44 protein-coding genes and 1 pseudogene (1 of these 45 running past the window's edge) are annotated in these 57671 nt (G+C 59.8%); 14 read left to right on the top strand and 31 right to left on the bottom strand.

Annotated features, from left to right (window positions below; genetic code table 11):
* A protein-coding gene (locus ACIPLA_RS15400; protein WP_218397241.1) for a DMT family transporter crosses the window boundary here: on the bottom strand, positions 1-434 show its start. The gene continues 454 nt to the left of window position 1, outside the view; the window shows 434 of its 888 coding nt (coding positions 1-434); its start codon is at positions 432-434; its stop codon lies off the left edge, out of view.
* A gap of 97 nt (positions 435-531) precedes the next feature.
* Here ACIPLA_RS15400 and ACIPLA_RS15395 point away from each other — a divergent pair, with 97 nt between their 5' ends.
* The 3 genes from ACIPLA_RS15395 to ACIPLA_RS15385 all read left to right on the top strand — a co-directional run bounded on the left by ACIPLA_RS15395 (position 532) and on the right by ACIPLA_RS15385 (position 2944).
* Complete coding sequence (locus ACIPLA_RS15395; protein WP_218397243.1) at positions 532-1320, top strand: helix-turn-helix transcriptional regulator; 789 nt, start codon at positions 532-534, stop codon at positions 1318-1320.
* Positions 1321-1392: 72 nt separating this feature from the next.
* On the top strand, positions 1393-1698 hold the full coding sequence (locus ACIPLA_RS15390) for a PsiF family protein (RefSeq protein ID WP_123499780.1): 306 nt from the start codon (positions 1393-1395) through the stop codon (positions 1696-1698).
* A 232-nt stretch (positions 1699-1930) separates the two neighbouring features.
* Positions 1931-2944: an AI-2E family transporter gene (locus tag ACIPLA_RS15385; RefSeq protein ID WP_218397245.1), complete on the top strand. Its 1014-nt coding sequence runs from the start codon at positions 1931-1933 to the stop codon at positions 2942-2944.
* A 136-nt stretch (positions 2945-3080) separates the two neighbouring features.
* Here the strand turns inward: ACIPLA_RS15385 and ACIPLA_RS15380 are convergent, their stop codons facing one another.
* Positions 3081-4355: an Hsp70 family protein gene (locus tag ACIPLA_RS15380; RefSeq protein ID WP_192345911.1), complete on the bottom strand. Its 1275-nt coding sequence runs from the start codon at positions 4353-4355 to the stop codon at positions 3081-3083.
* Between the two features lie 297 nt (positions 4356-4652).
* Here ACIPLA_RS15380 and ACIPLA_RS15375 point away from each other — a divergent pair, with 297 nt between their 5' ends.
* Both ACIPLA_RS15375 and ACIPLA_RS15370 read left to right on the top strand, forming a co-directional pair.
* Positions 4653-5600, top strand: coding sequence for a DnaJ C-terminal domain-containing protein (locus ACIPLA_RS15375; protein WP_123499867.1), 948 nt, complete (start codon positions 4653-4655; stop codon positions 5598-5600).
* A gap of 24 nt (positions 5601-5624) precedes the next feature.
* The gene (locus ACIPLA_RS15370) at positions 5625-5930 is read left to right on the top strand and encodes a chaperone modulator CbpM (protein WP_192345908.1); all 306 of its coding nucleotides are present in this window, start codon (positions 5625-5627) and stop codon (positions 5928-5930) included.
* Between the two features lie 135 nt (positions 5931-6065).
* On the opposite strand, the gene ACIPLA_RS15365 is transcribed toward ACIPLA_RS15370, so the two are convergent.
* Positions 6066-7193 carry a sensor histidine kinase gene (locus ACIPLA_RS15365; protein ID WP_401173899.1) on the bottom strand — a complete coding sequence of 376 codons (1128 nt, stop codon included), beginning with the start codon at positions 7191-7193 and terminating at the stop codon, positions 6066-6068.
* A gap of 243 nt (positions 7194-7436) precedes the next feature.
* Here ACIPLA_RS15365 and ACIPLA_RS15360 point away from each other — a divergent pair, with 243 nt between their 5' ends.
* Entirely contained in the window at positions 7437-12695 is a 5259-nt protein-coding gene (locus ACIPLA_RS15360; protein WP_401173896.1) for a dermonecrotic toxin domain-containing protein, read from the top strand.
* Between the two features lie 62 nt (positions 12696-12757).
* Here the strand turns inward: ACIPLA_RS15360 and ureC are convergent.
* From ureC to cbiE, 24 genes and pseudogenes are all read right to left on the bottom strand, one after another.
* Positions 12758-14457 (bottom strand): annotated as a pseudogene (gene ureC / locus ACIPLA_RS15355) (urease subunit alpha).
* A 143-nt stretch (positions 14458-14600) separates the two neighbouring features.
* Positions 14601-14906 (bottom strand): urease subunit beta, encoded by a 306-nt coding sequence (locus tag ACIPLA_RS15350; RefSeq protein ID WP_030128285.1) that lies wholly within the window; start codon positions 14904-14906, stop codon positions 14601-14603.
* Positions 14906-15439, bottom strand: a complete 534-nt coding sequence (locus ACIPLA_RS15345; protein ID WP_401173892.1) for a GNAT family N-acetyltransferase — start codon at positions 15437-15439, stop codon at positions 14906-14908. The genes ACIPLA_RS15350 and ACIPLA_RS15345 overlap by 1 nt, the downstream gene beginning before the upstream one ends.
* A gap of 5 nt (positions 15440-15444) precedes the next feature.
* Positions 15445-15978 carry a GNAT family N-acetyltransferase gene (locus ACIPLA_RS15340; protein WP_401173889.1) on the bottom strand — a complete coding sequence of 178 codons (534 nt, stop codon included), beginning with the start codon at positions 15976-15978 and terminating at the stop codon, positions 15445-15447.
* A 9-nt stretch (positions 15979-15987) separates the two neighbouring features.
* Positions 15988-16290, bottom strand: coding sequence for an urease subunit gamma (ureA, locus tag ACIPLA_RS15335; RefSeq protein ID WP_007907366.1), 303 nt, complete (start codon positions 16288-16290; stop codon positions 15988-15990).
* Between the two features lie 143 nt (positions 16291-16433).
* A complete protein-coding gene (locus ACIPLA_RS15330) occupies positions 16434-17273 on the bottom strand; it encodes an urease accessory protein UreD (protein WP_401173886.1) in 840 nt (279 codons plus the stop codon).
* A gap of 30 nt (positions 17274-17303) precedes the next feature.
* Entirely contained in the window at positions 17304-18002 is a 699-nt protein-coding gene (gene urtE, locus ACIPLA_RS15325; protein ID WP_123721453.1) for an urea ABC transporter ATP-binding subunit UrtE, read from the bottom strand.
* A 155-nt stretch (positions 18003-18157) separates the two neighbouring features.
* Positions 18158-19027: an urea ABC transporter ATP-binding protein UrtD gene (gene urtD, locus ACIPLA_RS15320; RefSeq protein ID WP_218397257.1), complete on the bottom strand. Its 870-nt coding sequence runs from the start codon at positions 19025-19027 to the stop codon at positions 18158-18160.
* Positions 19024-20103, bottom strand: coding sequence for an urea ABC transporter permease subunit UrtC (gene urtC / locus ACIPLA_RS15315; protein ID WP_063341711.1), 1080 nt, complete (start codon positions 20101-20103; stop codon positions 19024-19026). The genes urtD and urtC overlap by 4 nt, the downstream gene beginning before the upstream one ends.
* A complete protein-coding gene (urtB, locus tag ACIPLA_RS15310; protein ID WP_218397259.1) occupies positions 20103-21605 on the bottom strand; it encodes an urea ABC transporter permease subunit UrtB in 1503 nt (500 codons plus the stop codon). Before urtB ends, urtC begins: the two co-directional genes overlap by 1 nt.
* 162 nt (positions 21606-21767) lie before the next feature.
* Positions 21768-23033: an urea ABC transporter substrate-binding protein gene (gene urtA, locus ACIPLA_RS15305; RefSeq protein ID WP_339523104.1), complete on the bottom strand. Its 1266-nt coding sequence runs from the start codon at positions 23031-23033 to the stop codon at positions 21768-21770.
* 441 nt (positions 23034-23474) lie between these two features.
* The gene (locus ACIPLA_RS15300; protein ID WP_401173880.1) at positions 23475-23846 is read right to left on the bottom strand and encodes a DUF6124 family protein; all 372 of its coding nucleotides are present in this window, start codon (positions 23844-23846) and stop codon (positions 23475-23477) included.
* A 513-nt stretch (positions 23847-24359) separates the two neighbouring features.
* Complete coding sequence (locus tag ACIPLA_RS15295) at positions 24360-25370, bottom strand: FecCD family ABC transporter permease (protein WP_401173877.1); 1011 nt, start codon at positions 25368-25370, stop codon at positions 24360-24362.
* Complete coding sequence (locus ACIPLA_RS15290) at positions 25367-26314, bottom strand: ABC transporter substrate-binding protein (RefSeq protein WP_401173874.1); 948 nt, start codon at positions 26312-26314, stop codon at positions 25367-25369. The genes ACIPLA_RS15295 and ACIPLA_RS15290 overlap by 4 nt, the downstream gene beginning before the upstream one ends.
* Entirely contained in the window at positions 26311-27099 is a 789-nt protein-coding gene (locus tag ACIPLA_RS15285) for an ABC transporter ATP-binding protein (RefSeq protein WP_401173871.1), read from the bottom strand. Before ACIPLA_RS15285 ends, ACIPLA_RS15290 begins: the two co-directional genes overlap by 4 nt.
* Before the next feature lie 236 nt (positions 27100-27335).
* A complete protein-coding gene (locus tag ACIPLA_RS15280) occupies positions 27336-28715 on the bottom strand; it encodes a PepSY-associated TM helix domain-containing protein (RefSeq protein ID WP_401173869.1) in 1380 nt (459 codons plus the stop codon).
* Positions 28716-28865: 150 nt separating this feature from the next.
* Positions 28866-30983 (bottom strand): TonB-dependent copper receptor, encoded by a 2118-nt coding sequence (locus tag ACIPLA_RS15275; protein WP_401173866.1) that lies wholly within the window; start codon positions 30981-30983, stop codon positions 28866-28868.
* An 84-nt stretch (positions 30984-31067) separates the two neighbouring features.
* Complete coding sequence (locus ACIPLA_RS15270) at positions 31068-31517, bottom strand: DUF2946 domain-containing protein (RefSeq protein ID WP_123499737.1); 450 nt, start codon at positions 31515-31517, stop codon at positions 31068-31070.
* Positions 31518-31539: 22 nt separating this feature from the next.
* Positions 31540-32019, bottom strand: coding sequence for a copper chaperone PCu(A)C (locus ACIPLA_RS15265; RefSeq protein WP_218397276.1), 480 nt, complete (start codon positions 32017-32019; stop codon positions 31540-31542).
* 48 nt (positions 32020-32067) lie between these two features.
* The gene (locus ACIPLA_RS15260) at positions 32068-32466 is read right to left on the bottom strand and encodes a DUF2946 domain-containing protein (RefSeq protein ID WP_218397278.1); all 399 of its coding nucleotides are present in this window, start codon (positions 32464-32466) and stop codon (positions 32068-32070) included.
* Between the two features lie 49 nt (positions 32467-32515).
* Positions 32516-32827 carry a hypothetical protein gene (locus ACIPLA_RS15255; RefSeq protein WP_401173861.1) on the bottom strand — a complete coding sequence of 104 codons (312 nt, stop codon included), beginning with the start codon at positions 32825-32827 and terminating at the stop codon, positions 32516-32518.
* Positions 32828-33081: 254 nt separating this feature from the next.
* Complete coding sequence (locus ACIPLA_RS15250) at positions 33082-33804, bottom strand: cobalt-precorrin-6A reductase (protein WP_401173858.1); 723 nt, start codon at positions 33802-33804, stop codon at positions 33082-33084.
* Complete coding sequence (locus ACIPLA_RS15245) at positions 33801-34898, bottom strand: cobalt-precorrin-5B (C(1))-methyltransferase (protein WP_401173855.1); 1098 nt, start codon at positions 34896-34898, stop codon at positions 33801-33803. The genes ACIPLA_RS15250 and ACIPLA_RS15245 overlap by 4 nt, the downstream gene beginning before the upstream one ends.
* On the bottom strand, positions 34891-36102 hold the full coding sequence (gene cbiE / locus ACIPLA_RS15240; protein ID WP_218397286.1) for a precorrin-6y C5,15-methyltransferase (decarboxylating) subunit CbiE: 1212 nt from the start codon (positions 36100-36102) through the stop codon (positions 34891-34893). The genes ACIPLA_RS15245 and cbiE overlap by 8 nt, the downstream gene beginning before the upstream one ends.
* A 243-nt stretch (positions 36103-36345) precedes the next feature.
* Between cbiE and ACIPLA_RS15235 the strand changes: the two genes are divergently transcribed.
* The 6 genes from ACIPLA_RS15235 (at position 36346) to ACIPLA_RS15210 (ending at position 49150) form a co-directional block, all read left to right on the top strand.
* A complete protein-coding gene (locus ACIPLA_RS15235; RefSeq protein ID WP_401173852.1) occupies positions 36346-37002 on the top strand; it encodes a hypothetical protein in 657 nt (218 codons plus the stop codon).
* A 142-nt stretch (positions 37003-37144) separates the two neighbouring features.
* Positions 37145-38446 (top strand): precorrin-3B synthase, encoded by a 1302-nt coding sequence (gene cobG, locus ACIPLA_RS15230; RefSeq protein WP_401173849.1) that lies wholly within the window; start codon positions 37145-37147, stop codon positions 38444-38446.
* A complete protein-coding gene (locus ACIPLA_RS15225; RefSeq protein ID WP_218397292.1) occupies positions 38439-39065 on the top strand; it encodes a precorrin-8X methylmutase in 627 nt (208 codons plus the stop codon). The genes cobG and ACIPLA_RS15225 overlap by 8 nt, the downstream gene beginning before the upstream one ends.
* Complete coding sequence (locus ACIPLA_RS15220; protein WP_401173966.1) at positions 39065-39796, top strand: precorrin-2 C(20)-methyltransferase; 732 nt, start codon at positions 39065-39067, stop codon at positions 39794-39796. The genes ACIPLA_RS15225 and ACIPLA_RS15220 overlap by 1 nt, the downstream gene beginning before the upstream one ends.
* Complete coding sequence (cobJ, locus tag ACIPLA_RS15215; protein WP_401173845.1) at positions 39796-41499, top strand: precorrin-3B C(17)-methyltransferase; 1704 nt, start codon at positions 39796-39798, stop codon at positions 41497-41499. Before ACIPLA_RS15220 ends, cobJ begins: the two co-directional genes overlap by 1 nt.
* A gap of 589 nt (positions 41500-42088) precedes the next feature.
* Positions 42089-49150, top strand: coding sequence for a TcdA/TcdB pore-forming domain-containing protein (locus tag ACIPLA_RS15210; RefSeq protein ID WP_401173842.1), 7062 nt, complete (start codon positions 42089-42091; stop codon positions 49148-49150).
* 82 nt (positions 49151-49232) lie between these two features.
* Here the strand turns inward: ACIPLA_RS15210 and ACIPLA_RS15205 are convergent, their stop codons facing one another.
* Positions 49233-49829 (bottom strand): MarC family protein, encoded by a 597-nt coding sequence (locus ACIPLA_RS15205; RefSeq protein ID WP_123500872.1) that lies wholly within the window; start codon positions 49827-49829, stop codon positions 49233-49235.
* A gap of 235 nt (positions 49830-50064) precedes the next feature.
* Between ACIPLA_RS15205 and ACIPLA_RS15200 the strand changes: the two genes are divergently transcribed.
* Both ACIPLA_RS15200 and ACIPLA_RS15195 read left to right on the top strand, forming a co-directional pair.
* Positions 50065-50850 (top strand): hypothetical protein, encoded by a 786-nt coding sequence (locus ACIPLA_RS15200; RefSeq protein WP_401173839.1) that lies wholly within the window; start codon positions 50065-50067, stop codon positions 50848-50850.
* 58 nt (positions 50851-50908) lie between these two features.
* Positions 50909-51598 carry a hypothetical protein gene (locus tag ACIPLA_RS15195; RefSeq protein WP_218397301.1) on the top strand — a complete coding sequence of 230 codons (690 nt, stop codon included), beginning with the start codon at positions 50909-50911 and terminating at the stop codon, positions 51596-51598.
* A 49-nt stretch (positions 51599-51647) separates the two neighbouring features.
* On the opposite strand, the gene ACIPLA_RS15190 is transcribed toward ACIPLA_RS15195, so the two are convergent.
* The 3 genes from ACIPLA_RS15190 to purH all read right to left on the bottom strand — a co-directional run bounded on the left by ACIPLA_RS15190 (position 51648) and on the right by purH (position 57612).
* Complete coding sequence (locus ACIPLA_RS15190; RefSeq protein WP_218397303.1) at positions 51648-54422, bottom strand: hybrid sensor histidine kinase/response regulator; 2775 nt, start codon at positions 54420-54422, stop codon at positions 51648-51650.
* Between the two features lie 99 nt (positions 54423-54521).
* A complete protein-coding gene (gene purD, locus ACIPLA_RS15185; RefSeq protein WP_218397305.1) occupies positions 54522-55817 on the bottom strand; it encodes a phosphoribosylamine--glycine ligase in 1296 nt (431 codons plus the stop codon).
* A gap of 187 nt (positions 55818-56004) precedes the next feature.
* The gene (purH, locus tag ACIPLA_RS15180) at positions 56005-57612 is read right to left on the bottom strand and encodes a bifunctional phosphoribosylaminoimidazolecarboxamide formyltransferase/IMP cyclohydrolase (RefSeq protein WP_401173834.1); all 1608 of its coding nucleotides are present in this window, start codon (positions 57610-57612) and stop codon (positions 56005-56007) included.
* Positions 57613-57671 lie beyond the last annotated feature (59 nt).

The following is a 57671-nucleotide window of genomic DNA, read 5'->3' as shown; positions in this document are numbered from 1 at the left end:
TCCAGCAACGCGCCAAGGCTGCCGGACGACACCACCACCAAAACACCCGCAAACGACAACACCGAGCCGGCCAGTGCACCGGCGGTCAGGCGTTGGCCGAGGCTGACAATCGCCATGGCCAGCGACATCAACGGCATCAGCGACAAAATGATCCCCATGTTGGTGGCCGAAGTCAGCGTCGCAGCGAAGTAAGCCAGGCTTTGATAAACCGCCATACCGAGTACGCCGAGGATGAAAATCCTGCCCAGATTCGGGCGGATCAACGGCCAGTGGGCGATCACCGGTTTAAGCATGAAAGGCGTGAACAGCATTGCGGCCAGTAGCCAGCGGTAGAAACCGATTTCGGCGGGAAAGATCGCGCCGACCGCGAGTTTGTTGATCACGGTGTTGCCGGCCCAAATGAAAATGGCCAGCAGGGGATAAGCGTATTGCATCGGGGAAAACCAGAACGTTAATGAAGGGTGATTATCCGCTTGTCTGTATCAATGCTTATACTGCGATCCAGACAATCTGCCTCTGATTCCGGACAGCATGAACAGCAAACACATCGACCTGCTGGATTTCAGCGAGCTGCCGGCCCCGGTCTATTTCCGTTATGCCGACTTCAACACCCATGAATACGCCTCGGCCCACCATCACCCTTGGGGCACCCTCGAGTATTCGGCCAATGGGGTCTTGCACATGGAAATCGGCAGCCGCCGCTTCATGTCGCCGCCGCAATACGCGGTGTGGGTGCCGCCCGGGACCGAGCACAGTTTCTATAGCAATCAGCCGATCAACTATCGCGCGGTCTGCCTTGCGCCGGCGCTGTGCCGTGATCTGCCGCAGCAGGCTTGCACCCTGGCGATCAGCGACATCCTCAAGGCGATCCTGAAAGACTTCGCCGCCCGCGATGTGAAAATTCCCGAGCACGATGCTGACAAGCGTCTGGCTCAAGTGCTGGTGGACCAACTGCGACAGGCGCCGATGCATGAGTGTTATTTGCCTTACGCCAGCAGTCCCGGGTTGCTTGGAATTCTTGAGGCCTTGCAGGCCGAGCCTGGGGATAACCGACCATTGGGGCACTGGGCCGCGCAAATTCACGTCAGCGAACGCACGTTGGCCCGGCAGTTTGTCCGCGAGTTGGGCATGAGTTTCGGGGAGTGGCGGCAACGCTTGCGGTTTCTGGCGGCGATCGAAGCGCTCGATAGCCAGCGCAGCATTCAGGAAATCGCCTTCGACATGGGGTACAGCACCGGCTCGGCATTCATTGCGATGTTTCAGCGTCAGGCCGGGTGCACACCTGAGCAATATCGACGCAGCCATCTCGATAGCAGGTGAACGTGTAACAGGCTTTGTCTACACTCCGAAACGAGGCCGCATCCATCGGTGCGGCAACAAGGAGAACACTCCATGAAGATGTTGCGTGCCCCGTTGTTGATGGTCGGTTTGCTGCTCTGCTCCCAGGGTTTCGCCGCCACTGCCCAACAGAACAAGATGACCACCTGCAATGCCGAGGCTACCGCCAAAAGCCTCAAGGGCGACGAGCGCAAAGCCTTCATGAGCACCTGCCTCAAAGCCGCGCCGGCCGCCGATGCCGCCAAGCCCATGACCCCTCAACAAGAAAAGATGAAAACCTGCAATGCCACGGCGACCGCCCAGGCCCTCACGGGTGATGCACGCAAAACCTTCATGAGCGATTGCCTGAAGAAAAAATAAGCAGCGCGGTCAGCTCGGGAGGCTTTGTGGCGGTTGTGCTGGCCCCTTCGCGAGCAAGCCCGCTCCCACATTTATTCTCAGGCGTGCACAGAAGGTGTGTTCACAGGAGATCCAGTGTGGGAGCGGGCTTGCTCGCGAAGGGGCCGGTAAGGTCGACCGACACAATCCCTAGTGCTCGCCCCGGAACGCTGGCAGACTGCCAATCCTTTTACGTCGTTCGTTTTGAGGCTGTATGTCAGCGTTTTCTCAGCGTCAGGTCTTGTTGCTTATCAGCTGGGTCATCATTTTTGGTGGTTTGCTGCTGGTGCTCCCTCTGCGATTACTGCCCAGCCTGCTGGCCGGGTTGTTGGTGTTTGAACTGGTCAACATGCTCACGCCGCAATTGCAGCGGCTGATCGAAGGCCGCCGTGCGCGCTGGCTGGCGGTGGCGTTGCTGGGGACATTGGTGGTGAGCGTGCTGGCGCTGATCTTTGCCGGTGCGATCAGTTTTCTGCTGCACGAGGCAGAAAACCCTGGTGCTTCTCTCGACAAATTCATGGTCGTGGTCGACCGCGCGCGGGGGCAGTTGCCGCCGTTCATCGACGCTTATCTACCGGCCAGTGCCGCCGAGTTTCGCGTGGCCATCGGCGAGTGGATGAGCAAGCACCTCAGCGACTTGCAACTGGTGGGCAAGGACGCGGCGCACATGTTCGTGACGCTGCTGATCGGTATGGTGCTGGGGGCGATCATTGCCTTGCAGCGAGCGCCGGATGTGACCAAGCGCAAACCGTTGGCCGCGGCGCTGTTCGACCGTTTGCACCTGTTGGTCCAGGCGTTTCGCAACATCGTTTTCGCCCAGATCAAGATTTCCCTGCTCAATACCTTCTTCACCGGGATTTTTCTCGCGGTGGTCCTTCCGATGTTCGGGATCAAGCTGCCGCTGACCAAAACCCTGATCGTGCTGACCTTCCTGCTCGGCCTGCTGCCGGTGATCGGCAACCTGATGTCGAACACCTTGATCACCATCGTCGGCTTGTCGCTATCGATCTGGGTGGCGGTGGCGGCGCTGGGTTACCTGATTGTTATCCACAAGCTCGAATACTTCCTCAACGCGCGCATCGTCGGCGGGCAGATCAGTGCCAAGTCGTGGGAGTTGCTGCTGGCAATGTTGGTGTTCGAAGCCGCGTTCGGCCTGCCGGGGGTGGTGGCGGGGCCGATTTATTACGCGTATCTGAAGAGTGAGTTGAAGCAGGTGGGGATGGTTTGATCAGGTCGAATGCATTGCCTGATCTGACGCCTTCGCGAGCAAGCCCGCTCCCACATTCGACCGAGTTCCTCCAGATGGAATGCGGTCGAATGTGGGAGCGGGCTTGCTCGCGAAGCAGGCGCAGCGGTCTTTCAGGTCAATCCATCGGGCCGTAACGCTTGGCCGCCTCGATCGCCAACCCGCTGCCGATGCTGCCGAAAATGTTCCCTTCCACATGCCGCGCATTCGGCAACATCGCCGAGACGCTGTTGCGCAGTGCCGGAATCCCGCTCGAACCGCCGGTGAAGAACACGGTGTCCACCTGATCGACCCGCACATTGGCGTCTGCCAGCAATTGGGTCACGCTGTTGCGCACTCGCTCCAGCAGATTGTCGATGGCCGATTCGAACAGTGCCCGGCTCAGTTCCACGCTCAAACCCGGCTCGATCCGGTCCAGTGGCACATGGCGGCTGTCGGCGTGGGTCAATTGAATCTTGGTTTCTTCCACTTCCATGGCCAGCCAGTGGCCAGCGCGCTGGTCGATCAGCTTGAACAGGCGATCGATGCCGCCGGTGTCTTCGATGTCGTAACGCATGCTGCCCAGGGCCAGGGTCGACTTCTGCGAATACACCGAGTTGATGGTGTGCCAGGTCGCCAGGTTCATGTGGTGGCTGGTGGGCATGTAGGCGCCGCTTTTCATGCGGCTGCCGTAGCCGAACAGCGGCATCAGGCCTTGCAGGCTCAGCTGTTTGTCGAAATCGGTCCCGCCGATGTGCACGCCACCGGTGGCGAGAATGTCGTCGTGACGGTTGTCGTGGTTGCGGCGCTCAGGCGACAGGCGCACCAGCGAGAAGTCCGAGGTACCACCGCCGATGTCTACAATCAGGACAAGCTCTTCTTTTTCGATGGTCGACTCATAGTCGAACGCCGCCGCAATCGGCTCGTACTGGAACGAGACGTCCTTGAAGCCGATGGCGCGGGCTACATCCACCAGGGTGTTTTCTGCTTCCTGGTCGGCCATTTCATCGTCATCGACGAAAAACACTGGCCGGCCCAGCACCACTTCCTCGAATTCCCGACCGGCAGCGGCTTCGGCACGCTTCTTCAACTGGCCGATGAACAAGCCGAGCAGGTCCTTGAACGGCATCGCCGTGCCGAGGACGCTGGTGTCGTGCTTGATCAGTTTGGAGCCCAGCAGACTCTTGAGCGAGCGCATCAGCCGGCCTTCATAGCCTTCCAGATACTCGTGCAGCGCCAGCCGGCCGTACACCGGGCGGCGTTCTTCCATATTGAAGAAGACCACCGAGGGCAGGGTGATCTTGTCGTCCTCCAGCGCGATCAGCGTTTCCATGCCGGGGCGCAGCCAGCCGACGGTGGAGTTGGATGTGCCGAAGTCGATACCACAGGCACGGGCTGGAGATGCGTTTTTCATGTCTTTCAGGTTCCGGTTAAAAAACGGCCGCGCAGTGTATGTCAGTGCGGCGAAGATTCGTAGGCCGACTATCCGTTAAATCGCAGCGCTCAGCGCTTGAAAGATGCCCAATCACCCCCAAACTTCCCTGCATAGACTTGGCAACCCCTGGGGCGACTGCAAGAACCGCGCCCTGCTGCCGATAAACTTCTGATGCGCTGCCCGGTCACAACCTTGAGATCGGTCAATCCAAACGCTGCAAACAAGAGCATGCTGTGCCTGGCCGCGCGATTTCGATAATGGATGGTGATTCCCTCGATGGACTTCAAAGACTATTACAAGATTCTCGGTGTGGAGCCGACTGCTGACGATAAGGCGATCAAGGCCGCCTATCGAAAGCTGGCGCGCAAATACCACCCCGACGTCAGCAAGGAAAAGGACGCCGAGGCCAAATTCAAGGACGCTTCGGAAGCCTATGAAGCGCTGAAAAGCGCCGATAAGCGCGCCGAATACGACGACTTGCGCAAATACGGCCACCACGGTCAGCCCTTTCAGGGCCCACCGGGTTGGCAGAGCCGTGGTGGTTTCGGGGGGGGTGGTCAGGACACGGGCGATTTCTCGGACTTTTTCAGTTCGATCTTCGGCAACCGTGGTCCGGGTTTCGGTGGTGGTGGACGGTCGGGCCATAGCGCCGGACGTCGAGGGCAAGACGTGGAAATGGAATTACCGGTTTTTCTGGAAGAAACCCTCTCGACCGAATCGAAGAAAGTCAGCTTCCAGGTGCCGCATTACAACGCTGCCGGCCAGCATGTCAGCAACACCAGCAAAAGCCTGAACGTGAAGATCCCCGCTGGCGTGACCGACGGTGAGCGCATCCGCCTCAAGGGCCAGGGCGCTCCGGGCATCGGTGGCGGTGCCAATGGCGACTTGTACCTGACCATCCGTTTTGCGCCGCACCCCAAATTCGACGTCGAAGGCGAGAACCTGATCATCACCTTGCCGCTGGCTCCGTGGGAGCTGGCGCTGGGGACCGAAGTCGCGGTGCCGACCCTGACCGGCAAGATCAACCTCAAGGTTCCGGCCGGTAGCCAGAATGGCCAGCGCATGCGCGCCAAGGGCCACGGCCTGCTGCACAAGGCCGGTCACCGTGGCTACCTGTTCGTGCAGCTCAAGGCAGTGATGCCGAAAAAACTCGACCATGACGTCAAAGAATTGTGGGAGGAGCTGGCGAAAAAAGCCGCTTTCGATCCGCGAGAGAACTTTTGATTTCGAGATAAGGAGTAGCCAATCATGAGCGACCCCGTGATCGTTCTATTGGACCTGGCAGAATTCTGCGAGGCGACCGAACTGTCGGACGTGCATGTGATCGAGATCGTCGAACACGGCATCCTCGAACCTCAGGGAGCACAGCCCAAGGATTGGCGTTTCACCGATTATGAGCTGGTGCTGGCCAAGCGCGCTGCCAAGCTGCGGCGCGATCTGGAGCTGGAATGGGAAGGCGTCGCCCTGGCGCTGGATCTGCTGGAAGAAGTCCAGCAACTGCGGGCCGAGAACCGCATGCTCAAGCAGCGGTTGGGGCGGTTGCTGGTCGAGTAATCGTTCTGGTGTTTTTGTGTTGTCTGTCAGGTCGCCTTCGCGAGCAAGCCCGCTCCCACAGGGGATTTGCGGCGTACACAAATCAAATGTGGGAGCGGGCTTGCTCGCGAAGAATGATAACGCGGTCTACCGCCGTCAGACCTTCCTGGGCAACACCACGGTAAACATCGTGCCATCGGCCTCATTGGAGCTGACGTCGATCGTCCCTTGATGGGCCTTGACCACTTCCTTGACGATGAACAGTCCCAGACCAAGGCTGGTGGTCGGCCCGTTGAGCGCTTCGTTGGCACTGCGTACCAGCGGATCGAAAATCGTGGGGAGCGCCCCGGGTGGAATCGGCGCACCGTCGTTGTGCACGGTGAGCCGAACGCTGTCCGCTTCGCCCTTGAGGGTCAGCTTGACCGCGTTGTTGCTCGAGCCGTGTTGCAAGGCATTGCCGATCAGGTTCTGCAGCATCTGATTGAGCTTTCGGCCATCCCACACACCTTGGGTATCGCCTTCGACGCTCAATGTCGGATCGCATTGCGGATGAGCAGCGCAGGCCTGGGCAATCGCTTCACGCGCCGTATCGGCCAGATCCATGGGCGCCGGTTCGATCGGCAGGCTCTTGCCCAGGCGACTGCGGACCAGCTCCAGCAAATCGCCAATCATCACCGCCATGTGGCGGGTGCCACGCTTGATGTGGAGCGCGCAGGTCAATGCGTCGCCCTCAAGGTTGGTTTTACGCATCAGGATTTCGGTGGACATGCTCACCGCTTGCAGCGGTGCGCGCAGGTCATGGCCAAGAATTGCCAGAAAAATGTCCCGGGAATGATTGACCTGCTCGGCATAGGCCGCCGTAGATTCGGCCAGGGCTTCGTCGATGGCTTCGTTGAAACGGATCATGTCCTGGAAATAGGCGATGTCGGGGGAGTCCAGGCTGTTGACCCACAAGCGGATCACGCAGGCGCGCAGATGACGGAACTCGCTGGTCATCTGTACCAGATCAAACCCCACGGTATGCCGCAGCTCGCCATGGCTGGCGCCGGCTTCGTCCAGGCTCGGGGTCTTTTCCGGGCCTTCGCCACGGGCTTTGGCCAGCTGTTCGCTGGCGCTCTGGGGCTTGGTCATGTCCCGCGCAGCCGCCAGCAGAATCGACCTTGAATGGTCGCGCAGTGCGGTGCGGTCCATGGATTCGGCGGCAGGGGTGATGGTTTTGGCGAATTGCTCCCATTCATCGACGATGCGGTCAACGTGTAACACGATGAATTCGGAAAGGCGCATGGCGGTTACCTGAGTGCGAGACAGCGAGTCGCATAGTAGCGCTTTTGACTGCGAAAAGAAGACCGCTCACCGGTTGGCATAGGCCCGCGGCTGCGTGGTGGTATCTGTGTATTTTCGGCCACATGATTTTCGAAGGGTCCAGTGCCTTTTCAAGGGGGGGCCTTACCCGATATTTGGTCTTTTGTTTTGGCCGAGGGTGAATAAAGCTGTTGATTCCCGACCTGACAGCAAGGTGATTGAACAGTGGCTGATTTGCATGGAAGCAATTCGCTGGAATCTGAAGCATCTCAAATCGAAAACAACGGCAAGCATTACAGTCGCGTACTCGATGTTATCCCGGACTCGATCAGGCGTGCATCGGCGCCAAGGTTGAAAGCCCTGACGGAACTGGATCCACAGACTCCCGATTGGTATGGCGAGGCGCGAGCCATTGACCGCCAACAGCTTAAAGCATTGATTGAACGGCGCTGGCGCCTGCAGGCCGTGCTGGACAAGACGCTGGCTGATTTGCAACAGGAGATAAAGGCATTCGCCGAGCCTCTGCTCGGTTCGTTATTAAAAGAAAACTTTAATGTGGTCGAAAACGTTGATGATTGGGTCGTGCAACTTGAAGTGCCGAGCAAGATTATCTTCGGCATCGATACCGGCGCCAGTCGCGTCCGCTCATCTACCTTGTTGGAGGCGGCATTACATAATTTCGAAACGTCAGAAACCGAGGAAGATGCATGGCGCAGCAGCTCGGGTATCTATCGCAAGGATGCCCGTGGCGTTTTTGCGCGGGTCCCGCAGATCACGTTGCCAAGGTTTGCGTCGTTATGCCGAAGTCTGAATATTGGTGAGCAATACCAGCAACACATCAAATCCATCCTGTTGCCCGCAACACCCATGGCGCAGCGAACCCTGCAGCAAGATTCAGTCGCCAGCGAGAAGGCAGCCTTTCAGGTGGCGGCGCTGGTTGCCCGGTTGAAGGGCGATATCAGCGATCATGCCTACGCCAAACTGTGCGATGTCTGTGAAAGCCGTGCGGGTGTCACCTTGTACGACCGCCCGTTGCACGCTCATCGTTTATCGCTGATGGGTTTCAGGTTGACCGGCATCGTGTTGTTCAGCGCGGTCAGCGAACCGTCGCAGATCAAACGCGCCATCGATGCCCTGACCCCCGTCACCTTGAAGTTCTGGCTGGACTGGTCGCAGCGCATTCCAGTGTTGCCAGGGCGAGAATACGAGCAATACAAACTGTTGCAGGCGTTCTTTGCCAATGGCGCGCAGGGTGTGGACGATGAACTGTTGCGCAGAGAAGATATTTACCGGCAGAGCCGTTTATCCGGTCCGCTGATCGCTTATGTGCCAGAGGATCCGCAACAGCCGTTGAAGGAATACCCATCGCTGGCCGCGTTCATGACAACCCTGCTCGGTCAGTTGCGAAATACCGGGTACCAGACCTTTTTCAGCCGATTTGTGGCACACAAAGATAAAGGGCACTTTTTTGCCCGGGTCAACGAACGCCTCACGACCTTCACCTGGCAGCAGCGCGAACCTCTCGACATGGGCCCGTGGTGGCGCGAAACGGCGGTCGAGAACCCCAACGCAGAACCGTTCACCAATCTCATTACCGGTGAGTTGTGGCAGACACTGTTTCTCGAACGCCGCGACAAGGCCATTGCCGATGCGCGATGCATCGCCGTGCCGACCGACGACGAAGACGCCACCGCCCGCTTCAAACGCTTGACCAGCTATCTGTCGGTTGGCTGGAACCTCTTCAATTTCACCGCGATGCTGGTGCCCGGTCTTGGCGAAGCCATGCTGGGAATCATGGTCGCGCAGATGCTCGCGGAACTGGCCGAGGGCATCGAAGACTGGAGTAAGGGTGATAAGGCGCAGGCCTCGGCGTACATCAACGGCGTGTTGATCAACTTTGCGCAGTTGGCGCTCATGGGCGCCGGGCACGTTTTACCCAGTGGCAGGCTGGCCCCGATCAACATCTCGCCATTTGTCGAAGATCTCAAACCGGTGGAGGTGGCCGGCAAGGAGCGGTTGTGGAGCCCGGACCTGAAACCCTATGAACAAGCGATGGTCTTGCCGGTGGATGCACCGGTCAGCGAAGAGGGCCTGTTGCGGTATCAAGAACAGGACCTGCTGCGGCTCGACGACAAATGCTATGCGCTGATGCAGGATCCGGAGACCGGGCAGCATCGCCTCCAGCATCCGAGCCGGCCCGATGCTTATCAGCCGCTGCTGGAGCACAACGGCGCCGGCAGCTGGAAGACCGAACTTGATCAACCGCTTGAATGGGACAAGAGCCGGTTGCTCCGGCGTCTGGGGGCTTCAGTGGATAGGTTCTCCGATGAAACCCTGGAACACATCTCGGTCGTCAGTGGCGTGCATGAGGATAGGTTGCGCTGGCTCCACGTGGAGCACGAAACGCCGCCCGCCTCATTGCGCGACACGCTTAAGCGCTTTAACGCGTATGCCGATGCCGAGGATTGCGCAGGACGAATTCTCGGCAATCGGATCGATGACGAATGGGCTGAGCTTGTACCGCGGTTCATGACTGAGGTGCGGGGCTGGCCCGAGGGCAAGGCCATCGAGTTTTTCGACGCAGCGAATCTGTCAGGCTCGTCGATCAAGGAGGGTTTTGCCAGTGCGTTACCGGCGCATACATTGCGCATGAGCCGACAGGAGCTTGTCGCCGGAATGTTGCCTGAGCGGGTTGTCGAGTTCCTTGATGAGCATGAGCTTCGTGAACTCCTTGGCCAATGGCTGGGCGGTGACCGTCAGGCGCGTATCAAGGCCACCCGGGAGCTGCTTGGCGGGCAGGCACGACAATCGCAACGACGACTTTTCGATTACCTGTATTCGCGTCGCGAACGCTCGGACAATCTGTTGGTGCGACGGCTCAAAAGCGACTATCCGGATCTGTCGATCAGCATGGCAGAGGATCTGTTGCGTCATGCCGATCCCGCGGACTTGCAACATTTGAACGAGAAACAACGCACGCCCCTGAACCTGGCGCAACAGGCCCGACACGCGGAGCAGCAAATGCGCTTGGCTCGCGCTTATGAAGGGCTCTACCTCAAAGAACTGTACAGCACCGACACGACGCGGCTGGCCTTGCACTCGCTTGAGACCCTGCCAGGCTGGCCGAGTGATCTGCGGCTGGAAATTCGCGAATACTCGGCTCAAGGCCGGTTATTCGACAGTATCGGCCCGGTGGACGCACCGATGCGCAAGCTGTTGATTCTCGGGGAAGACGGCCAATACCAGGCACGGGATGCGCTCGATCAGCACCTGCATGGTGACGACACACTGTATGCCGCAGTGCTGCACGCGTTACCCGATACCCAGCGCACGACCCTGGGCTTTGATATCCACGAGGCGCAACGGTTGGAAAACAGGATCCAGGCACATCCGCTGGCGCGCGACCGATTTGAGCCTGTATTGCTGGAAAACCCTGTTCTCAAGCCTTTTTATGATCCGGCCATCATGCGTCTTCGTGGCGGTATGCAACGTTACGCGCAGCAAGCGCCGCACGGTTTGGGGTTGCGTCGTCGAGCCTGTTCGCTATATCCGGGGTTCACACAAGAGCAGGTCGAGACCTTGCTGGCGGGGTTCACTCAGAATGGCGGCTCGGCGCATGAACGTCTTGCAGCGCTGGAGGTTGAGTTCAATCAGTTGAACCGGGCGCTGCAACGCTGGTTGAAATCGCCCACCGCCTCGTTTCGATTCAGCTCGGCGGGCCTGGCGGAGGGGCGGTCGCGAAACCTGCTCTATAAAGCGATCAGGCAATGTTGGCGCCGAGCCGGGTCACCGGGACCCGAGGCAGCGGGTGTGGTTCTGCCCCAGGCATTGCTGCTGGACAACATTCCAATGATGGGTCGCCACCTGGCGACCCTGCCGAAGCTGGAAGCCAACTTTGACCATGTCACCATGCTGAGCCTGAGCAATGGCGAGCTTACTGCGCAGGCTGAGCCTTTTTTGGAGGCGTTCCATCGGGTCAGGCAACTCAACCTGCAAGGCAATCGGCTGACCACCCTTCCTCAGGTGGTCAGTGACATGAGCCATCTCACCGATCTGTACCTCAGTGACAACCGCATCGAACTGGATGTGCTGGCGGTCGCACGTCTGAAGAGGTTGACCCGCCTGAGGTCTTTAGACTTGAGCGGCAACCCGTTGAAGCTCAGCCCTGACGTCAGTCGGATGCCAGGCCTGCAGACACTGTTGCTAAGCGAGACGGGCCTGGACAGTTGGCCCGTAGGTCTGTTTTCCCAGCCGCGCCCCCACAATATTCATCTGGATTTGCGCTATAACCCGATCATTCGGGTACCGGATGTCGCTCCCGGCTCATTTCGCGCCGAATTGTTGGCGCGCACATTGATCAGTCAAGAGCCGCGCTGGATCTCGCCGGACAATCTGAACACCCTCAGGTTATACATCGAGTCGGTCGGCCTGGACCCCGAGCGTCTATATCCGCCCCGAGGCACGCTGGACAGTTTGGAGTGGTCCCAGGGGCTGACGGAGTCGCAATGGCTGGCCGGGCAGAAAGTCTGGTACGACGTTGAGGATGAATTCGACTCGCTACCGTTCTTCAATGAAATCCGCAGGCTCACCCAGTCCGCCGACTTCACGGCCGGCGGCGCGTATCGGGTGGACTTGACCGCCAAGGTCTGGCGGATGCTCGAGGCCATGGCACAGAACAGCGAACTGCGGGTCAGGTTGTTCGCCGAAGCCGCCGCGCCCACCGAATGCGTGGACGGTGGAACCCAACTGTTCAACGCCATGGGGGTGCAGGTGCTGATCCATGAGGCCTATGCCCTGGGTCGTCTGGACCTGATCGAACCACAATTGCTGGAACTGGCGCTGGGCAAGTCTCGCCTCGATGAGATCGGCGCCATCGCCCGTCAACGGGTCGCCGCGCGGGTGGCGGCAGGCGAGCAGTTCCGGCGGGTTGACGAACATGACAATGTCACCGGCACGATCGATGAAGTGGAAGTCCACTTGGCCTACATGACCGACCTGGCCGAGCGTCTGTCTCTGCCATGGCAGGCCCGGGGCATGCAGTTCCGCAAGATCGCCGGGGTGACCCGGCAGATGATTGACGCGGCGTTCGAGCGGATCGTGGCGCTGGAGGAAGGTGATCTGCTGCCGGATCGGTTGCTTGAGCAACCTGTCTGGAAAACCTGGCTGGAGACTTCGTACCCTGATGAACTGAATGGCTTGAAACGACGGATTGACGCCATCACCGAGTTACAGGAGGCGTTGCTACGTCGGGCCGAGGCGGTTGCCCCGAAGGCGAAGTCTGCCCTGGATGTGCAGGTCAACCAGTTGTGTCGCGAGTTGGGCAACGACGAAAACGACTTCGCCGAGGGGCAGCTCATGAGTGACGATGACTACACCCAGGCGCTGGAGGACATCGATCAGCAAATCAGGCAACGGCTGAGAATACTGACCCGGCAAGCGATGGATCGGGCCCGCTTAGCGCTGCTTGGGGTTGCACATCGTTAGCAGCAAAACCAAAGGCCTCGACACAGATGTTCGAGGCCTTTGCTTGTGACGTATCCAGCGACTCAAAACAGGAAGTAGCGCTGAGCCATCGGCAGGGTTTCTGCCGGTTCACACCACAGCAACACCCCATCGGCCTTGACCTGATAGGTCTGCGGATCGACATCGATGTTTGGCAGGTAATCGTTGTGAATCAGATCGGTTTTCTGCACGTCACGGCAACCTTTGACCACCGCGATTTTCTTTTTCAGGCCCAACGCTTCGGGCAAACCGGCCTCCTGCGCCGCCTGGCTGATAAACGTCAGGCTGGTGGCGTGCAGCGAGCCACCGTAGCTGGCGAACATCGGGCGGTAGTGCACCGGCTGCGGCGTCGGGATCGAAGCGTTGGCGTCACCCATCAGGCTGGCCGCAATGGCTCCGCCCTTGAGGATCAGCGTCGGTTTGACCCCGAAAAACGCCGGACGCCAGAGTACCAGATCCGCCCATTTACCCACTTCCACCGAGCCCACTTCATGGCTGATGCCGTGGGTGATCGCCGGGTTGATGGTGTATTTGGCGATGTAGCGTTTGGCGCGGAAGTTGTCGTTGCCTTCGCCATCACCGGGCAGCGGGCCGCGCTGCTTTTTCATTTTGTCGGCGGTCTGCCAGGTGCGCGTGATGACTTCACCGACCCGACCCATGGCCTGGCTGTCGGAGCTGATCATCGAGAACGCGCCGAGGTCGTGGAGGATGTCTTCGGCGGCAATGGTTTCGCGGCGAATGCGGCTTTCGGCGAAGGCCACGTCTTCGGCATGCTCGGGTCCAGGTGGTGACAGACCATCAGCATGTCGAGGTGTTCGTCGATGGTGTTGCGGGTGAACGGCCGGGTCGGGTTGGTCGAACTCGGCAATACGTTGGCAAAACCGCAGGCCTTGATGATGTCCGGGGCATGGCCGCCGCCGGCACCTTCGGTGTGGTAGGTATGGATGGTGCGGCCCTTGAAGGCGGCGAGGGTGGTTTCGACGAAGCCCGACTCGTTGAGGGTGTCGGTGTGGATCGCCACTTGAACGTCGTACTGGTCGGCCACGTTCAGGCAGTTGTCGATGCTCGCCGGGGTGGTGCCCCAGTCTTCGTGCAGCTTGAGGCCGATGGCGCCGGCCTTGACCTGCTCGATCAGCGGTTCCGGCAGGCTGGCGTTGCCCTTGCCGGTGAAGCCGATGTTCATCGGGAATGCATCGGCGGCCTGAAGCATGCGCGCCAGGTGCCATGGCCCGGAGGTGCAAGTGGTGGCATTGGTGCCGGTGGCCGGGCCAGTGCCGCCGCCGATCATGGTGGTGACGCCGCTCATCAATGCTTCTTCGATCTGCTGCGGGCAGATGAAGTGGATATGCGTGTCGATGCCGCCGGCGGTGAGGATCATGCCTTCACCGGCAATGACTTCGGTGCTGGCGCCGACGGCGATGGTGACGTTCGGCTGGATGTCCGGGTTGCCGGCCTTGCCGATGGCGGCGATGCGCCCATCCTTGAGGCCGACGTCCGCCTTGACGATGCCCCAGTGGTCGATGATCAGGGCGTTGGTGATCAGGGTGTCGACAACTTCTGCCGCCAGCAATTGGCTCTGGCCCTGGCCGTCGCGAATGACTTTGCCGCCGCCGAATTTCACTTCTTCGCCGTAGGTGGTGAAGTCCTGTTCCACTTCGATCCACAGCTCGGTGTCGGCCAGACGGACCTTGTCACCGACGGTGGGGCCGAACATGTCGGCGTAGGCTTGTCTTGAGATTTTCATGCGCTTGCCTTGGGATTCAATTGGATTTGAGACTGTTCGCTTCGCTCACAGATTCGCGGGCAAGCCTCGCTCCTACAGGGGGATGTGATCAATTGTAGGAGCGAGGCTTGCCCGCGAAGGGGCCGGTGCGGACAACGCATGACTTAAAGGTCACCCATGATCCTGCCGGCAAACCCGAACACCCGGCGATGGCCGGCCAGGTCTACCAGCTCGACCTCGCGGCTCTGCCCCGGCTCGAAGCGCACGGCGGTGCCGGCGGGGATGTTCAGGCGCATGCCGCGGCTGGCGGCGCGGTCGAAGGTCAGGGCGTCGTTGGTTTCGAAGAAGTGATAATGCGAGCCGACCTGGATCGGTCGGTCACCGCTGTTGGCCACCTTCAGGCTGAGGGTGCGGCGGCCGACGTTGAGTTCGATGTCGCCGGGCTGGATCTGGTATTCACCGGGAATCATCAATGGGCTCCTTGGAGAATCTTGTAGTAAAGGGCGGTCGGTTTGTACTGGCCGTTCGGGTCACAGGCATAGTCGGGAATTTCGCCGACGCGGGTGTAACCCAGGGCCTTGTAGAAGTCTTCGGCAGGGGAGCCGGCTTCGGTGTCGAGGTAGAGCATGCCGCGCTTGTGCTGGCGGGCCGCGAGCTCAACGGCATGCATCATCTGTTGGCCCAGGCCGCGACGACGGGCATGTTCACGCACCAGCAGTTTCTGCACTTCGGCGCGGTTCAGCCCATTGGCTTTCTGGCACAACGTCAATTGCACGCTGGCCTGTACCTGTTCGTCCTTGACCACCACCCAGAGCAGCACGTTGCCTTTGTTCAGGTTCTCCTGGACTTCATCGAAATAGGCTCGGGCCTGGGTCGCATCCAGATCCGCCATGAACCCGACACTGGCGCCATAGCCGACGGCGTCGAGCAGCAAATCAATCAAACCCTGACGATAGTGCGCAAAGCTTTCAACATTGACGCGGCGCAGTTGGGCGGCGTTCATGGGTATCACTCCTTGTGGGGACCGGGTGGCATTGCACCCGGGTCGAGGATCAGTTGCATGAAGGTCAGGTCCAGCCAGCGGCCGAACTTGGTGCCCACCTGCGGCATTTGGCCGGTGACGACGAAACCGGCCCGGTCGTGCAGCCGAATCGAGGCGCCGTTACCGCTTTCGATGGCGGCGACCATCACGTGTTTGTTGCAGCCTTTGGCGCGTTCGATCAGCACTTCCATCAGTTGCAGCCCGAGGCCATTGCCCCGCTGGTCGTTGCGCACGTACACCGAGTGCTCGACCGTGTGGCGGAACCCATCGAACGGGCGCCAGTCACCGAATGAAGCGTAGCCGAGTACGCTGTTGTCGCCGTCGACGATCACCAGCACCGGATAGCCCTGATCTTGCCGGGCGCTGAACCAGGCCTGGCGGTTGCCCAGGTCCACGGCCTGTTCGTTCCAGATCGCTGTGGTATTGAGTACGGCGTCGTTGTAGATGTCGCGGATCGCTGGCAGGTCGGCGAGCAATGCCTCGCGGATGTGGTAAGTCATGGCGCGGCCTCAGGCGATCGGTTGGTGAACGGTGACCAGTTTAGTGCCGTCGGGAAACGTCGCTTCGACCTGGATCTCCGGGATCATTTCCGGGATGCCTTCCATCACTTGTTCGCGGCTGAGCAGGGTGGTGCCGAAATGCATCAGCTCGGCCACGGTCTGGCCATCACGCGCGCCTTCGAGCAGCGCCGCGGAAATGTAGGCCATGGCCTCCGGGTAATTGAGCTTCACGCCGCGAGCCAAACGCCGCTCGGCCACGAGGCCGGCGGTGAAGATCAGCAGCTTGTCTTTTTCGCGTGGGGTCAGGTCCATCGTAGAAATCCATATTCGGCAGTTAAAAAATTACTCAACCTGTAGGAGCGAGGCTTGCCCGCGAAGAACGATAACGCGGTCCTCCAGTTAAACCGAGGCGCTCCCTTCGCGGGCAAGCCTCGCTCCTACAGGGTGGATTGTGTTCAGGTGCTCCATATTCTTGGTGGGACGGCTTCTCGCCCCAGCAACGCCGGGCGCAATAACCGCCACACATCGATCAGCCAACCACGTGCCAACAGCGCCTCACTGGCCAGGCATCGGGCGACCAAAAGCCCCGGCAATTGCGTCAGATCTCCGCGCACGTCATTGCTCAGCGAACGGCACTTCAGCAGCAATTCGCTATCGACTTCACCCGTCACCAGCAACGTCGCAAACACCGGTTGGCCGTCCAGCCCTATCGGCGAATCCAGCAAACCATCATTGCCGACAATGCGCTGGCGTTCGTGCCAGAGCAACTGGCCATCGCGGCGTATATCCAGATGCGCCTGAAAATGTCCGAGATCGAAACGCTCGCCACTGGCCGGGCGACCCAGCGCCACCACATCCCAGTAGAACAGCCGCGCATCGCCCTCAAGGTCGATGCGGGTGCTGAGTTCCGCCTGAGCGTCGCTGAAGATAATCGTCTCTTGCGGCAGCCACTCCAACGTAGCACCGGCGGCCACGCGCAGGTCGAGTTTCTGATAAGCCGGCCCTGCCGCGCGATACCACTTGGCGGCGCCGGGGCTGGTGATTTGCGCCCAGGCATGCGTGCCGACGCTGGCCGAGATGTCCAGCCGATCACCACCGGCAATCCCGCCCGGCGGGTGGACGATGATGTGCTGACACACCTCGGGGCCTTCGGCGTACAAATGCTTCTGCACCCGCAACGGACCTTTATGGCGACGCTGCACCGGGCGCGTGCTGTCGCCGAAACGGGCGTAGCCCAATTCCAGCTCGGCATGCCAGCTGGGGGTGAACAGCATGATAGGGGCAGGTAAATTCATAATTTCAATTAATCGCCAGGAAGCTGCAGGTTAGATCGTAACCAGTCCACGGACACCTTCGGCTTCCATATTTTCGCCGCGCCCTTGTTGCACGATCTCGCCTCGGGACATGACCAGGTACTGATCGGCCAGTTCGGCGGCGAAATCATAGAACTGCTCCACCAGCAGAATCGCCATATCACCGCGAGCCGCGAGCTGCTTGATCACCGCGCCGATTTCCTTGATCACCGACGGCTGGATGCCTTCGGTGGGTTCGTCGAGGATCAGCAGCCGTGGACGACTGGCCAGTGCTCTGCCGATCGCCAGTTGCTGTTGCTGACCACCGGACAAGTCACCGCCACGCCGTTGTTTCATTTGCAGCAGCACCGGGAACAGCTCGTAGATGAACGCCGGGACTTCCTTGGCTTCAGCGCCGGGAAACCGTGAGAGGCCCATCAGCAGGTTTTCTTCCACGGTCAGTCGGCCAAAGATTTCCCGGCCCTGAGGCACGTAAGCGATGCCGGCATGCACCCGTTGGTGCGGCTTGAACGTGGTGATCGGTTTGCCTTCCCAGTTCACCGCGCCCTCCTTGGCCGGCAGCAAGCCCATCAGGCATTTGAGCAGGGTAGTCTTGCCCACGCCATTGCGCCCGAGCAGGCAGGTGACTTCGCCGACCTTCACCTCAAACGTCAGGCCCCGCAGGATGTGGCTACCGCCGTAATACTGGTGCAGCTTGTCGACTTGCAGCATGTTCAAAATTCCTTCTGTGTGACACGGCCTCACTTTCGACACGCCTCTGCCCTTGTAGGCGCGAGGCTTGCCCGCGAAGAACGATGACGCGATCTCGCAGGTGAACCGAGGCGTCCCTTTCGCGGGCAAGCCTCGCTCCTACAGAAACGCGAAAATCATCGGCCGAGATACACCTCGATCACCCGCTCATTGTCCTGCACCTGTTCCAGCGACCCTTCGGCCAGCACGCTGCCTTGATGCAACACGGTGACGTGGTCGGCAATCGAGCCGACGAAGCCCATGTCGTGTTCCACCACCATTAGCGAATGCTTGCCCGCCAGGCTTTTGAACAGCTCGGCAGTGAATTCGGTTTCGGCGTCGGTCATGCCCGCCACCGGTTCGTCGAGCAGCAGCAGTTGTGGGTCTTGCATCAGCAGCATGCCGATTTCCAGAAACTGCTTCTGGCCGTGGGACAACAAACCCGCCGGGCGATTGACCGAGGCAGTCAGGCGGATGGTTTCCAGCACTTCGCTGATGCGATCTTTCTGCTCGCCACTGAGACGAGCCCGCAGGCTGGCCCATACCGACTTGTCGGTCTTCTGCGCCAACTCCAGGTTTTCGAACACGCTCAAGGCCTCGAACACCGTCGGCTTCTGGAATTTGCGACCGATACCAGCCTGGGCAATCTGCACTTCGCTCATCTGCGTCAGGTCCAGGGTTTCACCGAACCAGGCTTTGCCATGACTTGGGCGAGTCTTGCCGGTGATCACGTCCATCAACGTGGTCTTGCCCGCGCCATTGGGGCCGATGATGCAGCGCAATTCGCCGACACCGATGTACAGGTTCAGAGCGTTCAGCGCCTTGAAACCATCGAAGCTGACGCTGATGTCTTCCAGGGTCAGGATGGTGCCGTGGCGGGTATTCAGGCCGGGGCCGACGCGTTGGCCGAGACCGATGGCATCGCGGCTGCTGCCGGCGTCCCTGTTGGGCTCCGGCGGGAAAAAGACCGGTTCGAGCATGAATTCAGCCGTCGGTGTAATTCTCATGATTCACCCCTTTTCTTCAGCAGACCGATCACACCCTTAGGCAGATACAACGTCACGACGATGAACAGTGCGCCGAGGAAAAACAGCCAGTACTCCGGAAAGGCCACGGTGAACCAACTCTTCATCCCGTTGACCACACCGGCACCGAGCAGCGGACCGATCAGCGTGCCGCGACCACCCAGCGCCACCCAAACGGCGGCTTCGATGGAGTTGGTCGGCGACATTTCACTCGGGTTGATAATCCCGACTTGCGGCACATACAGCGCGCCCGCCAAGCCGCACAGCACCGCGCTCAACACCCAGACAAACAACTTGAAACCGCGTGGATCGTAGCCACAGAACATCAAGCGGTTTTCCGCATCGCGCAACGCGGTCAACACCCGGCCGAACTTGCTTTGCGCCAGCCGCCAACCAATGAACAGACTCGCCACCAGCAACAACACCGTGGCGAAAAACAACACCGCACGCGTCCCCGGTTCAGTGATGCCAAACCCGAGAATGGTGCGGAAGTTGGTGAAGCCGTTATTGCCGCCAAACCCGGTTTCGTTGCGGAAAAACAGCAACATCCCGGCGAAGGTCAGGGCCTGGGTCATGATCGAGAAATACACGCCTTTGATCCGCGAGCGGAAGGCGAAGAAACCGAACACCAGCGCCAGCAGTCCCGGCGCTAATACAACGAGACACATGGCCCAGAGGAAGCTGCTGGTCCCGGTCCAGTACCACGGCAGTTCGGTCCACGACAGGAACGTCATGAACGCCGGCAAGCCATCGCCCGAGGCCTGGCGCATCAAGTACATGCCCATCGCGTAACCGCCGAGGGCGAAGAACAGACCGTGCCCCAGCGACAACAGGCCGGCGTAACCCCAGACCAGATCGAGGGCCAGGGCAACGATGGCGTAGCAGAGAATCTTGCCCACCAACGTCAGGGTGTAGGCCGAGACGTGAAAAACGCTGATGGGCGATAACAGCGACAGCAGCGGCAACGCCAACAGCAAAACAAGGATCACCGCGCCAACAGCGAGGGTGACTTTTGGGCCGGCCTTTTGTGTGGCCGTGAGCAGTAGGGGCTGATTCATCAGTCGATCACCCGTCCTTTCAGTGCGAAGAGGCCTTGCGGACGTTTCTGGATGAACAGAATGATCAGCGCGAGGATCAGGATTTTGCCCAGCACCGCACCGATCTGCGGTTCGAGAATCTTGTTGGCTATCCCTAAGCCGAATGCGGCCAATACGCTACCGGCCAATTGGCCGACACCGCCGAGCACCACCACCAGGAATGAGTCGATGATGTAACTCTGACCGAGGTCCGGGCCGACGTTGCCGATCTGGCTCAGCGCCACACCGCCGAGGCCAGCGATTCCCGAGCCGAGGCCGAAAGCGAGCATGTCGACGCGCCCGGTCGGTACGCCGCAGCAGGCGGCCATGTTGCGGTTCTGGGTGACGGCGCGCACGTTGAGGCCCAGCCGCGTCTTGTTCAGCAGCAGCCAGGTCAGCACCACCACAAACAAGGCGAACGCGATGATCACGATGCGGTTGTACGGCAGCACCAGATTCGGCAGCACCTGAATTCCGCCCGAGAGCCAGGCCGGGTTGGCGACTTCAACGTTCTGCGCGCCGAACACCAGGCGCACCAACTGAATCAGCATCAGGCTGATGCCCCACGTCGCCAGCAGGGTTTCCAATGGGCGGCCGTAGAGGTGACGAATCACCGTGCGCTCCAGCGCCATGCCGATCCCGGCGGTGACAAAAAACGCTACCGGCAAAGCAATCAGCGGGTAGAACTCAATGGCTTGCGGGGCGAAGCGCTGGAACATCAGCTGCACCACGTAAGTCGAGTAGGCGCCGAGCATCAGCATCTCGCCGTGGGCCATGTTGATCACGCCGAGCAGGCCGAAGGTGATCGCCAGCCCCAACGCCGCGAGTAGCAGGATCGAACCGAGGGACATACCACTGAACGCCTGCCCGAGCATCTCGCCGATCAGCAGTTTGCGTTTGACCTGGGCCAGGCTGGTTTCGGCGGCGGTGCGCACATTGGCATCGGCTTCGACGCCGGATTCAAGCAAACCTTCGAGACGGGTGCGGGCCAGTGGATCGCCGGTTTCACCGAGCAGACGCACAGCGGCGAGGCGCACGGCCGGGTCGGTATCGACCAGTTGCAGGTTGGCCAGCGCCAGGCTCAGGGCGGCGTGGACGGTTTCGTCTTTTTCGCCAGCCAGTTGCTGGTCGAGGAATTTCAACTGAGCCGGTTTGGCGCTTTTCTGCAATTGCTGCGCGGCGGCCAGACGGATTTTGGCGTCGGCGGCGAGCAATTGGTGGCAGGCCAAAGCGGTGTCGATCAGACCGCGCAGGCGATTGTTCAGGCGCAGGGTTTTTGGTTGGCCATCGACCGTCAATTCGCCTTGTTGCAGAGCGTTGATCAGTTCGATACGAGCCGGATCGGGCTGCGCGGCCCAGGTTTCCAAGAGTTTTGCTTGTTGCACGGGATTGGCCGCGACGAAGTCTTCGGCGTCGCCGGCGTGGGTGGCCATCGGCAATAACAGCGCGACGGCGAGAATGAAACGGTAAAGGGCAGTGGGCATAGAGAGTCGCCTTGACGCGGACATTGTGGGAGCGGGCTTGCTCGCGAATGCGGACTCACATTCAACATGTCAGTCGCCTGGCACACCGCTTTCGCGAGCAAGCCCGCTCCCACAGGGGATTTTGCCTGGCCGGAGAGTTAATCCGGCCCGACATCCAGTGGCTTAGTTACTCTTCACCGCATAGTCCGGCTTCTTGTCGTTACCCTGAATGAACGGGCTCCACGGTTGGGCGCGGATCGGCCCTTCGGTCTGCCACACCACGTTGAACTGACCGTCGGCCTGAATCTCGCCGATCATCACCGGCTTGTGCAGGTGGTGGTTGGTCTTGTCCATGGTCAGGGTGTAACCGGACGGCGCGGCGAAGGTCTGGCCGGCCAGGGCTTCGCGGACTTTGTCGACGTCGGTGGACTTGGCTTTTTCCGCCGCTTGCGCCCACATATGGATACCGACATAGGTGGCCTCCATCGGGTCGTTGGTCACCGCTTTGTCGGCGCCCGGCAGGTTGTGTTTCTTGGCGTAGGCTTTCCAGTCGGCGACGAATTTCTTGTTCTGCGGGTTCTCGACCGACTCGAAGTAGTTCCACGCCGCGAGGTTGCCCACCAGCGGTTTGGTGTCGATGCCACGCAGTTCTTCTTCGCCCACGGAGAACGCCACAACCGGAACGTCGGTGGCTTTCAGGCCCTGGTTGGCCAGCTCTTTATAGAACGGCACGTTGGAGTCGCCATTGACGGTGGAGATGACGGCGGTCTTGCCACCGGCGGAGAATTTTTTGATGTTGGCGACGATGGTTTGATAGTCGCTATGACCGAACGGGGTGTAGACCTCTTCGATGTCCTTGTCCGCCACACCTTTGGAGTGCAGGAACGAGCGCAGAATCTTGTTGGTGGTGCGCGGGTACACGTAGTCGGTGCCCAGCAGGAAGTAACGCTTGGCGCTGCCACCTTCTTCGCTCATCAGGTATTCCACCGCCGGAATCGCCTGCTGGTTAGGCGCGGCGCCGGTGTAGAACACGTTCGGCGACATCTCTTCGCCTTCGTACTGCACCGGATAGAACAGCAGACCGTTGAGCTCTTCGAACACCGGCAATACCGACTTACGCGACACCGACGTCCAGCAACCGAACACCACGGCCACCTTGTCCTGAGTCAGCAACTGCCGGCCCTTCTCGGCGAACAACGGCCAGTTCGATGCGGGGTCAACCACCACCGGTTCAAGCATCTTGCCGTTCACACCGCCCTTGGCGTTGATTTCGTCGATGGTCATCAACGCCATGTCTTTGAGCGAGGTTTCGGAAATCGCCATGGTCCCGGACAACGAATGCAGAATACCGACCTTGATGGTCTCGGCGGCCTGGACCGTCCAGGCCATGCCCATCGCGGCAATGCTTGCCGATAGTGTGAAAGCCTTGATCAAACTGCGACGCTTCATTGTGCGATCTCCATGAACGTTAAAGTTTTTTATGGTTGGCAGATGCGGACGACTGAAGGGTCTTTAGCAAGGGCTGTGCCCGGTCGGGGAAGGGCAAGGAAATGTCGTATTAGAGCGGTTGCGGGGTTTGGATGACGCACCATGAAGGATCGCGTCTGGCGCGTTGGTGCGAGAAGATGCGCCACATTGGGGCGCAGAAATTGGCTGGCTCCTGTAGGAGCGAAGCTTGCTCGCGAAGACGGCGGCACATCCAGTATCAATGTGTCTGACCTAACGCTTTCGCGGGCAAGCCTCGCTCCTACAAGTGCTTTGTGTCGTACACCGAATCTGTGTACGACGTTGAACCCATGTGGGAGCGGGCTTGCTCGCGAAAGCGGTGTGTCAGTCACAGGGATGTTGGATGTACTGCCGTCTTCGCGAGCAAGCCCGCTCCCACAGGGACTACGCCGGGTCGACGTTATCTAGCGCCCGGTTCACCGCCAGCTCCGCCAGCATGATGACCTGCTGAATCGCCATCGCTGTATGGCGCTGCGGGCCGATCAGGTTGTTGGCGAAATCGCTGGCCAGGACACTCGCCGAGGCCAACGATTCACAAGCGTGGGCCAGCAGGCTTTCGGTGCCGGCATCCGGGGCAACCAGGAACAGGGTGCTGGGGCGACGGGGTTTTTCGGTGTATTGCACCGGGGGATCGAGGTAGTAGTCGAGGGCGCGTTTTATGGCTTCGCGGTCTTTGAGGAGGTCGTCGTCGCGCGATTTTTCGGCTTCGGGAGTGGTGATATCGATGGGTGGATCGGGAACTATCTTCTTGCTCATCGGGTGTTGTCTCTTAATGAGCCATCCTTTGTCGTTTCTCACGCGACGAAGGGGTGGCAGCTATGTGCGGAGTGAGAAACCGGTCACCACCCAAACCCGGCCGGACCGAAGTCCGCCCGCACACAGCCGCCATAGAGCATTGCAGACAGCGGATAAGCTGGCGGCAATTATGGTGGTACTGATGTTGGATTAACAGGGCTACCGGGTTCTCACACCCGATCGCTGAGTGTTCAGCGACAGCCCAAGACTAGAGGGCCCGCGTCCGACGAACAACCTGAAAAACCCGTGGGAAACTTCCGTGTTTTGACACATCCGTTAAACATTCAAAAACAGCATTCAGCCCCCAATCCCACGTCTGACACCGAGTTCCGTCTGACACTGATGACTGTAGGAGCTGTCGAGTGAAACGAGGCTGCGATCTTTTGATCTTAAAAAATCAAAGTCAAAAGATCGCAGCCTCGTTTCACTCGGCAGCTCCTACAGGGGGGCTGTGTGCATCTGGTAGAGAAGGGATCAGCGGCGGCGCATCAGGCCGATGAAGAACAACCCGCCGATGGCTGCGGTGGCGACGCCGATGGGCAGGTCTTCCGGGGCGATCAGGGTGCGGGCGGCGACATCGACCCAGACGAGGAACAGACTGCCCAACAGGACGCACACGGGCAGCAGTCGCCGGTGTTCCGCCCCGACCAGTCGCCGGGCAATGTGCGGCACCATCAGCCCTACAAACCCGATAGACCCACTGATCGACACCAACACCCCAGTCATCAACGACGCAATCAAAAACACCCGCAACCGCACCGTGCGAGCATTCAAACCGAGAGTCACAGCAGTCTGCTCACCCGCCATCAACGCATTCAACGGCCGGGCCATCCCCAGCAACAACACCAACCCAAGCAACACACTCGCCGCCGGCACCGCAAGCAATTCCCAACGCGCCAGCCCGAGCCCGCCAAGCATCCAGAACATCACCGCCGAACTGGCGCGATGGTCGCCCAGAAACAGCAGCAAATTGGCAATCGCCATCATCACGAACGACACCGCCACGCCGCACAACAGCAGCCGATCACTGTCCAGCCGCCCATGACGGTTGGCGATCATCAGCACGATCAACATGCTCAACAACGCGCCGATAAACGCCGCAATCGGCAAGGTCAGCAAGCCTGCGATCTCACCAACATGCAACACCACGATCACTGCGCCGAGGGTGGCGCCGGAGGTGACCCCGAGCAAGTGCGGATCAGCCAATGGATTGCGCGTCACCGCTTGCAGCACCGCGCCAATCAACGCCAGACCAGCGCCCACCAGCGCGCCGAGCAACATGCGCGGCACGCGGATCAGCCAGACGATGTGTTCCTGGCCGGCCGTCCAGTCCGGACCACCGAAACCAAAAATCTTGTGCAGCAATATTCGCCACACCACCTCCACCGGCACCCGCGCCGGGCCGAAACCCAGCGACACCACGCATGACACCAGCAACAGCGCACCGAGGGCGATCAGCAACAAGGCATAGCGACGATCGATCATTCGCCGTGGAAACCCTTGGCCAGGGTTTCGACCGCCAGCACGTTATCGATCCCGGGCGTGGCCTGTACGTACGGAATGACGATGAAGCGCTGGTTCTTGATCGCATCCACCGATTGCAGCGCCTGGTTATTGAGCAGGAATTGCTCCTTCTGCTCCGCGGTAACTTCGCCGTAATCGACGATCACGATCACCTGCGGATTGCGCTCGACCACGTTCTCCCAATTGACACGGGTCCAGCTCGCCTCGACGTCGTCGAGAATGTTGCGCCCGCCCGCTGCATCGATTAGCGCCTGAGGCATGCCGAGTCGCCCGGACGTCATGGCCCGGTCTTCACCGCTGTCGTACAGAAATACCCGAGGCTTGTCGGTCGGCAGATCCTTGCGGATGTCGGCGACTTGCGCCTGCATCAGGGCAATCACGGTATTGGCGCGATCCTGCACGTCGAAGATTTTTCCGAGGTTGCGCAGGTCGTTGTAGGTGTCTTCCAGGCTGGCCGGTGGGCGCTTCATGACGAAGGCGCAGGACTCGGTAAGTTCGTAGACGTTGATGCCCAGCGGTTGCAGGGTTTGCGGCGTGAGATCACCGCCGACGCGCATGCCGTAATCCCAACCGGCGAAGAAGAAATCGACGTTGGCATTGAGCAGGGTTTCCACCGACGGGTACTTGGCCGCCAGTTCCGGCAAGCCATCAAGGATGGTCTGCATCTGGGGCGTCACCGACTTCCAGCCAGTCACGCCGCTGTAGCCGGCCATCTGCGGTTTGAGACCGAGGGCGAGCATCATCTGGGTCATGTTGATGTCATGGCTGACCGCGTGTTTCGGCGCTTGCTTGAAGGTCACTTCGCGGTTGCAGCTCTGGACGGTCAGCGGGTATTTCGTGGCCTCGGCGAAGGCTTGGGCACTGCCCAGCAACAGAGTGAGACACAGCAGGGAACGCAAAGTCATGGTTGGGTTATCCAGGTGATTCGTGGGTAGCCGTGCAAGGGATGGTCGTCGATCAGGGCGTCGACGCCGAACACGTTGTGCAAAAGTTGGGCGGTCAGGACTTCTTTGGGTGGACCGCTGGCGACGATGCGCCCGTGATTGATCACGTACAGCCGGTCGCAAAAAGCTGCCGCCAGATTGAGGTCATGGATGCTCGCCAGCGTGCCGATCCGCAGACGCTTGACCAGTTGCAACAGCTCCAGCTGATAGCGTGGGTCGAGGTGATTGGTCGGTTCGTCGAGGATCAGCAGTTGCGGTTGCTGGGCCAGGGCGCGGGCGAGGATTACCCGCTGTTTTTCACCACCGGAAAGGGTGGCGAAGGCGTGGTCTTCGAAGCCCTTGAGGCCGACCGATTCCAGGGCCTGGCTCGCGAAATTTCGGTCCTCGAGGGTGTCGCCATCAAACAGGCCTTTGTGCGGCGTGCGGCCCATGGCGACCACTTCATCCACGGTCAGGCCGAAGGCGTCGGGGAACTCTTGTAACACCACCGCGATGCGTTGCGCGCACCAGCGTGAGGATTGCTTCCAGACGTTGTGATGGTCGAGTTTTACCTCACCGCGTTCCGGTTTGCTGAAGCGATAGGCGCAACGCAACAGGCTGGTCTTGCCGCTGCCGTTGGGGCCGATCAACCCGACGAACTCGCCAGCAGCCACGTGCAAGGATGCGTCACGCAGCTGGAACTGGTGATGGCAATGGCCGTGGCCCAGGGGTGTCCAGGCGAGGTTCGTGAGGTTCAGCGAGGTCATGCAGTTCTCTTGGGATTTTTGGTGTGGCTGATGACGCCTTCGCGGGCAAGCCTCGCTCCTACAGGGTTTGTGTCGTACGCAATAGTTGTGATCGACATAAACCTTGTGTGTCGTACGCAATAGTTGTGATCGGCACAAAACCTGTAGGAGCGAGGCTTGCCCGCGAAGAGGCCCTATGCTTCAGAGATAAGCGCCAGAAGTCTATAGATCCTTCTAAAACGCGCATCTCGCCTGCTTCATGATGAAGCTGAAGTGGATTCAGTTTGCCGGCTCAAACGCGACAGCAGCACACGATCCAACACCCACACCACAATCAGCGAAGCCCCCACCAACGGAAACATCACCGCCAACCCGAACATGATGACCATCGCGGTTTTCCATTTCGGCAGGTCGTGACGCAACGGCGGTACACCGAACTTGCCCTGTGGCCGGCGTTTCCACCAGATCACCACACCGCTGACGGCGCTGAGCAAAATCATCAGGCAGATCAGCAGCACGATGATCTGATTGAGCGGGCCGAACATCTTGCCTTCGTGCAGCATCACGCCGACTTCCGTGGCCCGGGCGACGTTGCTGTAATGCTTCCAGCGCACGTCGGCGAGGACGTCGCCGGTGTACTGGTCGACATGCAGGGTGGCATCGTTGCGCGGGTCGTCGGCGAACAAGGCGATGGTGAACACGCCGGTGGCTGTAGTGGGGAAGGTGATGCTGTAACCGGGCTCGATCTTGCGTTGCACGGCGATGTTTTGCACGTCTTGCAGGCTGATGGTCGGCGCTGCCGGGCCGGCTTGCGTGCCGGTGTGAGCCATGTGTTCAGCGTGGTCGCCGGACATCGGCATCGGCGTGTTTTCCATGGCCCACGGCACGGTCTGGCGCGTGGCGCTGTTGAGGCTGCGGGCCTCGACGTCGGATTTGGGCACCTCATTCCACATGGCTACCGGGAAGCGGTTCCAGAGGTCGGCGTATTGCTTGCCCCAGAACCCGGTCCAGGTCATGCCGCTAAGCAGCATCACCAGCAACAATGATGCGCCCCAGAACCCGGTCACCGCGTGCAGGTCGCGCCAAAGCACTCGGCCGCGACTGTTCAAGCGAGGCCAGAGAATCCCGGCGGACTGGCCGCGCGGCCACCATAAAAATACCCCGGAGACCACCAGCACCACGCCCCAACCGGCGGCCAGTTCTACCAGCCGATCACCGACGGTGCCGATCATCAATTCGCCGTGAATCGAGCGCGCAATCGCTTGCAGATTCTTCTTCGCGTCTTGCTCGCCAAGGATGTCGCCGTGGTACGGATCGATGAACACGTTCAGTTCATGACCTTCATTGATCACCACAAATTGCGCACTGCGTTCGGCGTTGACCGGCGGCAGGTACTGTTTGATCTGGCCCCGTGGATACGCCTCTTTCACCCGTTTGAGCAGGTCGTCTGCGGCGACTGTGTGATGAGCCGCAGGGACGTTCAGCAGGCTGCCGTACATCAACGGATCGAGTTGCGGTTTGAACAGGTAGATGATGCCGGTCAGGGCCAGCATCACCATGAATGGCGCGACGAACAGGCCGGCATAGAAATGCCAGCGCCAGGCCAGGTTGTAGAAATTCGGTTTGGGCTGTTTCATTTAGAGTGCTCCGCCAGGCTTGGGTCTTTTGTTGTTTGGTGACTGCTGCGCAGTCGTTCGCGGGCAAGCCTCGCTCCTACAGGTTCAGGTTGTTCGCAATAACCACATACGACACAAAACCTGTAGGAGCGAGGCTTGCCCGCGAAGCTCTTAAAAGCTCATATCAACCTTGGTCCAGAGCGTGCGCCCCGGTTCGTTGATGGCTTGCGGATCATTGGCCGGGAAGCCGAAACCGGCGTTGCCGGCCAGGTTCAAGTGTTCGGCGTAAGCCTTGCCGAACACATTGTCGACGCCGCTGCTGACCTTCCAGTTCTTGTTGATCCGGTACGCGCTGTTGAGCGAGAACACACCGAACCCGGAGCTCGTGTCGAAGTCTTTGCCAACCACGTTGCCCTTGTTCCGGTCGATGCGGTTCTGCGCCGCCACCACCCGCCACAAGGCGCCGGCGCTCCAGTTGTCTTCGCTGTAGGTCAGGCCGAAACGGGCATCCAGCGGTGGCATCTGCGGCAGGGCGCTGCCGTCACTGCTGTTCTTGCCCCAGGCGTAGGCCAGGGTCGCGTCGGCTTTCCAGTTGGCCGTCAGCTTGTAGGCCGCACCGAGTTCGCCGCCCATGATGCGCGCGTCGATGTTCTCGGCTTGCGAGGTCATGCCCATCATCCCCGGCGTGTAGTTGAACAGGATGTAGTCACGCACCTGCCCGACGTAACCCGAGGCCCAGGCTTCGAGGTCTTCGGTCTTGTATTGCAGGCCAAAGTCGAGCTGGGTGGTTTTCTCCGGCTTGATCGAGTCGAAGGCATTCACCGAACCGGCGGGGCCGGACTTGGGCGAAAACAGCTCCCAGTAATCCGGGAAACGCTGGGCGTGACCGAGGCCCGCATACAGCGTGGTCGGGCTGTCGGCCAGGTCATGTTCGTAACGCACGAAGCCGCTGGGCAGTGTGTCGGCGCGGGTGTCGTCGGCGGTCGGGTTCGGGCGGGCCATCATCCCGGAGCCGATGGTCTGCCGATAATCCTTGGCCGACGCGCGATCCAGTCGTGCCCCGGTGATCAACCGATCACGGTCGGCGGCGTACCAGGTCAGTTCGCTGAACACGCCGTAGTTGTGGAAGTCGGCGTCCTTGTTGCGCGGCACATCCTTGTAGGCGTCGACGCCCATCGCGCTGCGTTGGCGATGTTCGTTGGTCTGCGCATCCAGGCCACTGATCAGCTGCACATCGGCCCAGCGCCAGGTGGCTTTGATCCGCGCGCCGAGGGTTCGACGGTCGACATTGGAGGCCATGGGGCCGGCCATCATCCCGGTGCCGGACGGCGTGCGCAGGGTGTAGTTGTCCATCACGTGGTCGGCGTAGTTGTAGTAGACCTGCGCCTCGACCTTATCCAGCACTTCACCGATGTTTGACTGCTCGAAGCGCAGGCCGAGGCTTTCGCGCAAGAACTGCGAACCGTCCATGCCACGCCCGGCGTAACGGGCTTCGCCATCGCCCTTGCCGGCGGTCAGTTCCAGCAGCGTGTCGGCGCTCGGGGTCCAGCCGACAGCGACGTCGCCGTTCCACTTGTCATAGCGCGAGGGCACGGTGTCATTGTTGCCGTCCTTGTAGTCGTCGGAATGCGCGGTGTTGCCGATCACGCGCACGTAACCCAACGGCCCACCGGCGGCGGCGTCCACCACTTTGTCGAAACGACCGTTGGAACCGGCCAGCACGCTGGCGTTCACCCGGGTGCCGAGTTCGCCGAAGCTTTCCGGCTCACGGTCGAACAGGACAGTGCCGGCGGATGCGCCGGGGCCCCAGAGCACAGTTTGCGGGCCTTTGATGACGGTGAGTTTGTCGTAGGTTTCCGGCGAGATGTATGAGGTTGGCGCATCCATGCGGCCGGGGCAGGCGCCGAGCATCATGCTGCCGTTGGTGAGGATATTCAGTCGCGAGCCGAACATGCCGCGCAGCACCGGATCGCCATTGGTGCCGCCGTTGCGCACCAGCGCGAAGCCGGGGATGGTTTTCAGGTAATCGCCACCGTCGCTGGCCGGCACCGGTTGGCGCGGGTCCTTGGGGTTGGTGACGATGGTCAGTGGCGAACTTGGCGCGATGGCGGTGATCACCGTCGGGCTAAGTTCTTCGGTGTGGCCGGTGTGTTCATCGGCCTGCACCATCGGTGTCAGCAGCAAGCCGCAAAGAACGGCGGTGGCGTGCCTGAAGCGAATGCGAGATTCGTTCAGGGCAAAAGAAGCCTGGGCAGCGCCCAAACGTGTGTCAGCAGAAAACCTGGACATGACAATTTCCATCGAACAGTCGTAAACGACACGGCCGGCAGCCTGCGGCTGTCTTCTAAACCGTGTGAAATTGGAAGTGGGTGTTTACGCGACGATGGGCGGCGCACGGGTGCGGGCGCCGGGGAAGAAGGTTTGCCGGGCGTGGCCCAGGCGGGTAGCGGGAGTGCTGAAAGTGGTTGTCTGTGGACTGTCGAAGGCGACGAAGGACTGACCGCCAGTGAGCGCCGGGCAATTGAACAGCAGGCTGCAATAGCCGCATTTTTCCCAGAGTGCGTGATGGTCGGCTTTGGGTGGGCAGTGCTCGGCGGCGGGTTGCGCGCCATGTTCCATGGCCGACATGTCCATGGGCATGTCCATCGACATGCTCATGGATACTTTCATCAAAGCCGAGGCGCGTTGATCCATCGGCATCGACTGAGAAATCAGCGGGCCGATAAAGATCATCAGCATGGCGAACAGGCTGATCCAGCTACCGCGCGTCAGGCTCATTGGCTGACGGCGGTGCACGGATGACCGGGTGCCAAGCGGGCGCATGGGCGTTTTCAACGTGGGCGATTTACTGAGCGTGCATATGCTCTTGCATGCCGTCAGGCGCCTTTTTCTGCACCGCGACCTCGACCGTCACATCGCCGGATTTTTCGAAGTGCATCGTCAGCGCGAAGCGCTTGCCGTCGCTCAACAGGCTGCGGTCTTTCAGTTCCAGCAGCATCACGTGATAGGCCATCGGTGCGAAGGTGACTTCGCCGCCAGCCGGAATTTCGACGCTTGGCACTTGCTGCATTTTCATCAGGTCGTTTTGCATCACGTGCTCGTGCAACTCGGCAACGCCTGCGATCGGCGAGTTGACGCTCAGCAGTCGGTCAGCCGTTTTGCCGTTGTTGTGAATCACGAAATACGCCGCGACGGTGGGCGCGTTGGGCGGCAACTCTTGCGACCATGGATGGGCGATCTCAAGCTCGCCAGCCTTGTATTCGTGAGCATTGGCAAAACAGGCAGGCAGCAGCAATACAGCCAGAACGATGAGTTTGTTCAACATGGCAGTTCTCCAGAACGATTCAAAACGCAGGTCAATTGCGAGAAGGAATCACACCAGAGGGGACGCACGGGGGTTGAGACTCGGCCATTGCTGGCGCGGTGTAAGGGTGTCGAGCGTGGCAGGAGGCAGGCTTCGATTGGCCTCGAAACGCGCGTAATACAACTGCGGAGCATGCCCCGGCAATGCCACCAATGGTGCAGAGCCCGAACAGCACCAGCAATGCTGCATGTTGGAATGATCGTCGCCCTGCGGAGCTTTCTGCTCGATATCGCCCAGGGAAATCGCTACCAGTTTAGTGCCGTTGGAAGAGCAGAAACTGCCCCACAGCAACTGTTCGGCCGGCGATTTCGCCGTCTGCGCCATCGCTCCAGACATCGGCATGGCGAGCATGTTGAACAGCACTGCAAAGCAGGCGATCCAGGCAAATGCGAGCCGTTGTCGGGACATGAGGGCAGATCCGGTTGAGTGGGCGATCAGGCGCGGCTATTTAGCCTGATCAGGGGCGATAAGTAAAAAGACCGCGTGCGGTGTGGTGTCGCAGTGCTTCAGTCAGCATGTCGAGCAGCCGACGTGCGAGCTCAGACTCGCCGTTTTGAAAGAGTGTAGCGACTTCGATTCTTAATGCCTGAGCGAATTGAGCGTCGCGTTGGACTCTTGCCCGGATTGTGTGTTTGACATCTCTGAGCGCCACACGATTGAGGCTCCCATCGCCTGGGTCTTCCTCTTCGCAAGCCTTGATGTAGTGCCACATATCGATAGGCGTGTGGATAAACTCGGTGATATCGAAACGAGTGAATTTTTCGGGCATTCGGCATTCCCCGCTACGTTAAGTGGTACCCGAAATATAGGAGTTGGGTTGTGAGCCCACAAGTCAGCCGATTTGGATGATGTTGTGCGTTACGTCCGATGGATATGTAGGGTGTTGCACATTTTCTGTAGCAGCTGCCGAAGGCTGCGTTCGGCTGCGTAGCAGTCGTGATCCCATGCGCCACGATCAACCTGACGGACCGTGGTGTTTGATTTTACGACTGCTGCGCAGCCGAACGCAGGCTTCGCCAGCTGCTACAGGTTTTGTGCAAGGGCCGCTAATACCTCATCCACCGCCCAAAACTCCCGCTCAACCCCCGGCAACACCGGTCGCTTCAACACCAGCACCGGCACTCCACGTTCCCGCGCCACTTCCAGTTTTGGTTCGGTGGCGGTGCTGCCGCTGTTCTTGCTGATCAGCACATCAATCTGCCGACGCTCGAATAGTTCCCGTTCATCCTCAATCAGAAACGGCCCACGCGCGCCAATCACTTCGCAGCGTTCGTTGCCCGGATAAACGTCCAACGCACGCAACGTCCAGAATTGCTCCGGCGGGATTTCGTGCAGGTGCTGCAGCGGTTCGCGGCCGAGGGTGAACAGCGGTCGGCGGAAGGGTTTAAGCGCTTCGATCAATTCGGCCCAGTCGCTGACTTCGCGCCAGTCATCTCCGGCTTGTGGTTGCCAGGCCGGACGCCGCAAAGCCCAGCACGCAATGCCGCTCAACTTCGCGGCGGTGGCGGCGTTCTGGCTGATTTGCGCTGCGTAGGGATGGGTCGCATCCAGCAGCAGGTCGATGCCTTCATCGCGAATGAACTGCGCCAGACCTTCAGCGCCGCCATAGCCGCCAACCCGAATCTGGCAGTTCAGATCCGTCGGCACGCGACCGACACCGGCCAGGCTATAGATGTCTCCCGGTCCCAGGGTTCGGGCGATGGCCAGAGCCTCAGTGACGCCGCCGAGCAACAACACGCGCTTCATTGAAAAACTCCTGCATGGCCGACAATCCCGCCCTGGCGATCGATGGCGAATACTTCGACCTGAACCTGCGCTGGCACCACGCTGCGGGCAAAGTCCAAGGCGTGCTGGCACACCGCGTCTCCGAGGGCGATCCCGGCAGCACTGGCCATCGCTAACGCCTGCTGACTGGTATTGGCTTCGCGGATCGCTTGTTGCAACGCCTTATCCGCGCCGACCGCCGCGGCCCATTCGGCCAGTTGCGGCAGGTCGATGCTTGAATGCCGACTGTGCAGATCCATGTGTCCGGCCGCCAGTTTGCTGATCTTGCCGAACCCGCCGCACAGGCTGAGTTTATCCACAGGTACTTTGCGCAAGTGCTTGAGTACCGCACCGACGAAGTCGCCCATTTCGATCAGGGCGATTTCCGGCAAGTCGTAGACCCGGCGCATGGTGTCTTCGCTGGCGTTGCCGGTGCACGCGGCGATATGCAGGAAACCGTTGGTTTTGGCGACGTCGATGCCTTGGTGGATAGAGGCGATGTAGGCCGCGCAGGAGAATGGCCGGACGATGCCGCTGGTGCCGAGGATCGACAGGCCGCCGAGAATTCCCAGTCGCGGGTTCATGGTTTTCAGTGCCAGGGCTTCGCCGTCCTCGACGTTCACCGTAACCTCGAAGCCGCCCTGATAATCCAGTTCTTCGGCCAGCTGCGTCAGGTGCTCACTGATCATCTTGCGCGGCACCGGGTTGATCGCCGGTTCGCCGACGTTCAGCACCAGCCCGGGCCGTGTGACGGTGCCCACCCCACGACCGGCGCTGAAGCGAATGCCCGGCTCACTGTGCAGGCGCACCTGGGAAAAGAGCAGGGCGCCGTGGGTCACGTCCGGGTCGTCACCGGCGTCCTTGATCGTTCCGGCTTCGGCGCCGTCGTTCATCAACCGACAGAATTCCAGGCGCATTTGCACCCGTTTGCCTTTGGGCAGAATGATCTCGACGGCGTCCGCTTCCACGCCACTGAGCAGCAGGCGTGCCGCCGCGAGGCTGGTGGCGGTGGCGCAGCTGCCGGTGGTCAGGCCGCTGCGCAGCGGGGCGGGTTGTTCGGCGGTTTCGTCACGCATCAAGGGGTTTCGTCACGTCTAGCAAGGTAATCGGTAGCGCCTGACGCCAGGTGTCGAACTCACCCAACGGTTGCGCCTGAGCGACATGAATGCGGGTCAGTTCACCGCCATGCCGTTCGCGCCAGGCCATCAGGGTCACTTCGCTTTGCAGGGTGACGGCGTTGGCCACCAGTCGACCGCCGGGTTTGAGTTGCGCCCAGCAAGTATCGAGCACGCCTTCGCGGGTGACGCCGCCACCGATGAAAATGGCGTCCGGGCGTTCCAGCCCATCCAGGGCTTGGGGCGCGCTGCCGCGAATCAAATGCAGGCCGGGGACGCCCAAGGCATCGCGGTTGTGTTCGATCAACAACTGTCGTCCCTCATCCGCTTCGATGGCCAGTGCCCGGCAACTCGGATGAGCGCGCATCCATTCGATGCCGATCGAACCGCTGCCAGCGCCGACGTCCCACAGCAGTTCGCCGGGAACCGGGGCCAGGCGCGCGAGGGTAATGGCGCGCACATCGCGTTTGGTCAGTTGGCCGTCATGCTTGAAGGCAGAGTCTGGCAACCCGGCGAGTCGGGACAGGCGTGGCGTGTTCGGTTCGGCGATGCATTCGATGGCGATCAGGTTCAGATCGGCAATCAGCGGGTCGTTCCAGTCGTTGGCGACGCCCTCGATGCGTCGTTCGGCATCGCCGCCCAGATGTTCCAGCACAGTGAGGCGACTCGGCCCGAAACCGCGCTCGCGCAGCAATGCCGCGATGGCCGCCGGAGTCTGACCGTCGTTGCTCAACACCAGCAAGCGCACACCACTGGACACATGGGCGTTGAGTGCGGCGACGGGGCGCGCGACCACCGACAGTGTCACCACATCCTGCAACGGCCAGCCCAGGCGAGCGGCCGCCAGTGACACGGAAGACGGAGCGGGCAGGATCAGCATTTCTGCGCCGGGCAGGTGCCGCGCAAGGCTGGCGCCTACGCCAAAGAACATCGGATCGCCGCTGGCCAGTACACAAACCGGTTCGCCACGCAGCGCCAGTAACGGCTCAAGGGTAAAAGGGCTGGGCCACAACTGGCGTTCGCCGCGAATGCACACCGGCAGCAAGTCCAGTTGGCGCTGGCCGCCGATGATCCGCGAGGCGGCCATCAGGGCGCGCCGGGCGTTCTTGCCCAGGCCCTTGAAGCCGTCTTCACCGATTCCCACAACCGTTAGCCAGGGTGTCATGCCGTTCCTTAATCCAGGGTTGATCTTCAAGGGCGGCATGATAACGCGGCTGCCGGTATCTGACGCGGGTCGGTTGTCGGAGAATGTTTAACCGATAGCGGAAACTTAATGTTGTGCAAAAGCGGTTTGCTTAATGCGTGTTTTTGCTAGTTTGGGGTCAGCTTAAGTCGGGCTTAATGAAAGTTCTGATTTAACGACGAAGCATTTTATTTTTTAATGATTGCCAAGTTGGCAGGAAGAGATATGGATATCAATTCAAACACAGATAACATCCGCAGTAATGCAATCGCCGTGAATAATATGTTGTTCACAGGCATCGGGGGCCAGACTGCAGCCGACAACCATTTTGTAAAGAACTGCGTTCTACTCGCGCAGATCAAGGCGGACGAACTTTACAACAGCAGTACCCAGCCGGGTGAGTGGTTCGATCACTTTGCCGGCATTCTCTGGTCATTTGGCTGGAGCCTTGAGGAACACCCCGTGGTTCTGGTCCAGCGCGAATTTTCCGGAAGCGTGCAGGAGGCATGGCGAAAGTTGGCGGCGCCGTTGCTCGCGCGTTCCCAACTGGCACAAGTTGAAGCAGGACTTGCAGCGCTGGAAAACGATGCGGCGATCCTGGAAAAGTTTACCGCCCTGAGTGGCAAGACGTTCAGCTCGCATATTTTGCCGATCAGTTATAACGCCAGCGGCGAGTTGGTCGTGGTGCTCAGTCACATCCGGTTTATCAAGATGGTCCTCAATACCACCTATCTGTTTTGGCAGATCCATCAGCCGATGTCGCAACTGGATATTCGCGCCAGAAAACTGGTGATCAAGCGCCGGGCGATGGATGCCCATCGAGCGAGCGTTGAGCAGGCCCTTCGCGAGATCCCTTTCAAGCTTGAAGAATACGAACTCTGAACAGCGCCAGGCTGCTTAATGTGTAGCCATGGCGGATTCCGACCGGCAGGCATTTTCATGCGCTCGGGCAAAGCAGGCATAATGGCGACCTTTCGCCCACCACAGCACTGCCAGCCGGTCACCTCCTTTGAACGAACGCCCGATGTCCACCGCTTTACGCCCCTCGGCCTGCCCGGGGTTGCGGCGTATCGTCCAGGCACTGGATGGCGGCATCTGTCGGATCAAATTGAACGGCGGCTCGATCAGCACTGCCCAGGCTGAAGCGGTGGCCCGTGCGGCCGAACGGTTTGCCGGGGGCGTGATCGAGGCGACCAACCGCGCCAATCTGCAGATTCGCGGGATCGGCAGCGAGCAGACGGCACTGATCGACAGCCTGCTCGCCGCCGGATTGGGCCCGCGAACCGCCGCTGGCGACGATGTGCGCAACCTGATGCTCAGCCCGGCCGCCGGGATTGATCGGCATAGGCTGTTCGACACGCGCCCGCTGGCTGAACAGATTCTCGACACCTTGCAAAGCCACGAACGTTTCCATGAGCTCAGCGCCAAGTTTGCCGTGCAACTCGACGGCGGCGAGGCGTTGGCGATGCTCGAACACCCCCATGATCTGTGGTTGTCTGCTGCTGAGCGAGACGGCGAACGGTTGCTGGCATTCGGTCTGGCGGGTTGCCCCACGGACACGCCCGCAGGTTCAGTGTCACTTGAGCAAGGACACGGGTTGGTCGTTGCGGTGCTGGAGTTATTTCTCGACCTAGCGCGGCCCGATCAAACACGGATGCGTCATGTGCTGGCCAAAATCCCGGCCGCGGATTTTCTCGCTCGCCTGGCCGAGCGTGTGCCTTTGAACCCGATCACCGATTGGCGGCGTACATCGAGCCCGGATGCTCTGCACATCGGCGTTCATCCGCAGGCTGGAACCGAATATGTCTATATCGGTGCCGTACCTCCTTTGGGGCGGCTCGATCCCGTCATGCTCAGAGGCGCGGCGCAACTGGCGCACGAGTTCGGTGACGGGAGCCTGCGTTTCACCCCATGGCAAAGTCTGTTGCTACCCACTGTTGGAAAAGAACGGGCGCCCGAAGTCATTCGGCGCCTGGAGCAACTGGGCCTGCTGTGTGAACCCGATCAGCCCTTGTCACGGTTGATCGCCTGCACCGGCTCCGCTGGCTGCGGCAAAGGCCTGGCCGATACCAAGAGCGACGCCTTGCAATTGGCTGCGCTGTTGCAACGCCACGATCAAACGGTGCATTTGTCTGGCTGCCAGCGTTCCTGCGCCGCCGCCCATGGGGTGCCGGTCACGTTACTGGCCGTCGCACCCGGTCGCTACGACCTCTATTTTCGCGATGCGGGGCAGTCGGGTTTCGGCGCCCTGCATGCACGCAATCTTACTATTGAAGCGGTCGGCGCCTTGCTCGACGCCCACCCACGGAGTTCCCTTGATGCTTGATTACATCCGCGACGGTCAGGAGATCTATCGCAACTCCTTCGCGATCATTCGCGCCGAGGCCAACCTCGAGCGCATCCCGGCCGATCTGGAGAAACTCGCGGTGCGGGTGATCCACGCCTGCGGCATGGTCGAGGCCATTGACGGTCTGCAATTTTCCGAAGGTGCGGGTAAGGCCGGGCGTGATGCGCTGGCGGCCGGCGCGCCGATTCTGTGCGACGCGCGGATGGTCAGCGAAGGCGTGACCCGCGCGCGTTTGCCTGCCAATAACCAAGTGATCTGCACCCTGCGCGACGACAGCGTTCCGGAGCTTGCCCGTGAGTTGGGCAACACCCGTTCCGCCGCCGCGCTGGAACTGTGGCGCCCGCACCTGGAAGGCAGCGTGGTGGTGATCGGCAATGCGCCGACCGCGCTGTTTTATCTGTTGGAAATGCTCGACGCCGGCGCGCCGAAACCGGCGCTGATCCTCGGCTTCCCGGTGGGTTTCGTCGGCGCCGCCGAATCCAAGGCGATGCTCGCGGCGGACAGCCGTGGCGTGCCTTTCGTCATCATGCAAGGCCGGCTGGGCGGTAGTGCCATGGCCGCCGCCGCCGTCAACGCCCTCGCCACGGAGATCGAATGATGCAGCAACCTGGACGTTTGATTGGCCTGGGCGTCGGCCCCGGTGATCCGGAACTGATTACCGTCAAAGCCTTGCGCCTGCTGCGCGAATCGCCGGTGGTGGCGTACTTCGTCGCCAAGGGCAAAAAGGGCAACGCCTTCGGCATCATCGAAGCGCACCTGCAGGACGCGCAAACCCTGCTGCCGCTGGTTTATCCGGTGACCACCGAAGCGCTGCCGGCGCCGTTGTCGTACGAACAAGTGATCAGCGATTTCTACGATGCGGCTGGCGAACAACTCGCTGCGCACCTGGACGCTGGCCGTGACGTGGCGGTGATCTGCGAAGGCGATCCGTTCTTCTACGGCTCCTACATGTACCTGCACGATCGTCTGGCCGAACGTTATGAAGCCGAAGTCGTGCCGGGGGTCTGCTCGATGCTCGGCGGTGCGTCGGTACTTGGTGCGCCGCTGGTGTATCGCAATCAGAGCCTGTCGGTATTGTCGGGGGTGTTGCCCCACGAAGACCTCAAGCGGCGACTGGCCGATGCCGATGCCGCAGTGATCATGAAACTGGGGCGCAACTTTCCCAAGGTCCGTCAGGTGCTCGAAGAGCTCGGTCTGGCGCAGCGTGCGCTGTATGTGGAGCGCGCGACCATGGTCAATCAGAAGATCGTGCCGCTGGATCAGGTCGAGCCGATGTCCTCGCCGTATTTCTCGCTGATCATCGTTCCCGGTGAAAGGTGGCAAGGCTGATGGCCCATTCCGCTCCGGCGATTGTCATTCTCGGCAATGGCAGCCTCGCGACCGCACGCAAAATTCAGCAGGTGTATCCGGGCGCATTGATCCATGGATTGGCCGAACGGGTCGATGGCGCGGACCATGTTTATCACGAGTTCGGCGCGACCCTGCGCGAGCTTTATCAACAGGACACGCCGATCATCGCGCTGTGCGCCGCCGGGATTGTGATCCGCACCCTGGCGCCGTTGCTGCTGGAAAAAGGTGCTGAGCCACCGGTGCTGGCCGTGGCCGAAGACGGCAGCGCCGTGGTGCCGCTGCTCGGCGGCCTCGGTGGGGTGAATGTCATGGCGCGCGAGATTGCCGCTGGCCTCGACGTCGCTGCCGCGATCACCACCAGCGGTGAGTTGCGTTTTGGCACCTGCCTGCTCAATCCACCCGCCGGCTATGCCTTGGGCGATCTGGAGTTGGGCAAGCGCTTCGTCTCGGACTTGCTGGCTGGCGAACACGTGCGCATCGAAGGCGCTGCGCCCTGGTTGGCGCAAGCACAGTTACCGCAGGATCCCGAGGCTCATTTGTCGATCCATGTCGGCAGCGCGGAACGAACGCCGGTAGCCACTGAACTGTTGATTTACCCGCGCAGTGTGTTGTTGGCGGTCAGCGCCAGCGTGGCGGACTTGCCCCAGGCGATTCGCGCGGCGCTGCGTCAGACGCAAGTCGCCGGGCAATCGCTGGCGTGCTTGTTGGCGCCAGCCACGGAAATGGCCAGCCCGACGTTGCGCGAAGCGGCGCTTGAGTTGGGTGTGCCGCTGCGTTTTGCGTCGGCTGCCAGCGATGCCAGCGAGTTGGCTCGCGAGGCTATTCCCGGCGCGACGATTATCCCGATCGACGCGAACCTGGCGCTGGCAATCGCCGAACAGCCGCTGAACGTTGCGCAGGTCGGCCAGCCACGCGGTCGACTGGCGGTGATCGGCCTCGGCCCGGGCGCTGCCGAACTGATGGTGCCTGTGGTGAAGGCCGAACTGGCCAGGGCCACTGACGTGCTCGGCTACGAAACCTATGTGCGCATGGCCGGGCCGTTTCGCCCGGATCAAGTGCTGCACTGCACCGACAACCGCGAAGAGATGCAGCGTGCCCGTCACGCCTTCGAACTGGCGGCCCAGGGGCGGTCGGTGATCGTGGTCTCATCCGGTGATCCCGGCGTGTTCGCCATGGCCGCCGCCGTGCTGGAAGCCTTGCACGAGTCGACTGACCCGGCCTGGCACAGCGTCGATCTGGAGATCCTGCCGGGGGTTTCCGCTTCGCTGGCGACGGCCGCTCAGGCCGGTGCGCCGTTGGGGCATGACTTCTGCGTGATGTCCCTGTCGGACAACCTCAAGCCGTGGTCGATCATCGAAAAGCGTCTGGACCTGGCCGCCGAAGCCGATCTGGCGCTGGCCTTCTACAATCCGATCTCCCGCTCGCGGCCATGGCAGCTGGGCCGTGCGCTGGAGATCGTCGCGCAGCACCGTACCCCTGAAACGCCAGTGGTGCTGGGACGTGATATCGGTCGCCCCGGCCAGACGCTGCGGACCACTACACTCGGCGCGCTCACGCCGGAGCAAGTGGACATGCGCACCATGGTGCTGATCGGCTCGTCCACCACTTGCGTGTTCCCCCGCGCCGAAGGCGGTGACTGGGTGTACACGCCGCGCTGGTATGGCAACAAACCCCTCTGCTGAAATCTGGCGGCCCGCCCGGGCCGCCTTCATCACCTCAGTCCGGTTACTTCTCTCGATTGTTTCGGCATTTGTGCGTGTAAGCCTGTTCGGTTGTTTGAGTGGGATTTTGTTACCTGCCACGAAGAATTTTTATTCTGCTTTGTAGGACGTTCTACTTTGATTCCCGGATTTTTCAGGGTGTGACGAATCATTATTTCAGGCGCTTGTTCTGAGGTCCGGCCTATAAAGGGCTTTCCAGTATTTTGGCTTGTGAGTCATGACTAAACGAGTAAAAGTGCATAAGTCTGTAACGTTGGATGTAATGTTTGTTTTGTAATTAATTGAATTCCTTGTTGGTTGAGCAGTATTGCGTGCCGGGTTAGTTTTAATGTGTGCTTTATTGGTGTTGGTCGATTTTAAAGAAGTTGTGTGACGCTTCGGCGATATACCTCTAAATGTATTGATGCTTGATGCCCGTCTTGGAGCGACGGCGCTTTCTTCGCTTTATTTATAACAGGTTAAATGCCCGGGTGCCTGAGTGCCCTTGTGGAATCATCATTATCTAGAGTCGGTCTCGGCTTTTTATATACGATAAATGGAAGTGTTGTTTATGAGTGACTCTAAGTTCTCGTTGGCGGATGGCTACGTCAATTTTGTGGATTTGTTAAAAGTGGTGGACCTTGAACAGGCGTTAGCATCGCACAAGGGCACCGATCAATATGATGCGGTGTTCCGATATTATTTCGGTTGTATCGGTTTGCTGGATTCTCCACAACTGTTGGAGCCGTTAGGTCTGCTCAAGCAAGCGTTGGGGGCATTGGAGCACGGTAGCCGGCACCGCCGCGCGGCAGAGTCGCAATCGTCTATGAGTTCTGATGCCGCTGGGGCTGCTGATTTGGCGGATATCTACAACAAAGTAGAGGGGTTTGAAACGCGTCTGCACAACAGCCTTGAGCAACTGAAGACACCTGCCACCGAAGTGCCGAAGAATCTGCATTTCGTCTGGCTTGGGGGGGGCGTCGGGGCGATTCAGCGCGACTACATCAACATTTGGAAGCGGGTGATGGCTGCAGAGGGCTATCACCTTTATCTCTGGTATGACAGCGACGCGCTGCTGGCCTATGAAACCAACCGGATCATTGTCGAAGCCGCCAAGGCCGATGCCATGCTCAATGGCGGGCAAACCAGTAGCGATGAGTTTGAGCTGGGCGATCGCTATGAAGAACGCGCCATTGTTCTGAAGCAGCAGATGTACGCGCACATTATGCAAGCGATGGAGAATGGTGGCAGCGCCGATGACGCCAGAGTCGACTTACTGGTTCGAGCCTATGGCCAGGATGAGGCGCGCCTGAGCGCCCTTAGGAGCGATAACCAGCTTAGTCTCTCGGCATTGACCGAGGGAGGTCTGGCACTGCGCGATCTTGCCATCGGTGAGGCACCGCTGCATTTGCAGGATATCTACGAGCGCGAGATCAGCCTGCGTGGCAATTTTGCGGCGGCTTCCGATGTTGTGCGCTTTGAAGCTTTGTTCGCCGACGGCGGTAGCTACGCTGATGTCGATAACCTGCCGCCGTTGTTGGAAAAACTGGGCGAGGTGGACATCGGTGCCTTTAGTCCTGGCGCACGCTTGGGTGTACTGCAGTTGTTGCTCGACCACAATCCGGATTGGATGCCCGGCCGCCAGGCGCTGCGCAGCCGATACACCAACCACTTCGAACAGATCCCTCTGGAGCATCGTGAGGCGCTCGGGCGTTTCGCCGACAGCCAACCCAAGCTGGGTCGTGTTTTTCACCCTCCGGTGGAACGTCTGGCTCAGCCGGACGGCCTGCGAGCCGTTGCCGAAGAACGTAGCTTAAGCAATGCTTTCCTGATGGCGCACCCTGGGTCAGCGATGCTCAAAGCCGTGCTCGAGCGTATCAGGCTCAATTATGAAATCGTGGATACCACCACGCGCCTGGCTGATGAGCAAAATGTTGCCCTGATCGCCGAAGCCATGTTCGGTATTGCGCAGCAGGTCGCGACGGAAGTTTTCGGTGCTCCACAAGAGCTGTCTTTACTGGTTCGGGCTGCCGCCAGCTACTACAGCGATGGCATCCGCCCCCGGAGTGAGGGGACGATCCATCTGACCGGGCCAGCGGCCATGCGCGCAGCCATGTCGGAGTACGAAAGGGAGAACTTCACCCCCCGGACAGCTGAAGTCTGGCAGGCAGATGCTGCCATCTCTGTCGACACCGTCAACCGCGCAACCGAGGAAGAACTCGATCATTCCTGGAAAGAGAACGCAAAGGACACCGAACAATGGCTGAACAGCGAGAAAAAACGCTGGCAAGAGGGACAGTTCAAAGCCCGTTACGCGGGCGATCTGGCCCAGTTGCTCAAATACCGGACCATCGACTTTGAGGAAGGCTGGCCGGTAATCGAGGGCCGCCATGTGCTGTCCACCGATGTGTTGCAGCATCTGGCCGATGAGCTGGGCGAGCCGTTCATGCGGACGATGAATCGTAGCCATAACGGTGCGGTGACCTTCGATAAGGCTGTACCCCTGAGCTTCGATGACCGCCAATCGATCCTCGCTCAAAGCCCCGATGCGCTGCCGCCTGCATCATTGAGCGATCCGCAGACACAACAGTTGCCTATCGATGAACTCTTGAGCCGACTCGCCAAGGGTAGCCTCGAAGTCGCTCAGTTGAGCCCCTTGCAGCGTCTGCTGCTTGGTGCCTTGACCGGTGCGCAGGCATTGGATAATCGCAGCTTCGACACGGTTCGTCCGCAGCTGGATAACCTGGCCAACAGCTTCAGCGAACTAGGCGCGGCGGGCCGCTACGCGACGATCGAACACGCGCTGTATCAACGCCAGGCTCCCGGGTTTCTGGCCGGGCTTGTCAGCCCTCTCGATCATCCGCCAGCGCTTTCCGAAACCGCCCTGGGGCTGAAGAAAAACGCGCTTGAACAACCTTTGACGCTGCGCCAGTGGGGCAAGCAGGTCGCCCGAATCCAGCAGGTGGCGAAACTCGAATACCGTGACCAGATTGTCGAGCGGCTCGGTGTTGTTCTGGACGGTTTTGAAGCGGGCACCATCAAGCTCGTACCGCAGGATTTACTGCTTCAGGGCGCCGGTGACTGGGTGGGTGGGCGTTGTTATCCACTGGCCCTGGTGATGGCGGCAGCCTTGTCGGAGGGGAAGGCCGCGGCCAACATTCTGCGCGAGCGATTCTACCTTGGGGTTATCGAGCCGCAAGGGAGTGATTCAGCGATCTTTCTGCACAGCCTGGAGGCGTTGCGGGATGTGCCGATCAGCGAGGTGGGCAGCGTGCTGGGGCGTTCGGATCTGAGTCAGGTTGTGGACATTCTGCAAGCCAGAACAGCCACCAGTACGCTGATGCTCAACTCCGATAATCACGCCATGCTGGTGGCCAAAACCATTGAGGGTGAACGCAGCACTTATCACTTCTATGATCCGAATTTTGGCGTATTCGAGTTTGAACATCCGACCCAGTTCAGACAGGCGCTGGAACAGTTCTTCCTCCGGCAGAAGATGGCCAGGCATTACGCGGCCTATGGCGATGCGGCGCGTCCGACCTTCGATCTGATCGAACTGGAAGGCTCTCGGGTGTCGAGAGTGGCATTGCCTGGCTCAACTCCGGTCTCGCAACTGCTGCAACCCGGCACGTTGGCGGGACAGTCGCAACGCCCTGTCAGGCAGCGTCTGGCCAGTGCCCGCGGACAATCATTGATGAGTAACGCTCGTCTGGGCAGTTGTCTATTGGCGCTGGACAGTCATGGGTGGGGGCAACAGATCGCGCAAGTGACGACCCGCCTTCAGCAGCAGAATCAGCTGGCACCCCACCTTGTACCGTTGTTCGAAACCCTGGAGATCATGCCCGACGGGATGTACCGGATGAGCCTGGTCGACCCTGCAAACCCTGAGCACGTGGTACGAGTCTTCACTGATGACCCGAGACTCTTGCGCATAAAAAATTACCTCTCGGAACGTTTTGCAGCTTTGGCCAATCAATCATCCGTTCCGGGCGATCCTGTCGATCCTACCGACGTTGGTAGTGTCCATACTCTGAACGCCGGCTTCGCCATACAAGCGCTGATGAACGCGTTGAGGGAACAGGAAGGACCCGATCGGTCCCTGACCCTGGCTGTCCGGTTGCATGCCTATGTCAATTACGCGCAGTTGGTGCATGGCAATGTGGTCGATGTGGCGGGTCTGGTAGGCCTGGTTCGACAGGCACTGGTGGAAGAGAAACTGATTGCCCGTACTGTCGCTCCGGTGGTCAAAGCCGCTGTGGGGCCGAGTGTGGGCGAAGCGAGTGGAGGATTGCTGCAGCTGGCGAATGTCGGGTTCGACATCTACCAGTTGACGACCGCGAAAAACGATGTCGAGCGGGCGCAGTTTGGGACGCAACTGGCTTTCGACTCGGCCAGTCTGGTGTTGTCGGCAGGCGCTTATGCCGCCGGCGTCACAACAGCCGGGGCGTTTCTGGGTGGGGCCGCTGTGATGCTGGCCGGGTTGGCAGTGGGGCTGACGGCACTGGCTCAGGGTTTTGCCGCCATCGCCGAAGAAGCCAAACAGGTCGGGCTGTTTTTCGATGAAGTTGAAAAGGCTTATCGCCAAGCCTATCGATTCGACAGCGCTTTGGCCGCGTGGATACCGCGCTCGTCGTTGATTGTTCAGACGCTGGATCTGAACGCCGGCAAAATGCTGCTCGACAGCCCCAGGCTTTACCCGTTACGCGATCATTTCGGGGTGCCGACCTTTGATGGCGATTACGAGCGGGCGATCGATATTCGTCAAGAACTGGGCCTGCCCGGTCGCATAACCTTCACTCCGCCCGCCGGGCAGGCCATCGTGCTGCCTTGCACACCGCAAACCTGTTATGGCTACGAGTACAAGGCACTGCCTTTCGCTACGCTGCGCCATGACACCGGGTTCGACACGGCTCGACGTCTGGAGAAAAAGAAAGCGGATGGCGGGCGGCTGTTTCTGTTTTCCTTCTATTCATTTCCCAGTGAATACATCCTTTATCGCCTGTTCCCGGTCTATCGGCCAACAGTGATTAATGTACTGCTCGATGCCGTCGAGCGCTCGCTGGTAGTGCCTGTTCTTCCCCCGATCTGGCACGGGAAAGTCACTTATCAGATTCAAGGCGCCGGTAAGCACTGTGCATTGGTGCTCAATCCTGGAGTGAATCTGACACTCGAGTCGCCGAGCCTGCAGCTATCGAGTTGGGTGCTGGAGGCCTCTTGGGCCAGTGAGAGCGATATCCGGCTGGAGCGTTTCGGGGCATTGTTTATCGGTGACGTTCAGGTGGAATTCGCAGGAAAAGGTCGTCACGAAATCCTGATCCGGATCACGGACAACCAAGTGTTTCAGGTTGAGCGCGGCAAACAGACCCTCACCCTTGTCGAGCAGGATGTGCCACCAGGCATGGATCGGCAGACGCTGCAGGAGCATTTCAAAGTATTGGCTCAAGAGCATCGTCTGGTGATGCCGTATACGCCGGTTCATCACTATCTGATTCCCTTCGAGAAGCCGGACGAACCCCGATATACCACCGCTTGGTATGACGCGAAGGAGGAGCGCTTCCTGTACATCCGTAACGAAGAGGTACCGGCCGCTGATGAAGCACTGCTGGGAGTGGTGGCTGGTGGCTACGCCTATTTCTACGAACCGCAGAATTACGAGGTCTGGCAAGTCGAGGCGGTCACCGGGCTGCTCACTCATCGTTATCGGTTGCTGCTTAAAAATACGGAAGCCACCATCAAGCACATCGAGGCAGATGCCCGGGGGGTGATTCACGTCATACAGGAAGTCGCTCGCGAGGATCAGGCCAGCGATGTACTGGCCTACATGATCCATGATGGGCAATTGTTGCTGAGCTCGGTCACCCGCGACATGGATCGGACGCTGGAATCGGTCTTCAGTGCCAGCGACACACTGACTGACTGGTCGCAGGTACTGGGCAGCTATTACCCCTTTACGCCAGTCACTGGCGAAAGCACCTTTGTCACCGTCGACTGGCAGCCGGCCCCCTTTGTTTCGGTTTGCTGGAAGTTCGAAGCGAACACACGGGACATGGCCTGGGTTCGTGACAGTGACCACTTGATCATTCGTCCCTCCTCAAGACTTCATCATGGCCGCGGATGGGCCGACTCAATCAGCAACATGACTGATCTGACGCTGCTCACACCGATGGACGAGGGCGATGTATTTGTCATCTACGACAGGCAGGAACAGCTTCTATGCCGCAAGTCGCGCACCGTGGTGGGGGGCAAAGGACAGTGGTCCCACACGTGGGTGCAGCCCGAGAAGCTGGAGAATGTCGTGGCTGTTGAAGGTGGGTACGTGGCGCTGACGTCAGATGGTCTGTTCTTCAACGTGACTGGCCAGGGAGACCTTGAGTTGGGAGGCTTGAGTGAACCGTGGCTCAAGGATCGTGTGCATTGGTGGTCCGCATTGGAACCGCTTGCCCGGCAACACGCAGCCGAGCGTTTTGCCCTTGTCGGCTTGACCAACTCCAGTGGCGACGCGAGTTTGTGCGCCTGGTACGTCGGCAATCGGTTGCTACTGGCTGATCTCGGACAGGGAAAGGAGGTGCGCTTACTGAGCGTAACCCCGGATAGCGAGGCGGCCTGGTTGTTCGATGTCTCGAGCGGCGAGGTCTATCGTCAGGCATTTATCGATCCGCGGAAACTGGAGCCTGCATTCGGTCAGGGCGCGCGATTGCTCTTGGCGGACGCGTTACCCGCCGCGCAGCGTGAGTGGGCGCCCTGGCAGTTTGTCGAGCTGACGGTAGAAGTGGCGGGACTGCGTGGCACAACGTTCGACGGCGTGATGGTCGAGCTGCGTGATCAAGAACCGGCATGGATTACCGGTGTCACTCGTGAGTGGGTCATTGCTCAGGATGGCCGAATGCACGAGGGCCTCAAACAACTGGTGGACAGCCAGCCTCATACTGCGCTGCTGTCGGTGGAGGAACCCGGTAGCCTGATGTGGTTCGTCGCCGGGACCGAGCGTGTGATTCGGGTGGCAAAGGCTGCGATTCCGGAGTCCTTTGAGCTGCTGGGAACGCAACAACAAACCAACGTGTTGCTTCATGAAGACAAGGACGGATTACTGCTGACTTACCCGGGCATGGGGCATGCGGGACCACTCAGTTATGTCCAGCGCGATGCTGAGGTATTGGTCATTGAAGGCCAGATGAAGATCGGCGATGTCCTGCCGCTGATACCGGACGATGTCACGACCCTGATCCTGCGCATGGGGCAAGGAGCGGTGAGTTACCGACTGTCAAAGGCGGCCTGGCTGAGGCTCGAATCAGTCATCCTCGACTGCCGGCATTCGCTGGGCAGCGCGGCGCCGATTCCCGGCAAGTTGATCTGGGAGCTGGATGCCCCTGAAAAGTTGTTGCTGAGCATCGTCCAGGAACACTTGGTGATCATTGATCCGGACAGCGGGCACAATGTGATCTTTCGTGAGGTGTATGCGACGGATATCAACTTGCGAGGCGAAGTCTTGCTCGGGTTCGAAGGGCATCGACCTTATACCGTTTCAACATTGGTGCAGAGACTGGTTGCTCGGCAGGGTACGCATGACAGTGCCACGCTCAAAGAGCTGCTGAGCGTGTCGATTGCTGAGTTGGAAACGAGTCTGGTGGTTTAATCACCGGCAGTTGTCTGCGATTACGTCCTGGCCGAAAAAAGGCTGCAGGTTGATACAGCCTGCTGCCTTTTTGCCTGTCGGTTCAGGGAACCAGATAGCCCTTCACTCCGGTAAAAATAATCTGTGCCGCCAGCGCACAAACGAACAACCCCATCAGTCGGCTGACAATCTGCAAACCCTGATCGCCCAGAATCCGTTCTATTCGACTGGACAGATAAAGCACCACGCCGACGGTGAAACTGGCCAGAGCGATGCTCATGATGGCGGTGAGCTTGTCGTCCCAGTGCGGCTGGCTCACGCCCATCACCAGCAGGGCGCCGATGGTGCCAGGACCGACCGTCAGCGGGATGGTCAGTGGGACGATGGTCACGTCCTGTTGCACGTTGTCGGTCTGCACCGCCGACTTGCCCTGGGCCATGCCCAGCGCCGAGATGAACAACACACTGCCGGCGCCGATGCGAAACGCATCCACCGTAATCCCGAATACATCGAAAATCACTCGTCCGAACAGGTACAGCAACACGCTGGAGACCAGAGTGGCAATCGCCACTTTCCAGGCCAGGCGACGCTGCTCCTTGCGCGAATAACCGCGGGTCAGGCTGATGAAGCAGGACAACACGAAGAACGGGCTGTAGAGCACCAGCATCTTCAGGTAAACGCTGAACAACACGTGGAGCATGATTTCGGCTCGTAGCGGCAGATGGACAGAGCGGAGTCTATCAGTCGCTTTAATGTTTGGGGGGATGGCGTGAGGAAACGGGGGGTAAATGTAAGTTGTTGAGGTGGAAGTTTGTTAGTTGACGAAATGTTGATATTAACAAGTTACATGTTCTTGTTTGTCGTTTTTTCTTTCTTTGGTTATTGTTGTTTTGCGGGTTCAAGAGGAGCCTGTTTTAATTAATAAGGAATTGGTAATGAATGTTCATGATGTCGAAGATTGCACTGTAGCCGAATGTATTCATCGTTTGGAAAGTTATGAGCTGGACGGCGCTGAAGTTATGCGCCATCGCAGTTTCTCGGTACCGGTTGTCAATGAGCCCGGCAAAGGTTCCATCGTGGGGGAGGGCATCTTGTCCTTTACTGGCAACCTGAGTGAGCAAAATCGGGAAGATGTTCAACACGCTTTTCTGTTCGCGAGTCTGGTCGCAAACAAAAAGTACCCGTACGAGTATCAGGGCAAGGAATGGTATTACCAGTTCCTGGAAGTCATGACCCATGCAGGCTGGCTGCCGACCAGTAAGTACTACAACGACATGAACATCAGCGGTAACACCGTACGGATGGATCAATTGGTGCTGGAGATCCTCGGCAGTGTGGTTGCCGGGCTTGCCGTGCCTGGCTCGGCCTCCGTCCTGATGCTGAAGGTGGCAGGCGATGCAATCACCGCATTGAAAAAACGTGAAACCGCGTTGACCCTGTATGAGCGCAACATGCTGGAGCACGGTGTGGGTGGTATGGCGGCCGGCACCTGCACCGAAGTCAACGGTGAAGTCACCATGGCATTGGGTACTGTTCGTTTCATCCGCAAGAACACCGCAAAGCAAGTGCTGTTCATGGATTGGGACTCCCGCGAGGTGAAACTGTATCGCGGTGACTCGGTCTTCAGGAAAGTGCCATATATCGTCGAGCAAACCCGCGACACGATTCGTGCAAAACTTGGTTTGAATGCGCAAACAAAGATCGAAGATTACGACATCTGATCGAATGTTTTAAGAGGGCGGCCGCTTCTCGGTCGCCCTTTTTCATCGAGGGTTTGCTATGGCTCAGTTATACAGCTTGTTGACGGTGGGTAACGCCGTTGTTGCTTTGTCGGATATTGAAAAAATAGCGGCTTATGACGATGTTGTGCATTCAAGTCTGCTGGCGCAGTTGGTTGCCAACAAAAAAATCGAAAGCATGAAAGTTGAAAGCTGGTATGACGCTTATGTTGCGGTGCTGGATGATTTCTGGATCCGCAACTTGAAGTTTCGCCAGGACTTTTCTCTCAACGGGCTAAACGCCTCTTCAGCGCTTGAATGGGCCTCGGCCGCAATGGCAAATAGCGGTAGCGAAGATCATGCTCTTGGCGGGTTTTTGGCGTATGCGGCGCAATTGCCGTGTTATGTCCCTGCCATCCAGATATGGCCCGAGGAGCGTTGCGAGGAGGAGATGCAAGCACCTCGTTCACCGCTCAAGGTTGTGCGCCTGCTGGCGATTGTGGGACAAAGCCCGACCTCGATCAGCAGCATTTATCTCGAATTCAAGACTCGGCAGGAGTTGGCCCGGAATCCGTGGTCGCAGCGTTTTGAGGTCGATGAAGTAGAAGGTCAGGTGTGCGTGCGATACGCACGGGCGAATCTGTCCGAAACCCTTTACGCGTTATCCCGCGAGGCGATTACCCACAAGCTCGGGAATCGATTGGCGGACAACGTGGCGCTGCTGGTCGAGAAGGTCGATATGGGGGAGTGATACGTCCTGCCCGATTGTTGAAACCACTTTCGGGCACCGGACTGCATCGTCAGAACGTCGAAGCCGTACGATTCTGCTGATCACGTTGGGCAACCCAGTGCTCGATCAGGTCGCGCAGTTGTGACAGCTCTACCGGTTTGGCCATGTGCCCGTCCATGCCCGCCTGGCGCGCGCGCTCTTTGTGCTCGGCGAGGATGTGTGCGGTCAACGCCACCACGGGGGTGCGAATCCGCTGGTTGCCGACTTCCCAGGCACGCAGTTGCTGAGTGGCGGAGAAACCGTCGAGGATCGGCATTTCACAGTCCATCAGCACCAGGTCGTAACGCTGGGCTTTCATCGCCACCAGGGCTTCTTCGCCATTGCTGGCGGTGTCCGGTTGCAGGTTGAGTTTGCCCAGCATGCCACGTATGACCTTGGTCGAGATGCTGTTGTCTTCGGCCACCAGAATGCGGAAATCGCTGGGCACCTTGACCGGAAGGGTAGGGCCGGTGGGCAGCTGCTGCGAAACGGAGGGGCCTTTATTGCGCTGGTTCAGCTCGTCCGCCAGCGTGGTCTTGAGTGTATAGCCGGCCACCGGTTTGGCGAGAATTCGCTTGATCCCGCAGTTGCGCGCGATGATTTTGCTCGGGGCGTTGCTGATGCCGGTGAGCATGATCAGCAGAATGTCATGGTTCAGGCTCGGGTCTTCCTTGATCTTGGCCGCGAGCTGCATGCCGGTCATGCCAGGCATGTTCTGGTCCAGCAGAACCACATCGAAGTAATCGCGCAGATGAGCCTTGGTGCGCAGCAGCGCCAAGGCCTCCTTGCCGGACGGCACGGCACTGACATTCAGGCCCCAGGCGCTGCACTGCTGCACCAGCACCTTGCGACAAGTGTCGTTGTCGTCCACGACCAATACGCGTGCGCCTTGCAGCGGACCGTCCAGGTCCGAGGTCGGATGTTCGAGACGGTCCGGGTCCAGCGGCAGGGTCAGCCACAAAGTGCTGCCCTGGTTGGCGCCGCTCTTGATGCCGAACTCGCCTTGCATCAAACGGATCAGCTGACGGGCGATGACCAGTCCAAGATTGCCCCCCAGGCTGGTGGCCGAGAGGAAGTGTTTGCTGTGCAGTTCGGCATGCATCAACGCGTCGCGTTCTTCCGCCTCCATGGGCTGGCCGCTGTCTTGCACAGCGATGCGCAGCCGCGGTTTGGCGCTGCGTTCATCCAGGGCGACGACGATCAGGATCTCGCCTTCATCGGTTTTCTTCAGGGCGTTTTCCAGCAGGCTCAGCAGGGTCTGGCGCAGGCGCGTGGGATCTCCGCTGATGACGCGTGGTACCTGCGGTTGGATAAAGCTGATCAGCTCGACGTTCTGCTGTTCAGCCTTGGCGCGGAAGATGCTCAGGCAATCTTCGATCAGGGCGTTGAGGTCGAACTGCACGTCGTCCAGTTCGATCTGCCCGGACTCGAGTTTGGAGATGTCGAGAATTTCGTTGATCAGTGTCAGCAGTTCGTTGCCGGCGCTATGGATGGTCTGCACATAGTCGCGTTGCTTGACCGACAGCGGTGTGCCCAGCAGCAATTCGGTCATGCCCAGCACACCATTCATCGGGGTGCGGATTTCGTGGCTGATCTTCGCCAGAAATTCGGCCTTGGCATTGATTTCGGCGTTGCTGGCGGCCAGATCGCGACTGACGCTGAAACGGTCTTCGGTGATGCTGCGCTGACGCTCGCCCAAGGCAATACTCATCAACAGGCCACTGATACAGATAAACACCAGCAGAATAATGATCAGGCTTTGTGGCGCGACCAGGGTCAGCCCCTGCAGTGCCGGCAGAATAATCAATGTGCCGAGGTTGAACACCACCATGGCTGCCACGAACAGACGCGCCGGGCGATAACCTTTTTGCCAGTGATGGGCGCTGACGAACAACATGCTCAGACCGGCCAGAGCAACCAGCCCATATGTAATCAGATTCAGCGGCAGTGTGTTGACGAACAGCAACAGCAGGCCGCACACCATGATGAACAGAATGTTCCCCAGCAGCAGCTTGTTCAACGGGTGAGGGCCGAGCGGGGCGAAGAAACGGTAGGCGAACATCAGGCCGCAAGGCGCGGTCATCAGCAAGGCGAGGTAGGCACCGGGTGTTTGCACGACGGACCAGTTCGGTAACCATGGCCGGGCCAGGTTCAGCAGCAACACCAGGCTGAGCATCAGCAGCCCTTCGCACGCTGCCAGCCAGAGGCTGCTGCGCGAGCGGGTGTAGATGTAACGGGTCAGGTTGTGCAGGATCAGCATCCCGAGGCAGCCGAAGAGCAAGCCATAGATCAGCGTCTGGTACTGAGTGGCTGCGGTCATGACCGCCGATTGCAGCGTGATGTAAGGCCGGAACTGGTGTTCGGAGACCAGCCGCAGGTAGACGTCGAGGGTTTTGTCACTTTGTGGCAGCGGCAACATGAAGTCGCTGCTGGGAAGGGGAGGCTTAACCTGGAGCTGCGCGGTACCGGCATTCAATTGATCGATCAACTGGTCGCCGTCGAGCACATACAGATTGAGGTGCATCAGGTCCGGTGCGAACACTCGCAGCAACTGTTCATGCTTGCCGGGTGCGAGCTTGAAACGCAGCCATAGCGCGCCATCGGGTGCGGCCGCGGTGAGGTGATCAAGTTCAATGGGGCTGAATTGGTTGGTGTAGCGGCTGGAGCGGATGTCGCTCAGCTGCAGGTCGCCCTGTTCGTCGAGCAATACCGCCCAGCCACTGCCTTGCGTGGCCTGGGCCGGGAGCATGCAGAGCAAGGTCAGCAGAGTGACGGCGAAGCCTATGGCAATCCTGAGCCAGCGCACGGCGAAATCCCTTCGTAGGTTAATGCCAAAGTATAACTATGCGCGGTGCCGGAATAGTCAGGCAAGGGCCGCAAGCCCTTGCCTGGCCGGATGGATGGCTTATTCCTGATTCTCGCCACGCTCGCGGGCAATGGCGCGGTAGCCAATGTCCTTACGGTAGAAGCAGCCTTCCCAGTCGATTTTAGCCGCCAGTTTGTAAGCCTGCTGCTGGGCTGCATCGACGCTGGTGCCCATGGCTGTTGCGCACAGCACTCGACCACCGGCGGTCACCACCTGACCGTCCTTGAGCGCAGTACCGGCATGGAAGACTTTGCCTTCCAGTGTCGCGGCTGCATCCAGGCCGTTGATGGCAACGCCTTTGGCGTAGTCACCCGGGTACCCGCCAGCGGCCAATACAATACCGACGCTCGGACGTGGATCCCATTGCGCTTCGACCTTGTCCAGCGCTTGCGCCAGGGCCGCTTCGACCAGCAACACCAGGCTCGACTGCAAACGCAGCATCACCGGTTGGGTCTCAGGATCGCCGAAACGGCAGTTGAACTCGATGACTTTTGGGTTACCAGCCTTGTCGATCATCAGGCCGGCATAGAGGAAGCCGGTGTAGACGTTCCCTTCCTCGGCCATGCCCCGCACGGTCGGCCAGATCACCAGGTCCATGACCCGCTGATGGACTTCGGTCGTGACGACAGGGGCCGGGGAATAAGCGCCCATGCCGCCGGTGTTCGGGCCGGTATCGCCGTCGCCGACACGTTTGTGGTCCTGGCTGGTGGCCATCGGCAATACGTTCTTGCCGTCGACCATGACGATGAAGCTGGCTTCTTCGCCGTCCAGGAATTCTTCGATCACCACGCGTGAACCGGCGTCGCCAAATGCGTTGCCGGCGAGCATGTCGCGCACCGCGTCTTCGGCTTCGCCCAGGGTCATGGCCACGATCACGCCTTTACCGGCGGCCAGGCCATCGGCCTTGATCACGATCGGTGCGCCTTTTTCACGCAGGTAAGCCAGGGCTGGCTCGATCTCGGTGAAGTTCTGGTAGTCGGCGGTCGGGATCTTGTGGCGCGCCAGGAAGTCTTTGGTAAAGGCTTTCGAACCTTCCAGCTGAGCAGCGCCAGCGGTCGGACCGAAGCAATCCAGGCCACGGGAGCGGAACAGATCGACGACACCGGCGACCAGCGGCACTTCCGGGCCGACGATGGTCAGGGACACGTTCTTCTCGGCAAAGTCAGCCAGCTGCTCAAGAGCCAGCACGTCTATGGCGACGTTCTCGCACTTGGCTTCAATGGCGGTGCCGGCGTTGCCCGGGGCAACGAAAACTTTCTGCACGCGCGGATCCTGAGCCACTTTCCAGGCCAGGGCGTGTTCACGGCCACCGCTGCCAATGATCAAAACATTCATTTCAAAAACCTCGGATGACGCTAATTCTGTGGGGGCAGCCTGAGCTGCCTGGCTAACGGTACGCGGCATCGGCCACTGCACCAAACCTGTAGGAGCGAGGCTTGCCCGCGAAGGGATCGCCGCGGTGCATCAGCCAGACCGTGGTGAGGCCTTCGCGGGCAAGCCTCGCTCCTACAAGAGCAAAAAATCAGTGGCGGAAGTGGCGCATGCCGGTGAACACCATGGCGATGCCGGCTTCATCCGCAGCAGCAATCACTTCGTTGTCACGCATCGAGCCACCTGGCTGGATCACCGCAGTGATACCGACCTTGGCCGCATTGTCCAGACCATCGCGGAACGGGAAAAAGGCGTCGGAGGCCATCACCGAGCCTGCTACCTGCAAACCGGCGTGTTCTGCCTTGATCGCGGCGATACGCGCGGAGTTCACGCGGCTCATCTGTCCGGCGCCGACACCAATAGTCTGACGGTTCTTGGCGTAGACGATGGCGTTGGATTTAACGTACTTGGCGACTTTCCAGGCGAAGATCAGGTCGTGGATCTCTTGCTCGGTCGGGGCGCGCTTGGTCACGACTTTCAAGTCGTCGGCACCGATCATGCCGATGTCGCGGCTCTGCACCAGCAGACCACCGTTGACGCGTTTGTAGTCCCACGCAGCGGCGCGATCAGCCGACCACTCACCGCAGGCCAGCAAGCGCACGTTGGCTTTGGCTGCCACGATAGCGCGAGCTTCTTCACTGACGGACGGGGCAATGATCACTTCGACGAACTGACGCTCGACGATGGCTTTGGCAGTTTCTGCATCCAGTTCGCGGTTGAACGCGATGATGCCGCCGAACGCCGATTCGGTATCGGTGGCGTAGGCCAGTTCGTAGGCCTGACGGATGCCGCCTTCAGCGTCCGGGCTCACGGCCACGCCGCACGGGTTGGCATGCTTGACGATCACGCAGGCCGGTTTGACGAAGCTCTTCACACAGTCCAGCGCGGCGTCGGTGTCGGCCACGTTGTTGTACGACAGCTCTTTGCCTTGCAGCTGGGTGGCGGTGGCGATGCCGACTTCCGCAGGCTTGGCTTCAACGTAGAACGCCGCGCTCTGGTGCGGGTTCTCGCCGTAGCGCATTTCCTGGGCCTTGATGAACTGGCTGTTGAAAGTGCGCGGGAACTCGCTGCGACCTTCAGTGGAGAGGGTTTCAGCCGCCTGGTTCACGGTGCCCATGTAGTTGGCGATCATGCCGTCATAGGCGGCGGTGTGTTCGAAGGCCTTGAGCATCAGGTCGAAACGCTGAGCGTAGGTCAGGCCGCCGGCCTTGAGGCTTTCCAGGACGTTGGCGTAATCGCTGGCATTCACCACGATGGCCACGTCTTTGTGGTTCTTGGCTGCCGAACGGACCATGGTCGGGCCGCCGATGTCGATGTTTTCGATGGCGGTCGGCAGGTCGCAGCCTGGCTTGTTGATGGTGGCTTCGAACGGGTACAGGTTGACCGCAACCAGATCGATCGGCTTGATGCCGTGCTCATTCATGATGGCGTCGTCGATACCGCGACGACCGAGGATCCCGCCGTGGATTTTCGGGTGCAGGGTTTTCACCCGGCCGTCCATCATTTCTGCGAAACCGGTGTAGTCCGCGACTTCCACTGCGGCAACACCGTTGTCGCGCAGCAGCTTGAACGTTCCGCCGGTGGAGAGGATCTCGACGCCCAGGGCTTCAAGCTCCTTGGCGAATTCAAGGATCCCGGTCTTGTCGGAAACGCTGATCAAGGCGCGGCGGATCGGCAGGCGGGTAGTCTGGTCGGTCATTTCAATTTCCATCAAAAGAAAGGGAAGTCAGCAAAAAAGGCGACCGTTTTTACGCGGGC

The sequence above is a fragment of the Pseudomonas sp. NPDC086112 genome, assembly GCF_044746425.1.
Taxonomy (GTDB): Bacteria; Pseudomonadota; Gammaproteobacteria; order Pseudomonadales; family Pseudomonadaceae; genus Aquipseudomonas.
Note: the sequence above shows the minus strand (reverse complement) of the source record. Positions and strands in the feature narration are given on the sequence as shown.

Excerpts from the sequence above, each read along its gene's own strand:
- ACIPLA_RS15395 (WP_218397243.1), top strand. The coding sequence starts at position 532 with ATGAACAGCAAACACATCGACCTGCTGGATTTCAGCGAGCTGCCGGCC.
- ACIPLA_RS15390 (WP_123499780.1), top strand. The coding sequence starts at position 1,393 with ATGAAGATGTTGCGTGCCCCGTTGTTGATGGTCGGTTTGCTGCTCTGC.
- ACIPLA_RS15385 (WP_218397245.1), top strand. The coding sequence starts at position 1,931 with ATGTCAGCGTTTTCTCAGCGTCAGGTCTTGTTGCTTATCAGCTGGGTC.
- ACIPLA_RS15380 (WP_192345911.1), bottom strand. The coding sequence starts at position 4,355 with ATGAAAAACGCATCTCCAGCCCGTGCCTGTGGTATCGACTTCGGCACA.
- ACIPLA_RS15375 (WP_123499867.1), top strand. The coding sequence starts at position 4,653 with ATGGACTTCAAAGACTATTACAAGATTCTCGGTGTGGAGCCGACTGCT.
- ACIPLA_RS15370 (WP_192345908.1), top strand. The coding sequence starts at position 5,625 with ATGAGCGACCCCGTGATCGTTCTATTGGACCTGGCAGAATTCTGCGAG.
- ACIPLA_RS15365 (WP_401173899.1), bottom strand. The coding sequence starts at position 7,193 with ATGCGCCTTTCCGAATTCATCGTGTTACACGTTGACCGCATCGTCGAT.
- ACIPLA_RS15350 (WP_030128285.1), bottom strand. The coding sequence starts at position 14,906 with ATGATTCCCGGTGAATACCAGATCCAGCCCGGCGACATCGAACTCAAC.
- ACIPLA_RS15345 (WP_401173892.1), bottom strand. The coding sequence starts at position 15,439 with ATGAACGCCGCCCAACTGCGCCGCGTCAATGTTGAAAGCTTTGCGCAC.
- ACIPLA_RS15340 (WP_401173889.1), bottom strand. The coding sequence starts at position 15,978 with ATGACTTACCACATCCGCGAGGCATTGCTCGCCGACCTGCCAGCGATC.
- ureA (WP_007907366.1), bottom strand. The coding sequence starts at position 16,290 with ATGGACCTGACCCCACGCGAAAAAGACAAGCTGCTGATCTTCACCGCC.
- ACIPLA_RS15330 (WP_401173886.1), bottom strand. The coding sequence starts at position 17,273 with ATGAATTTACCTGCCCCTATCATGCTGTTCACCCCCAGCTGGCATGCC.
- urtE (WP_123721453.1), bottom strand. The coding sequence starts at position 18,002 with ATGCTGCAAGTCGACAAGCTGCACCAGTATTACGGCGGTAGCCACATC.
- urtD (WP_218397257.1), bottom strand. The coding sequence starts at position 19,027 with ATGAGAATTACACCGACGGCTGAATTCATGCTCGAACCGGTCTTTTTC.
- urtC (WP_063341711.1), bottom strand. The coding sequence starts at position 20,103 with ATGAATCAGCCCCTACTGCTCACGGCCACACAAAAGGCCGGCCCAAAA.
- urtB (WP_218397259.1), bottom strand. The coding sequence starts at position 21,605 with ATGCCCACTGCCCTTTACCGTTTCATTCTCGCCGTCGCGCTGTTATTG.
- urtA (WP_339523104.1), bottom strand. The coding sequence starts at position 23,033 with ATGAAGCGTCGCAGTTTGATCAAGGCTTTCACACTATCGGCAAGCATT.
- ACIPLA_RS15300 (WP_401173880.1), bottom strand. The coding sequence starts at position 23,846 with ATGAGCAAGAAGATAGTTCCCGATCCACCCATCGATATCACCACTCCC.
- ACIPLA_RS15295 (WP_401173877.1), bottom strand. The coding sequence starts at position 25,370 with ATGATCGATCGTCGCTATGCCTTGTTGCTGATCGCCCTCGGTGCGCTG.
- ACIPLA_RS15290 (WP_401173874.1), bottom strand. The coding sequence starts at position 26,314 with ATGACTTTGCGTTCCCTGCTGTGTCTCACTCTGTTGCTGGGCAGTGCC.
- ACIPLA_RS15285 (WP_401173871.1), bottom strand. The coding sequence starts at position 27,099 with ATGACCTCGCTGAACCTCACGAACCTCGCCTGGACACCCCTGGGCCAC.
- ACIPLA_RS15280 (WP_401173869.1), bottom strand. The coding sequence starts at position 28,715 with ATGAAACAGCCCAAACCGAATTTCTACAACCTGGCCTGGCGCTGGCAT.
- ACIPLA_RS15275 (WP_401173866.1), bottom strand. The coding sequence starts at position 30,983 with ATGTCCAGGTTTTCTGCTGACACACGTTTGGGCGCTGCCCAGGCTTCT.
- ACIPLA_RS15270 (WP_123499737.1), bottom strand. The coding sequence starts at position 31,517 with ATGCGCCCGCTTGGCACCCGGTCATCCGTGCACCGCCGTCAGCCAATG.
- ACIPLA_RS15265 (WP_218397276.1), bottom strand. The coding sequence starts at position 32,019 with ATGTTGAACAAACTCATCGTTCTGGCTGTATTGCTGCTGCCTGCCTGT.
- ACIPLA_RS15260 (WP_218397278.1), bottom strand. The coding sequence starts at position 32,466 with ATGTCCCGACAACGGCTCGCATTTGCCTGGATCGCCTGCTTTGCAGTG.
- ACIPLA_RS15255 (WP_401173861.1), bottom strand. The coding sequence starts at position 32,827 with ATGCCCGAAAAATTCACTCGTTTCGATATCACCGAGTTTATCCACACG.
- ACIPLA_RS15250 (WP_401173858.1), bottom strand. The coding sequence starts at position 33,804 with ATGAAGCGCGTGTTGTTGCTCGGCGGCGTCACTGAGGCTCTGGCCATC.
- ACIPLA_RS15245 (WP_401173855.1), bottom strand. The coding sequence starts at position 34,898 with ATGCGTGACGAAACCGCCGAACAACCCGCCCCGCTGCGCAGCGGCCTG.
- cbiE (WP_218397286.1), bottom strand. The coding sequence starts at position 36,102 with ATGACACCCTGGCTAACGGTTGTGGGAATCGGTGAAGACGGCTTCAAG.
- ACIPLA_RS15235 (WP_401173852.1), top strand. The coding sequence starts at position 36,346 with ATGGATATCAATTCAAACACAGATAACATCCGCAGTAATGCAATCGCC.
- cobG (WP_401173849.1), top strand. The coding sequence starts at position 37,145 with ATGTCCACCGCTTTACGCCCCTCGGCCTGCCCGGGGTTGCGGCGTATC.
- ACIPLA_RS15225 (WP_218397292.1), top strand. The coding sequence starts at position 38,439 with ATGCTTGATTACATCCGCGACGGTCAGGAGATCTATCGCAACTCCTTC.
- ACIPLA_RS15220 (WP_401173966.1), top strand. The coding sequence starts at position 39,065 with ATGCAGCAACCTGGACGTTTGATTGGCCTGGGCGTCGGCCCCGGTGAT.
- cobJ (WP_401173845.1), top strand. The coding sequence starts at position 39,796 with ATGGCCCATTCCGCTCCGGCGATTGTCATTCTCGGCAATGGCAGCCTC.
- ACIPLA_RS15210 (WP_401173842.1), top strand. The coding sequence starts at position 42,089 with ATGAGTGACTCTAAGTTCTCGTTGGCGGATGGCTACGTCAATTTTGTG.
- ACIPLA_RS15205 (WP_123500872.1), bottom strand. The coding sequence starts at position 49,829 with ATGCTCCACGTGTTGTTCAGCGTTTACCTGAAGATGCTGGTGCTCTAC.
- ACIPLA_RS15200 (WP_401173839.1), top strand. The coding sequence starts at position 50,065 with ATGAATGTTCATGATGTCGAAGATTGCACTGTAGCCGAATGTATTCAT.
- ACIPLA_RS15195 (WP_218397301.1), top strand. The coding sequence starts at position 50,909 with ATGGCTCAGTTATACAGCTTGTTGACGGTGGGTAACGCCGTTGTTGCT.
- purD (WP_218397305.1), bottom strand. The coding sequence starts at position 55,817 with ATGAATGTTTTGATCATTGGCAGCGGTGGCCGTGAACACGCCCTGGCC.
- purH (WP_401173834.1), bottom strand. The coding sequence starts at position 57,612 with ATGACCGACCAGACTACCCGCCTGCCGATCCGCCGCGCCTTGATCAGC.